The following is a 56,880-nucleotide window of genomic DNA, read 5'->3' as shown; positions in this document are numbered from 1 at the left end:
CCGGCGGCGTGGATGTCGGGGACGGCCAGGTCCAGATGGAGCCTGTTCTTGACCCGCTTGGTCTCGGGGACGAGCTGGAAGCTGAGCAGCGGGCCGTCCGCGCCGAGCCGTTCCATGTCGACCCAGGTGTCGTCCCGGCTGGTCACCTTCATCCCCAGCAGGGCGCCCCAGAACCCGATCATCTCGTCCAGGTCGGTGCAGTCGATCGCGACGCACCACGCCTTCACGCGCATCCCTCGTCCTCCTTCGTCCTGATCCGCCGGGTGTGCGACACCGGTGAACACCGTACGCCGGTGTTGTCGGCCTCCGCAACCATCGACCGGCCGACACCGGTGTCGCCCCTGGTACAGTGCGTGCCACACCTGGGAGCAACGGAAAAATGGACGGCGATCGGCACACGGGCCACGGCATCGAGTCCCCAGCCGCGCGGCTGCTGCGCGACTTCGTCAACACCCGTGACGTGGGCACCGGGGCCGACGCGCTCGACACGCCGGACCACCTGGTGACCTGGCTGGCCGAGCACGCCCTCGTCCACGGTCGCGTCCCGGAGGCGGACGCGGGCGACCTCGCCGACGCGCACGCCCTTCGTGAGGCCCTTCGCGCGGCGATGCTCGCCCACCACCGGTCGTCCACCGCCCCCGTACTGCCGGACGGGCTGGAACCGGCGCTCGCCCGCCTGCCACTGAGACTTTCGCTCTCTGGCGGTCGTCCTGCGCTCGTCCCCTTGGAGGGCGGCGCCGCGGCCGAGGGCCTGGGGCGCCTGGCCGTGGCCGTCATGGAGTCGGTGGCCGACGGGAGCTGGACGCGGCTCAAGGTGTGCCAGGAGCAGTCCTGCCTGTGGGCCTTCATCGACACGTCCAAGAACCGCAGCCGTTCCTGGTGCTCGATGCGGGTATGCGGTAACCGCACCAAGACCCGCACCTACCGCGCCCGCCGCCGGGCGTCCGCAGGCCGCACCGAGGCAACGGAGGCGCAGCCCGGCCTCTAGTCTGGCCGCACGATCTGGTTTGGCCCGGAAACCGAGGAGAGGACGGGGCACATGGCCGATGTGGGCGTACGGCCCGCCCGCCGCGCGGACGCGGCCGCCGTCGCCGACATCCAGGTGCGCGCCTGGCGCCACGCCTACCGCGACCTGCTGCCCGCCGGCGTTCTGGACGAGGTGACCGCGCCCGCCGCGCGTGAGGTGTGGCGCGAGCGCTGGACGGACGCGGTGACGTCCCCGCCGGGACCCCGGCACCGGCTGCTGGCCGCCGTGTCGTCCGACCTGGTCGTCGGGTTCGCCGCGCACGGCCCGGCCGAGGACGACCCCGACCGGGACCCGGCCGTCACCGCCGAGCTGCTGACCCTCCTGGTCGACCCGGCGCATGTGGGCGCCGGGCATGGCAGCCGCCTGCTGGCCGCCACGGTCGACCTGCTCCGCGAGGACGGCTTCACCACGGTGATCACCTGGGTGTTCGAGCGGGACGAGGTCCTCCGCGCCTTCCTGGGCTCGGCCGGGTGGGCTCCGGACGGCACGGCCCGCGATCTGGACATGGGCCAGCCCGTCCGCCAGATCCGCCTGCACACCGACATCAGCCCGCCGGATCGACCCGCCTTCCTAGGTCAGCCATAGGGCGGCCTTAGGGGAGTCGTAACGCCCGCGAAGGACGGGGCGGGTCCGCAAGTATGGGGTCGGTGAGGGGACTCCGGAGGGCGGGCTTAGGTTGGAAGCCGTGCCCGTGACCACCTACGCGACGCCGTCCGCAGGCTGGACGGCCGCCCAGGACCCCGGCCGCCGGCGTTGGCTCGGCATGCTCGTGATCAGCCTGGGCGTCTCCCTGATCGTCGTGGACGCCACCATCATGGGCGTCCTGCTGCCCCGGATCGTCACCGAGCTCGGCCTGACCACCACCGACGCCGAATGGGCGAGCTCGGTGTACGCGCTGGTGTTCGCGGCGCTGCTGATCCCGCTCGGGCGGGCCGGCGACCTGTTCGGGCGGCGCCGGGCGTTCCTGCTCGGCGTCACGATCTTCGCGCTGGCCGGGGCCGGCGTCGCGGCCGCGGGGGACGGCTCGGCGCTCATCGCCGCGCGCGCCCTCCAGGGCGTGGGCGCCGCGATGGTGCTGCCCGCCACCCTCGCCACGGTGAACGCGATGTTCACCGGCCGGCAACGGGCCGTCGCGTTCGGGATCTGGGGCTCGATGATCGCCGGGATGGCCGCGCTGGGCCCGCTGCTCGGCGGCGCCGTGGCGTCCTCCGCGGGCTGGCGCTGGGCGTTCGGGATCAACGTGCCGCTCGGCGCCGCGCTGATCGCCGGCGCGCTCGCGCTCGTCCCGGAGACGCGGGACACGGCCGCGCGGCGGACACGGCGTGCCGGTGCGCTCGGGGCGCTGCGCGAGATCGACTGGCCGGGCGGCGCGCTGACCGTCCTCGGGCTCGGCGCGCTGGTGTGCGGGCTCATCGAGGGCCAGACGTACGGGTGGTGGACGGCGATCCGCCCGTACTCCACGGGGCCGCTGGACTGGCCGGTGGGCGGACTCTCACCGGTCCCCGTCGTGCTCGGCGCCGGCACGGTGCTGCTGGCCGCGCTGGTCGCCGTGGAACGGGCACGCGCCGCCTCGGGACGTTCCGTGATGCTCGACCCGTCCCTGTTCTCGATCGCCAATTTCCGGCACGGCGTCCTCGCCTCCGCCCTGATCAACGTGGGCGAGCTGGGGCTGGTGTTCGTCGTCCCGCTGTTCCTGCTGGGCGTGCACGGCGCCGCGCCGTTGCAGATCAGCGTGGCGATCCTGCCGCTCGCGGCCGGCGCGATCCTGTCCGGCGGGTACGCGGGCAGGCTCGCGAACCGGCGCGGCGCGCACCGGGTCGTCCGGATCGGCATGGCGATGGAGGTCGCCGCCGTCCTCGCCCTCGCGCTCACGCTGACCGCGTCCACCACCGGGTTCGGGCTGGCGCCCTGGATGCTGCTGTACGGGATCGGGCTGGGGCTGACCTCCGCGCAGCTCACCAACGTCTCGCTCGCCGACGTGCCGCCGGAGAGCGCCGGGCAGGCGTCCGGCACCCAGTCGACGGCCAGGCAGGTCGGGGCGGCGCTCGGCATCGCCCTCATCGGGACGGTGTTCGCCACCGGCCTCGGCGCGTCCATGGCCGACCGCCTGCGCGGCTCCGAGCTGCCGCCCGCGCAGCAGGCCGCCATCGCGCGCGAGCTGCGGCAGAGCGCCGGAACGTACGCGCGTGAGCTGCACGACGACGCCGACCGTGCCGCCCTGGCGTCCGCGGCGGACGAGAGCCTGGCCGACGCGACCCGCGACGCCATGCTCGTCACCGCCGCGATCCTCGCCCTGGGCCTCGCCGTGTCGGCGCGCCTGCGTCCCTCTGGCGCGGCGCAGCGGACGTTTGCGGCGGGGGCGCCGGAGCTGGTGCCGGGCGGCGTGGCGGGGCGTCCGAGCACTGAGCGGGATCCGGGACAATCGGAAGGTCCGACGCTCTCCGCCTAGTCTCCGCTCTATCCCCGACCCCGGTTCAGCACCGAAGAGGACCAACGGTAACCAGTGGCCACGCTCTCCCAATGGGTCGCCGGATCGCGGCCCCGCACGCTTCCCGCCTCCCTCGTCCCCGTCGTCGTCGGCACGGGCGTCGCCCTGGGCGAAGGCCAGGCCGTATGGTGGCGCGCCCTCCTGGCCGCCTTCGTCGCCCTGGCACTGCAGATCGGCGTCAACTACTCCAACGACTACAGCGACGGCGTGAGAGGGACGGACGAGGGGCGCGTGGGCCCGCTGCGGCTCGTCGGCTCCAAAGCCGCCCCGCCCGGACAGGTGCTAGGGGCCGCGCTCGGCTGTTTCCTCGCCGCCGCCGTGGCGGGACTGGTGCTGGCCGCCGTCACCAGCTGGTGGCTGCTCGCCGTGGGAGCGCTGGCCATCCTGGCCGCCTGGTTCTACACCGGGGGCAAGAACCCCTACGGATATCGCGCGCTCGGCGAAGTCTCGGTGTTCGTCTTCTTCGGGCTGGTGGCCGTTGTCGGGACGGTGTACGTCCAGGTCGAGGGGATCCCGTGGGAGGCGTGGGCGGCGGCGGTGCCGATCGGGCTGCTGGCCTGCGCTCTGCTGGTGGCCAACAACCTGCGCGACATCCCTACCGACGAGGCGTCCGGCAAGCGCACCCTGGCCGTGGTGCTGGGCGACCGCCGTACCCGGCTGCTGTACGCGGCGTGCACCGCCCTGCCGTACACCATCGTGCTGGCCGTGGCGGCGCCGCACCCGTGGGCCCTGCTCGCCCTGCTGTCGGCGCCGCTCTCGCTGCCTCCCACCCAGACCGTGCTGAAAGGCGCGACCGGCCCCGGCCTCATTCCCGTTCTGGGCGGCACGGGACGCCTCCAGCTCGCCTACGGGGGCCTGCTGGCCCTCGGCCTAGCCCTCTGACAGGGCGGCGGGGCCGGGGACGGCCCAGTCGATCTCAGGCTGCCCCACGTCGGTCAGCGCCTTGTTGACCGTGCTGAACGGGCGGCTGCCGAAGAACTTCTTGGCGCTCAGCGGGCTCGGGTGCGCCGACTCGTGCACGACGTGGTGCTCACCCGTGACCAGCTTCGCCTTCTTGCGGGCGTAGGCGCCCCACAGGACGAACACGACCCGCTCCTCCTTCTCGTTGAGCGCGCGGATCGCCGCGTCGGTGAACTCCTCCCAGCCCCGGTTGGCGTGGGAGCCCGCCTCGGACGCCCGTACGGTCAGCACCGCGTTGAGCAACAGCACCCCTTGGTCGGCCCAGGGGGTGAGGTCACCGGTCTTGGCGACGGGCACGCCCAGGTCCGCTTCCAGCTCCTTGTAGATGTTGCGGAGCGAGGGCGGCAGTTTCACACCGTCCCGGACGCTGAAGCTCAGGCCGTGCGCCTGCCCCGGGCCGTGATAGGGGTCCTGGCCGAGGATCAGCACGCGGGCCTTGTCGAACGAGCAGTGACGGAACGCGTTGAACAGGTCCTCCCGGGGCGGGTACACCGTCTGCTCCTCGTACTCCTTGGCGACGAACGCGCCCAGCGCGGCGAGGCCGAGCGGGTCGACGAGCGGGTCGAGCCGCTCGCGCCAATCGCCGGGCAGCAGTTCGAGAAGGTCGAGAACCATGGGGGGCCTCCGGGGAAGATGTCGATCGGCTACGGGAACCCTAGCGGGGGGCACCGACACTCCAGAGCCGAATACGCCCGGACCTCCAACGCCCCCGCGTGACCATTTCATCCCGGACGGTGGCGCGTGTCAGGCCGTCCCCTGGGATCGCCTGACCCTAGGATCTCGGGCTATGCCCGACTCCCCCCGGTGGCGGCGAATCGTCGCCTGCGTCGTGCTGTCCTCGGTGAGCGTGGGCGGGTGTGGCGGCTCGTCCAAGACCACGACGCTCACCGTCCTGGCGGCCTCGTCCACCCAGGAGGTCCTGCAAGAGCTGAGCCTGGCGTACCAGCACGAGCGCCGCGGCACGCGGGTGCGGCCCTTCTTCGGAGGGTCGCAGGAGATGGCCGGGCGCCTGTCGGAGCGCGAGCCCGCCGACGTCCTCGTCACGGCGGACGAGACCAGCATGAACGCGGCCGACGAGTTCCTCACCGGGCGCCGCCGGATCGTCGCGCACAACGCGATGACCATCGCCGTCGGCCCAGGCAACCCGCGCCGCATCCGAGGGTTGCAGGACCTTGCCAAGCCGCGGCTGAGGGTCGCGGTCGGCGCGGCCACCGTCCCTGCGGGGGCGTACGCGAGGCGGGTCTTCAAGGACGCGGGCGTGACCGTGCGGTGGACGTCCGAGGAGATCAGCGCACGCGCCGTCCTGGACCGGGTCCGCACGGGTGAGGCGGACGCCGGCCTGGTCTACATCACCGACCTGCGCTCCGCGGGCGCCGCCGTCAGCAGCGTCCCGATCCCCGCGAGCGACAACGTCACCGCGACCTATGTCGCGGCGGCCGTGAAGGAGAGCGACCACGAGAAGGAGGCGGCCTCCTTTGTGGCGTGGCTGACCTCCCCCACGGCCCGCTCGCTCTTCAACAAGTACGGCTTCGTCACGCCGCTCACGTGAACGGCAGGCGTGCGGGGGGCTAGGCGGGCTTGGGGACGCTGACGATGGTGAAGGGGATCTCGCCGGAGTCGAGCACCGCCCGGGCCACCGGTTGCAGCAGCGTGACCAGTTCCTCTGGGTCGTCCAGCACCTGGTAGGGCGGGGCGGCGAGCCGGTTGGTGCGCTCCTCGATCTCCTGGCGGAAGACCCGGCCCTTCTCGGTGATGGAGCCGTCCCCGTGCACGAGTCCCCGTGCGGCGAGGTTGTCGACGGCGGTTTGCAGTTCCTCGGGCGTCCAGGCGCGTGTCTGGGTGATAATGTCGAACGGCGTATCGGCCACCGCGGCGGCCAGCACGAGGGACTCGGCGCCGCCGATGCCCACCGAGACGAGGATGGCGATATGGCCGTCGCCCCTGTGCTCACGCAAGGTGGCGCACGCCTGCCACAGCGCCTCCACCGGGTCCTCTGGCGTGGGCACGTCGCGGTTCGCGCTGAACAGCGTGAACCCCGGGCTGTTCGCGGCCTCGATCACCTTGGACAGGAGCGGGTTCGCCTTGACGGCGACCTCGTCCACCGAGGGGGCGAGGCGGCGAAGCACCTTCGCGGCCGCCTCCTGCCGTGTCCGCAGGATCGTTTCGGGCGAGGCGAACGACCATGCGTCCGGTATGGCCCGGCGCACCAGCCTCGGGTGGAACCCGTAGAACGTCGCCTCCACGACGCCGGGTGCCACAGGCCCCAGAGGGGCGGCACGGCCACCGAAGTAGCCCATCCAGTAACCCTTCAGGCCCACGTCCTTACTGGCCTGTATGGACTCGGGGCAGAAGTAGGTGACGATGTGGATGGGTTCGATGGCGGTCCACAGGACGCGCGCGTAGGAGTCCTCCATGAACGGCATTCTGCCGCGCCCGACGCCACAGAACCAGATTCGGTTTCAAAGTTCGGCGGACGGCAGCGCACCCGTCTCGCACATCCGCACGCAATCGTCGTGCGCCTTCAGGACGTCCAGTACGGCCGGATGCGGGGCCGCGTAGACCGTGGGATAGTCCTTCTCCCCCAGCTCAGGGTCGGGCGTGTAGGCCAGCCGGTCCTCGTCCGCTGAGAACTCCACCTGGATGCCCGGCTTGTTGCCACGCGGGTCGAGACGCACCCAACGGTCGTCTATCAGCGCGGCCGCGAACCCGTGCAGGAAGAACGGATCGCTCGGGTCCTCACCCACGCGCAGGCGCTGATAGCAGAACCCGGCCTGGATGCCACCCGCCCTCAGCAACGCCACGAACGCGTGCGCCTTCGCGTAGCACAACCCCGTGCCCTCGCTCAGGACATCGGACGCGCGCCAGGTGACACGGTGGTCACCGGCGTCCATCGAATGGCTGATCCGGTCACGGACCAGCCCGAACGCGGCCTTGGCGTACGCGACGTCGTCCCCGACGCGCAGCTCCGAGGCCGTGGACTGCACCACATCGTGTTCCAGATCCACGGCCTCGTCCGCGCCGAGGTAATCCCACGGCTCGCCGTCGAAGACCAGGGCGCTCACAGTCCGAGCAACGATTCGATGCCCACGGTGAGCCGCTCGGGAAGGTCCGCCACCTTGCGCACGCCCAGAAGCACCCCCGGCATGAACGACTCGCGGTTCATCGAGTCATGCCGGACGGTGAGGACCTCCCCGTGCCCTCCCAGAAGCACCTCCTGGTGGGCGATGAGGCCGGAGAGCCGCACGGCGTGCACCCGTACCCCGCCGACATCGGTGCCCCGCGCACCGTCCAGCTCGGACGTGGTCGCGTCCGGGGACGCGGGCACCCCCGCCTTGGCACGCGCCTCCGCCACCACTTCGGCGGTGCGGTACGCGGTGCCGCTGGGCGCGTCCACCTTCTTCGGATGGTGCAGCTCCACGATCTCGACCGACTCGAAGAACGGCGCCGCCTTCTCCGCGAAATGCATCATCAGCACGGCGCCGATGCCGAAGTTCGGGGCGATGAGCACGTTGCCGGAGACGTCCGCGTACTCGGCCTGCCAGGCGCGCACCGCGTCCAGCCGGGAGGCGTCGAACCCGCTCGTCCCCACCACGGCGTGCAGGCCGTGCTGGACGCACCAGCGCAGGTTGTCCATGACCACGCCGGGATGGGTGAAGTCGACCACGACCTCCGCGCCGGTGAGCGGCTCCCGGTCATCGCCCTCGTCGACCGCGGCGACCAGCTCCATGTCGTCGGCGCCCTCCACGGCGCGGCACACCTCGCTCCCCATGCGGCCCCGCGCGCCCAGCACCCCAACCTTGATCACAAGCTCCTCCTGACGTGACACCGGCCGAGCCTATCGCGGCGCCCGGCACGGCCGGCGGCCCTGTCAGTGGGTAGCGATACGGTGACCATCAGTAATGGTCGGGAGGTGAAGGATGGCGAGGGGGCGCTCTCCGGCGCTGCCGATCCTGATCGGCGCGGCGGCCACCATGGTGACGCTGGCCGGGCTGCGGGCCGCCTCGTCCGTCGTCGGCCCGATCTTCCTCGCGCTGGTGCTCGTCATCGCGGTCAACCCGCTGCGCGCCTGGCTCGACCGGCACGGCGCCCCGTTCTGGGTCTGCGTCGCGGTACCGCTCACCACCGTGATCCTGCTCCTGCTCGCGCTGGGCGCCGCGCTGGCCGTCTCCCTCGCCGAGCTCGCCAACCTGCTGCCCGGCTACTCCGGCCAGTTCAACCGCCTGGTCGACGGCGCGTCCCGCGCCCTGGCCGAGCACGGCGTCGACGCGCGCAGGCTCCGCGAGTCCGCGGCCCGCCTCGACCCGGACCGGCTGTTCGGGTTCATCCAGGGCCTGCTGAACGGGCTGCTCAACGCCTCCTCCGCGATCCTGCTGATCGTGCTGATGCTGGTAGGCATGTGCATCGACGCGACCGGCACGATCCGCCAGCTGGAGAAGCTGTCGGACACCCGCCCCGAACTGGTCACCGCGCTCCGCGGCTTCGCCCGCGACACCGCGCGCTACCTGGTCGTCAGCACCGTCTTCGGCGCGATCGTCGCCGCCCTCGACACCGTCGTCCTGTACGGCTTCGGCGTGCCGCTCCCCATCCTCTGGGGCCTGCTGGCGTTCCTCACCAACTACATCCCCAACGTGGGCTTCGTGATCGGCCTGGCCCCACCCGCGGCACTGGCCCTTCTGGACAGTGGGGTGGCCACGATGCTGTGGGTCATCCTGGCCTACTGCGTCATCAACTTCGTCCTGCAGTCCCTGATCCAGCCCAAGTTCCTGGGTGACGCGGTGGGCCTGTCGTTCACCCTGGTCTCCATCTCCCTGATCCTCTGGTCCTGGGTCCTGGGCCCCCTGGGCGCCATCCTCGCCGTCCCCCTCAGCACCCTGGCCCGCGCCCTCCTGGTCGACCTCGACCCCTCGAAACGATGGCTCTACGGCCTCCTGAGCCCCGGAGCCGAACGCCGCCACCTGGACCACCTGGAAGCCCTGTCCAACAAGCCCACCCAACGCCCCGAGCGAGGCCCACCCCCGGAGTGACCAGCCGCCATGCGAAGCCGAACCGCCGGCACCCGACATCACGAAGAAGGGAGAAGCGGAGAAGGCGGGCGACCCGCCTACAAGCTGAAGTCGCGGTCGCCGAACGGCCCGATCACGGTAAGGGCCTGGGGCGCGGTGAGAACGGCCTGGGCGACAGCGCGGATGTCGTCGGGGGTGACGGCGTCGACCCTGGCGAGGACCTCGTCCACCGGTAGGAGCGACTCGTACACCAGCTCGCTCTTGCCGATGCGGCTCATCCTGGACCCACTGTCCTCCAGGCCCAGCACCATCGCGCCGCGCATCTGGCCCTTGCCGCGTTCGAGCTCCTCGCCCTCGATGCCGCGGTCGGCGATGCGGGCGATCTCGTCCCGGCAGATCGACAGCACCTCGTCGACCTTGCCGTGCCGGCAGCCCGCGTACACCCCGAAGATCCCCGTGTCGGCGTAGTGGGAGGTGTAGCTGTAGACCGAGTACGCCAGTCCACGCCGCTCGCGGACCTCCTGGAACAGCCGGGACGACATCCCGCCGCCCAAGGCCGCGTTCAGCACGCCCAGGGCGAACCGCCGGTCGTCGGTCCGGGCGACGCCGACGCCGCCGAGGATCACGTGGGCCTGCTCGGTGTCCTTGTCGACGACCCGCACCGCGGGCGACGCGGGCACCGGCTCACCGCCGATCCGCGGCTCGAAGGGCCGCGCGTCACCGGTCAGATGCTCCTCGAACGCCCGGGCGACCAGCCGGACCACCTGTTCGTGCTGGACGTTGCCGGCGACGGCGACCACCAGGTTCGGGGGGACGTAGTGCCGGCGGTAGTAGTCGTGGATCCGGTCCCGCGTCAGCGCGTTGATCGAGTCGACCGTCCCGAGGATGGGACGGCCCAGCGGCACGTCCCCGTACAGGGCCATGGAGAACTCGTCATGGATCAGGTCCCCGGGGTCGTCGTCGCGCATGTGGATCTCTTCGAGGATCACCCCGCGCTCGGCCTCCACGTCCTCGGGCCGGTTCAGCGAGGAGGCCACCATGTCGGAGACCACGTCCACGGCCAGCGGCAGGTCGGCGTCCAGCACCCGCGCGTAGTAGCACGTGTACTCCTTGGCGGTGAACGCGTTGAGGTCCCCGCCGACCGCGTCGATCGCCGCGGAGATCTCCAGCGCGGACCGCCGCCGCGTCCCCTTGAACAGCACGTGCTCCAGGTAGTGGCTGGCGCCGGCGTCCTCCACGGACTCGTCCCTGGACCCGACCCCCGCCCAGACCCCGAACGCGGCCGACCGGACGGTCGGCATCGTCTCGGTGATCACCCGCAGCCCGCCGGGCAGCACGGTCCGGCGCACCACGCCGGCACCGCCCTCGCCGGGGTGGATCGTCTCGGTGGTGCCGGGTTCCTGCACCATGGCCGACTGCATCACAGGTGGCTCTCCATCATCGATCGACAAACGCTACCGAACTACCGCCGAACCCCAGCCCGGCCAGCACGAACAGCCCACCCGACCACAGGCCGCAGCACCCCAACCATGGTGCCACCACCAGCCACCCCAAAATCCCACCCACAAAACCCCGTCCACACCACAGCCCGGCGCCAAACCCCCACCCAACCAACGCCACCAGCCCGTACCCCCACCCAAAGCAACCTCCACAAACGCGGCTCATCCTCCTCCCACACAGACACCCACCCCGGGCCCGCAGAAGCCACAAACCCGTCGGCGAACCCGGTCAGGCCCCTCCCCCACCGCCCGAGTAAGGCTCGACCCCCATAGTCCGCACCACCACCGATCACCGCCCCAGCGGCGAACGCTCCCTCCCCGCCCACGCCACCGCCCGGTCCGGAACGGGTGACACCTTCGCCGACGCATTGGGCGAAAGGCGGACGACGTCGCCCATGACCCCAGCGCCGCGCCCGACAGCCGCCAACGTGGTGCGGACGTGAGCGAAGGATGATCGATCCAGGCGAGACCGGGACCGGTCGCCCTTGGGCCGGCTGGCTCGCGCGGCGTGGCCGGGCGAGAAGGGCCGCCCCTGAGAAGGCGGCCGGCCTGTGCTCCGCGCGAGGGTGGTTATGCGGCTCAGGTGTTGCGCTGAGCCCCATCGATGAAGCCATGGCGCGTACGACGGCGACGCGAACAGTGCTCCCATCGCGGCTGGACAGAGCCGGACCGTTGTGACGCCCCTTCCCCGTGCTCACGCAGCAAGCGGACTGCCTCGCTCCCGGGCCAACGCCGCGCGGCAGCCGCCAACGTGGTCTGGGAGTGAGCGGAGTTGAGGGAGGTAAAGGGCGATCGAGCCAGGCGAAGCCGGGAGCGGTTGCTGTCGGGGCAGCGGGTCGGCTCGCGCGGCGTGGCCGGGTGGGTAGGGCGACGCCTGAAAAGGCGACCGGCCTGCGCGCAGCGCAGGCCGGTCGGGTGATGGTCATGCGGTTCAGGTGTTGCGCTGGGCCTCGTCGGCGGAGCCGCGGCGCGTACGGCGGCGACGCGGGCGGCGTTCACCGGACTCGCTGTCGCGGGCGGACGGGGCCTCGCCTTCGGCCTCGGAGGAGGGGGCGGGACCGTTCTCCGAGGCGGCGGCGGCCTCGCGTTCCACGACCTCGACCGGGACCAGGGAGAGCTTGCCCCGCTGGTCGATCTCGGTGACCTCCACCTGGATCTTCTCGCCCACCGAGATGACGTCCTCCACGTTCTCGATCCGGGCGCCGCCGTGCAGCTTGCGGATCTGCGAGACGTGCAGGAGGCCGTCCTTGCCCGGGAGGAGGGAGACGAAGGCGCCGAAGGTGGTGGTCTTGACGACCGTGCCCAGGTAGCGCTCGCCGACCTCGGGCATGTGCGGGTTGGCGATCGCGTTGATCGCCTGCCGCGCGGCCTCGGCGGACGGGCCGTCGGTGGCGCCGACGTAGATGGTCCCGTCGTCCTCGATCGTGATGTCCGCGCCGGTGTCGTCCTGGATCGAGTTGATCATCTTGCCCTTGGGGCCGATGACCTCGCCGATCTTGTCGACGGGCACCTTGATGGTGATGATCCGCGGCGCGTACTCGCTCATCTCCGCGGGCCCCGAGATCGCCTCGGCCATCACGTCCAGGATCGCCAGCCGGGCGCCCTTGGCCTGCCGCAGCGCGGCCGCCAGCACGGACGCGGGAATGCCGTCCAGCTTGGTGTCCAGCTGCAGCGCGGTGATCAGGTCACGGGTCCCGGCGACCTTGAAGTCCATGTCGCCGAAGGCGTCCTCGGCGCCGAGGATGTCGGTCAGCGTGACGTACTCGCCGCCCTCGTGGATCAGGCCCATCGCGATGCCCGCCACCATCTGCTTCAGCGGGACGCCCGCGTCCAGCAGGGACATGGTGGACGCGCACACCGAGCCCATCGACGTGGAGCCGTTGGACCCGATCGCCTCCGACACCTGCCGGATCGCGTACGGGAACTCCTCGCGCGACGGCAGCACCGGGATCAGGGCGCGCTCGGCCAGGGCGCCGTGACCGATCTCGCGGCGCTTGGGCGAGCCGACCCGCCCGGTCTCACCGGTGGAGTACGGCGGGAAGTTGTAGTTGTGCATGTAGCGCTTGGTGCGCTCCGGGTTCAGCGTGTCGATCATCTGCTCCATGCGGAGCATGTTCAGCGTGGTGATGCCCATGATCTGGGTCTCGCCCCGCTCGAACAGGGCCGAGCCGTGCACCCGGGGCACCACGTGCGCCTCGGCGGTGAGCTGCCGGATGTCCTTCACGCCACGGCCGTCGATGCGCAGCCCGTCGCGAACGATCCGCTCGCGCACCAGCCTCTTGGTGACCGCGCGGAACGCCGCGGAGATCTCCTTCTCGCGGCCCTCGAAGTCGGCGGCCAGCTTCTCCGCCGCGGACGCCTTGATCTCGTCCAGCCGGGCCTCGCGCTCCTGCTTGCCGGCGATGGTCAGCGCCTCGGCGAGCTCGGCGGAGATCGCCGCGTTGACCGCCTCCAGGACGTCGTCGGTGTAGTCGGGGAACAGCGGGTACTCGGCGGTCGGCTTGGCCGCCACGGCGGCCAGCTCGCTCTGTGCCTTGCACAGGACCTTGATGAACGGCTTGGCCGCCTCCAGGCCCTGCGCCACCACTTCCTCGGTCGGCGCCACGGCGCCCTCGCTCACCAGGCGGAGCGTGTCGCGGGTGGACTCGGCCTCCACCATCATGATCGCGACGTCGCTGTCGGCCAGCACGCGGCCGGCCACGACCATGTCGAACGTCGCGCGCTCCAGCTCGGAATGGGTCGGGAAGCCCACCCACTGGCCGTCGATCAGCGCCACCCGGACGCCGCCGATCGGGCCGGAGAACGGCAGCCCGGCCAGCTGCGTGGACATCGACGCGGCGTTGATCGCGACGACGTCGTACAGGTGGTCGGGGTGCAGCGACAGGATCGTCTCGACGATCTGGATCTCGTTGCGCAGGCCCTTGGTGAAGGACGGGCGCAGCGGCCGGTCGATCAGCCGGCAGGTGAGGATCGCGTCCTCGGAGGGACGGCCCTCGCGGCGGAAGAACGAGCCGGGGATCCGGCCCGCCGCGTACATCCGCTCCTCGACGTCCACGGTCAGCGGGAAGAAGTCCAGGTTCTCCTTGGGCTTCTTGGACGCCGTCGTGGCCGAGAGCACCATCGTCTCGTCGTCGAGGTAGGCGACGGCCGAACCGGCCGCCTGCCGGGCGAGCCGTCCGGTCTCGAACCGTATGGTCCGGGTGCCGAAGGCACCGTTGTCGATCACTGCTTCGGCGCTCTGCGCGCCGTCGATGCGCACGGCATCTGTCACGGGGAAACCTCCTCAGGTTCCGGTCGTTTCCCGCGGTCTTCTGCCGTGGCTTCGCGCAGTGCCGGTCTTCGATCGAAGCGCCCGGATCCGCGGCCACCGCCGGGACGGGGCATGATCCGGAAGCCACTACCGAGGACCGGCCGCACCAGGGCGGGTATCCGCGGTTTCCGTTTGTCCAGTTGTACGGGGTTGAGGTTCAGTTGTACCGGGCCGAGCGTCCGAATGACCGGTCACGGCCCCTCCGGCACCCACGGGTCCCGGGTCTTGCGTACCGGCCCGCCAGCGTCCCTCGCAACCCCACGGGACGCCATAGCGCCGGTTTTGCGGCTTTGGTCTGCCAAAATCCCGCCGACCAAAGCCCACGTTGTCACGGCACCGCCCAACTCCACCCGCCGGCGAACGCGGCCCTCACAAGCCGCGCACCCGGCAGAGACCCGCTGGCCACGAATCTCAGATGCGCACCAGATCCCGACCCGCCCGCGCGCCGCGAAACCGCCGCGAACATCCGTCCACCACAGCCCCACGGCTGCCACGAGCCGCGATCCGCCACGGATCTCGGACCGCCGCGCCGCGATCAACCGCCGACCGCGACCCGCCACAGACCCAGCCTGCACCAGATCCCGACCCGCCACGAACCGCAAGGCCGCTGCGGACCTCCGTCCGCCGCAGCCCCACGACCGCTACGAGCCCTGAGACCCGCCACAAACCCCGGTCCGCTCAGACCCGGGTCCGCCACGAGCCACGACGGAACTCAGTCCGCCGCGGTCCCGGCCTGCGCCGCATCCCGGCCCGCTGCGTACCGCATGACCGCTGCGAACATCCGTCGCTGCAGCCCCACGGCGGCTACGAGCCCTGGGACCGGCCGCAGACCTTGGCCCACAGCGTGGCGCGACCTACCACGAGCCGCCGGCCGCCGCAGATCCGGCCTGCGCCGAACCCTGATCCGCTGCACGCCGCGGAACCGCTGCGAACACCGTCCGCCACAGTCCCACCACGGCCGCCGCGATCCGCTACGGATCTCGGTCCGCTTGGGCCCAGATCTACCGCTGGCATCCGGATCTATGGCGGACCTTCGTCCGCCGCGGGCGCGGTCTGTTGTGGGTCCGGGCCTCCGGCGGTTGTGATCCGCTGAAGAGCGCCGGCGAGTCCGTGTCCGTGTGGACGCGGGCTCTCATGAGTCCTACCCGGAGAGCCGTGGCCCTACAAACACCGCCTTGGCCGAACGCGGCGGTGTTGCGAAGCCGCAACCTGAGCGGTTCATGGGATTCGCCCGAACAGTCACATGCCGCGCGGGTTGGCGGTCGACCGGCCCTTGGCCTGTCCACGGCGTTGCCGCGAATGCCGTAACTCTGTTTTGCGCAATCTTACGCGGCGTGGGGCGTTGTGCGTCACAACCCTGCCGCCGCCCGGCGGCCGGGGACGCCTCTGTGCGGCGTACGGAAAAGGGAGCGGCCCCGGGGTCGCTCCCTTGTTCGCTAGCGGCGCAGGCCCAGGCGTTCGATCAGGCGGCGGTAGCGGTTGATGTCCTTGTTGGCGAGGTACTTCAGGAGACGGCGACGCTGGCCGACCAGCAGCAGGAGGCCGCGGCGGCTGTGGTGGTCGTGCTTGTGCTCCTTGAGGTGCTCGGTGAGATCGTTGATCCGCCGGGTCAGCAGCGCGACCTGGACCTCCGGGGATCCGGTGTCACCCTCACTGGTCGCGTACTCGGCGATGATCTGCTTCTTGGTGGCGGTGTCGAGCGACACGAGGCTCCTTCGATGGGTCGTCAACCCGCAGATCCCGCGCGATGAGGCGCGGCGGTCCGCGTGGTGCGTGGAAGATGGGCGGCCGCATGAGGGTGCAGCACGCCAAAGCCGGGGCCTTCCCCGGCGACTCTTCACCGTACCATGGCGGCGCCGCGGGTCAGGACGAGGTGATCTCGCGGGCCCGGGCGACGTCGCGGTGCATCTCCTCGATCAAAGCGTCGATCGAGTCGAACTTCAGCGTGTCGCGGATCCGCGCCTGGAAGTCGACCGCCATGTGCTCGCCGTACAGGTCCAGGTCGTCACGGTCCAAGGCGTACGCCTCGACGGTGCGTTCGCCGCCCTCGAAGGTCGGGTTGGTGCCGATGGAGATCGCGGCGGGCCAGCTGAAGTCGGGATAGCGGGCGGAGTCGCACACCAGGCGGCCCGCGTAGACCCCGTCGGCGGGGATGGCGGTGTGCGGGTGCGTTTCGAGGTTGGCGGTGGGGAACCCGAGGGCCCGCCCCCTCTGGTGGCCGCGCACCACCACGCCCTCGACCCGGTGGGGACGGCCCAGCGCGTGCGCGGCGTCCTCCACGGCACCGGCGTCGAGCCTGGAGCGGATGTAGGTGGAGGAGATCGTGTCGCCGTTGGCGACCAGCGGCATGCCCACGGCGGTGAAGTCGTACTTCTCGCCGAGCTCGATCAGCAGCGCCACGTCGCCCTTGGCGCGGTGCCCGAAGCGGAAGTCCTCCCCCACGATCACGTGGGCCGCGTGCAGCCGGTCGACCAGGACCGACTGGACGAACTCGTCCGGCGGCACCTTGGACAGCTCCAGCGTGAACGGGACGACGGCCACGGCGTCGGTGCCCAGACCTTCGAGGAGCTCGACGCGGCGGCGGGTGGTGGTCAGCAGCGGCGGGTGGGTGCCGGGGCGCACGACCTCGTCGGGATGCGGGTCAAAGGTGATCACCACCGAGCGCAGCCCGCGCTCGCGGGCCGTCTGGGCGGCGCTGCGGACGATCCGCTGGTGCCCGCGGTGCACACCGTCGAACACTCCGATCGTCACGACCGATCTGCCCCAGTCGGCGGGAACCTCGTCGAGGCCATGCCAGCGCCGCACCATGCTCTCCCTGAGTTCGACCTGCCTGCCGGTCTGTCTCGTCTTCAGACGCCTTAAAGACTGCCATGCGGCTCGGATGCGGGGTGTACGAGGGGCGGGTGTCTTGATTCTACCCGCTGGTAACGGCCCCGACCTCAGGCCGACTGGTAGATGACCAGGGACACGGCGACGTACTGCATGATGTACGCGGCCAGCGTGCAGGCGTGGAAGACCTCATGGAAGCCGAACCACCGCGGGGACGGGTCGGGACGGCGAAGCCCGTAGACCACACCGCCCACGCTGTACGCGACGCCTCCCAGGGCCACCAGGACGCAGGCCGCGACCCCGGCGCCCTCCAGGAACTGGGGCATGAACAGCACCGCGACCCAGCCCAGCGCGATGTAGAGGGTGACGTACAGCCAGCGCGGCGCGGCGACCCAGGTGGTGCGGAAGACGACGCCGGCGATCGCGCCCGTCCAGATGACGGTGAGCACGACGGCGCGGACGGCGCCGTCCAGGGCGACGACGGCGAACGGGGTGTAGGTGCCCGCGATGATCAGGTAGATGTTGGCGTGGTCGAAGCGCCGCAGCACCTCCAGGAGCCGGGTGGACCGTTGCCGGTGGTAGGTGCCGGAGATCCCGAAGAGCAGTCCGGACGTCGCGACGTACACGGCGGAGGCCAGCCGGGCGGACAGCGTGGGCCCGAGCGCGATCAGGACGAGCCCCGCGAGCAGGACGGCGGGGAAGGCGCCCAGGTGGAGCCAGCCGCGCAGGCGGGGCCGGGTCGGCGACGCGGCCTCCGGTTCCGGGCCGGGCATGGCGCGGACGGCGGCGGGGGGTTCGGCCTCTCGCGCGTCCCGGTCGCCGGTCGCGGCCTCGGTCGAAGACGCAGTGAATCGGTGGCTGTGCGGTGTCACTGGCGACCTCCTCACTCAACAACCTACGGTAACGTAGGTTACGCGACCGTAGGTTAGGGGGAAGGGACCGACCGCGTGAGCCCTGCCACGTAACCTGGGGGGAACACGCCGATGACTCGGATCGTGCCATGTGAGCGGCGTCCGAAACCAGTTCCCGGCCGTGTCGGCGCCCTGACGGCTTCCGGGAACGGGGAAGAAGCGTCCCCTACGGGACGAAGACGGCCAGCGGTTTGGCGGCCTTTCCCCGCTCCTCCACCAAGGCCAGCAGGGTGCCGTCGGGGGCGAACACGCCGACCGGGCCCGGTCCCTGTCCGATGGCGGGCAGGCGGCCGCCGTGCATGACCTTGCGGGCGTCCTCCGCGTCCACCTCGCGGCGCGGGAACACCGCCGCCACGGCCTCCCCGATCGGGAGGATGTCCAGCTTCTCTTCGAGCTGCTCGATCGTGCGGGCCATGCTCAGGTCGTACGGGCCCACACGGGTGCGGCGCAGGTAGGTCAGGTGCCCTCCGGTGCCGAGCCGCGCGCCGAGATCGCGGGCCAGCGCCCGGATGTAGGTGCCGGACGAGCAGGCGATGGAGGCGTCCACGTCCAGCAGGTCGCCCTCACGGCGGATGCCGGTGATCGTGAAGGAGTGCACCGTGACCGGGCGCTCCTCCAGGGCGACCCGCTCCCCCTTGCGGGCCATCGTGTACGCCCGCCGCCCGTCCACCTTGATCGCGCTGACCTGCGGCGGGACCTGCCGGATCGCGCCGGTCAGCGCGGCCGCCCCGGCGCGCACCTCGGCCTCGGTGACGGACGCGGCGGACGCGGTGGCGGTGATCTCGCCCTCGGCGTCGTCGGTGTTGGTGGACTGGCCGAGCCGGATGGTGGCGTCGTACCCCTTCTCGGTCAGCGCCAGATGGCCCAGCAGCCGGGTCGCCTTCTCCACCCCGATGACCAGCACCCCGGTCGCCATGGGGTCGAGCGTCCCGGCGTGCCCCACCCGCCGGGTCCCGGCCAGGCGGCGCAGCTTCCCCACCACGTCATGGGACGTCCACTCCGCGGGCTTGTCCACGATGACCAGCCCCGACGGGGGCCCCTTCCGATCGGTCACGGCGTGCCCCGCAGGGCGGCGCGGAACCGGTCGAGGATGTCGGCGGGCTCGCCGGTCGCGGTGAACGCCGCGGCGGTGCGGTGGCCGCCTCCGCCCAAGGCCACGCAGGCGCGTCCCACGTCGACGGTGCCCTTGGAACGGGTGGAGACGTACCAGTCACCCTGGTCGTTCTGCTTGCAGACGACCGCGACCTCGGCCTCGTCGGTGCGGCGGAGCTGGTCGATGACGCCTTCGAGCTGGTCGTAGGGGACGCCTCGGCTGTCGCGCTCGGCGCGTTCGACGGTCGTCCAGACCAGGCCCAGGCCGCCCGCGGCGTCACGTTCCAAACGGGCACGGCCGAGCGCGCCGGCCAGCACCATCAGGTAGCCGAACGGGGCGCGGTCCCACAGCTCGCGGCTGACCGCGTCGGGTCGGACGCCCACGGCCAGGAGCCGTCCCGCCATGTCATGGACCTGCGGCGTGGTGCACGGGTACTTGAACGAGCCGGTGTCGCTGGCCAGCCCCGCGTACAGGCACTGCGCGACGTCGCGGGTGAGCGGCACGCCCAGCCTGCGGATCAGCTCGTCCACCAGCACGGCGGTGGCGGCGGCGGCCGGGTCGACCAGCCGCACCGCGCCGAAGCCGGTGTTGGACGCGTGATGGTCGATGACGACCAGCGATCGGGCCCGTGCGGCGCGGCCGGCCAGCGAGCCGAGCCGATCCGCGCCCGCCGCGTCCAGCGTGATCATCACGTCGGGGGCCGCGGGCATCCGCGCCGGCTCGATCAGCAGTTCCTGTCCGGGCAGGAAGCGCAGGCTGGCCGGGACGGTGAACGGCTCGCCGAACGACGCCACGCAGCGCTTGCCGAGGGAGCGCAGGGCCTGGGCGAGGGCGAGCATGGAGCCGAGCGCGTCGCCGTCCGGGGAGATGTGGCAGGCCAGGCAGATGTCGCCGGCGGCCCGGATGGTCTCCACGGCCCCGTCCCAGTCGAGGTCGGCCCAGTGGGCGCCGCCTCCGCCCCCCGAACGGTCACGCGGGTCGTCCAGGCCGCCCGGCCCGCCGGCCTGGCGCCGGTCGCCGCCGCCCGGCCACGCCTCGGGTGAGCCGGGCGGCACCGGGCCGGGCGAGCCCGGCGAGAAGACGGCGGGCAGCAGGACGCCATGCGGGACGGGGCCTCGCGCCCGTGCCCGCGCGTGGTCGACGGCGGCCCCTCGCGCCGCCGCGGCCCGGACCGGTCCCGTGGCCTCGTGATCGCTGGTCCAGACGGGCCCCGCCGCCCGCGTCCGGCCAGTCACCGGCTCGTTCACGATGACGAGTGTCCCAAGTCGCCATCCTCGTCGTCGCCTGTTTCGCCGACTTCGTCACTCTCCGTAACGTCATCGGCACGGTACGGGTTGGCGTCGCCTGCGTGGGTGGCGTTCTGCGCCGCCCTGGCGACCTCCTCGTCCCTGGCGCGGGCCTTGGCGAGCAGGTCGTCGATGTGGGCGGCGTTCTCCATGAGGGAGTCCTGGACGAAGGTGATGCTCGGGGTGTGCCGGACGCCGGTCTTGCGGCCCACCTCGCTCCGGATGACGCCCTTGGCGCTCTCCAGGGCGGCCGCCGTCTCGGCCCGCTCGCCGTCCGACCCGTACACCGTGTAGTACACGGTGGCGTCGCGCAGGTCGTTGGTGATGCGGGTGTCCGTCACGGTCACGAAGCCGAGCCGCGGATCCTTGATCCGCCGCTCCAGCATCTCCGCCACGATCTGCTGGATGCGGTCGGCGAGCTTCCGCGCGCGCGCTGCGTCCACCATGATCGCACTCCCTTTCCATGGTCCTGGCGAGAAGGTCAGTCCTCGCCGTTGTAGAGCCGCCGCCGTGCCGACAGCAGCTCGATCTCGGGGCGACCGGCCACCAGCCGCTCGCACTGGTCCAGTACCTCGGTGCAGTTGCCCGCGCTGCCCGACACCACGGCCACCCCGATCTCCGCGCGGCGGTACAGGTCGTTGTCGCCGGTCTCGGCGACGGCCACGCCCGGGAACCGCTTGCGGACCTCGGCGATGACGGGACGGACGACCGAGCGCTTCTCCTTGAGCGAGCGGACGTCCCCCAGCAGCAGGTCGAGTGTCAGCGCACCCACGTACACCTGATGGATCACCTCTGATTCAGTTGGGCGCCTCACCGGGAGGCGGCACAGCGGACGAGCGGCCCGGAACGTTCGCGTCCGTCCCGGACGGGGAAGGGGCGCGCCCTGCCTGGCAGGGTATGCCGAACCGGCCTGTCCGGACGAACGGGTTGTTCCCGGCCGCACACGGCCATCCGCGTCCTCTGGACACCGCGATCCCGGCATGCCGTACCGGCACGGGCCACGCCCGATCGGGATCGCCGGGCTCCGCGACGCCGCGGCGGCACGGGCCGGGACCCCGCGCCGAGACCGCCGGAACGGGCACGTCCGCGGCGCGGCGCCCAGGCGTGGATCGGGGATCCCACCTGGCGCCGCGCCGCGGCCCGTTCACGACGCTCCCGGACGGGCCGTCCCGTCCGTCCCGCGGCGGACGAGGGCTCAGTCGCGGGGCTTCTCCCGCATCTCGAAGCACTCGATCACGTCGCCGAGCTTGATGTCGTTGTAGCCGATGCCGATACCGCACTCGAAGCCCTCGCGGACCTCGGTGGCGTCGTCCTTGAACCGGCGCAGGGACGTCACCGTGAGGTTGTCGGCCACCACCGTGCCGTCGCGGACGAGCCGCGCCTTGGCGTTGCGCTGGATGACGCCCGAGGTGACCATCGAGCCGGCCACGTTGCCGATCCGCGGCACCTTGAAGATCTCGCGGATCTCCGCGGTACCGAGCTGGACCTCCTCGAACTCCGGCTTCAGCATGCCCTTGAGGGCCGCCTCGACCTCCTCGATCGCCTGGTAGATGACCGAGTAGAAGCGGATGTCCACGCCCTCGCGGTCGGCCAGCTCCTGCGCGTTGCGCTCGGGCCGCACGTTGAAGCCGATGATCACCGCGCCGTTGGAGGCCAGCGACAGGTTGACGTCGTCCTGCGTGATCGCGCCGACACCGCGGCGGATGACCCGCAGGCTGACGTCCTCGCCGACGTCGATCTTCGACAGCGAGTCCTCCAGGGCCTCCACCGAGCCGGACACGTCGCCCTTGAGGATGAGCAGCAGCTCCTGCCGCTCGCCCCTCTTCATGAAGTCCTCGAGGGTGACGCTCGGGCGGCTGCGGATCAGCTCGGCGTTGCGCTTGCGCGTGCTGCGCCGGTCGGCGATCTGGCGGGCCACCCGGTCGTCCTCGACGACCAGGAAGTTGTCGCCCGCGTCCGGCACCGCGGTCAGGCCGAGCACCTCCACCGGGCGGGACGGCGGCGCCTCGTCGACGTTGTTGCCGTTCTCGTCCAGCATCGCCCGGACGCGGCCGTGCGCCACGCCGCAGACGATCGAGTCGCCGACCCGCAGCGTGCCGCGCTGCACCAGCACGGTCGCCACGGTGCCGCGGCCCCGGTCGAGCCGGCCCTCGATGGCCGAGCCCTGGGCCGGCATGTCCGGGTTGGCCTTGAGGTCCAGCTCGGCGTCGGCGGTCAGGATGATCGCCTCGAGCAGCCCGTCGATGTTGGTGCCCTGGCGGGCGGAGACGTCGACGAACAGGGTCTGGCCGCCGAACTCCTCCGCGACCAGGCCGTACTCGGTGAGCTGGGCCCGGACCCGCTGCGGGTCCGCGCCGGGCACGTCGATCTTGTTGACCGCCACCACGATCGGCACCCCGGCCGCCGTGGCGTGGTCGATCGCCTCGGTGGTCTGCGGCTTGACGCCGTCGTCGGCGGCGACCACCAGCACCACCAGGTCGGTGGTGTCGGCACCGCGGGCACGCATGGCGGTGAACGCCTCGTGACCCGGGGTGTCGATGAAGGTGATCTTGCGCTCCTCGCCGTCGACCTCGGTGTGCACCTGGTAGGCGCCGATGTGCTGGGTGATGCCACCGGCCTCGCCGGCCTGCACGTTGGCGTGCCGGATGGCGTCCAGCAGCTTGGTCTTACCATGGTCGACGTGACCCATGACGGTCACCACGGGCGGGCGCGGACGCAGGTGGCTCTCGTCGCCGTCGTCCTCGCCGTACTCGATGTCGAAGGACTCGAGCAGCTCGCGGTCCTCGTCCTCGGGGCTGACGACCTGGACGTCGAAGTCCAGCTCGAGCCCCAGCGCCTGGAGGTCGTCCTCCTCCACCGACTGGGTGGCGGTCACCATCTTGCCCAGGTGCAGCATGATCTGGACCAGCGAGGCCGGGTTCGCCCCGATCTTCTCGGCGAAGTCGGTGAGCGTGGCGCCCTGCGGCAGCCGGATCACCTTGCCGTTACCGCGCGGTGCCTGGACGCCGCCGATCGCCGGCGCCTGCATCTGGTCGAACTCTTGACGCCGCTGCTTCTTCGACTTGCGCCCGCGTGCGGGACGCCCGCCGGGACGCCCGAAGGCACCCTGCGTGCCGCCACGGCCGCGGCCACCGCCGCCTGGACGGGGACCGCCGAAGCCGCCACCACCACCGGGACGGCCGCCACCGGGACGCGGGCCGCCGAAGCCGCCACCGCCGCCGCCGGGACGCCCGGCACCGGCCGGACGACCGCCGCCGGGACGGCCACCGCCGCCCGGACGAGGGCCGCCGGGGCCGCCGCCACGCCCTGGGGCGGACGGCCGCGAGGACGGCATGTTCATCGGGCTGGGCCGCGGGCCGCCCGCGGGACGCGGCGGCATGTTGCCCGGGTTCGGCCGCGGGCCGCCGGCACCGGGACCGGGACGCGGACCCGCCGGACGCGGACCGCCGGGACGGTCGCCGGAGCGCTCGCCGCCCGGACGCGGGCCGGGACGCGGGCCCTGACCCGGCCTGGGCGCCTGGCCCATGCCGGTGTTGGTCGAGCTGAAGGGGTTGTTGCCCGGACGCGGGCCACCGGGGCCACGGCCGCCGCCACCGGCACCCGGACGAGGCCCGGGACGCGGGCCCGGCTTGGGCGCGCGCGGACCGGGACGCGGGCCGCCGTCGCGGGGACCGCCGTCACGACCGCCCGCAGGGCCGCCACCGGGCGCCTTCGGTACGGGCGGCGCGGGGGAAGCCGAGGCGGCGGGCGTCACAGGCTGGCTGGGCGCGGGCGGGACCGGACCAGGACGCGGCCCGGGACGGGGCGCGGCACCCTGGCCGCCGCCCTGCCCACCAGGACCGGCGGGGCCGGGCCGGGGCGCGGACGGACGCGGGGCCTGCGGCTTGGGCGGTGCCGGACGGGCACCGCGCTGGGCGCCCGGAGACGCCGAACCGGCCGCGCCACCCTGTCCCTGCCGCGGCGCCTGCGGGCGCGGGGCGGGACGCTTGGACGCGACCTTCTTGTCCCCCTGCTTGGCGGGGGCGGATGAAGAATTGGAGAAAGCTTCTGTGAGCCTGCGAACGACCGGCGCCTCGATCGTGGAGGACGCCGACCGCACGAACTCGCCCATTTCGTTGAGCTTGGCCATGACGACCTTGCTCTCTACACCGAACTCCTTGGCGAGCTCGTAAACCCGGACCTTCGCCACTGCACTCCCTACTCGGCCCGGGGGTGCGGCCTCCGGGCCGTCGCTAACTTGCCGTACTCATCGCGGCGTGCTCATCGAGCGCTCATAGCAATCTCGACCTGCTTCCGACTAGACGTCGCTTACCATTCGGCCATCCTGCTGCCGCGGCGCCGGGGCCGCAAGTCTGTCGCGCAGCACACCGGTGTCGAGCGGCCCCGCCAGGCGAAAGGCCCGGGGGAACGCCCGACGTCGCTCGGCGAGCTCGAGACATCCCAGGTCGGGATGCAGATGCGCACCCCTGCCCGGCAGCCGTCCCGCGGGGTCGGGGACGATCACGCCCTCGACCACCACCAGACGCAGCAGGTCGGTCTTGGCCGCGCGAACCCGGCAGCCCACACAGGTGCGCTGGGGGACCGTACGGCCACGTGAGGGAAGTCTACCGCGCCGAGGCGTCGGCGTGACCTGTCGCATGCGCTCCTCATGATCCAATTTCGCCGGATCCGGCCGCTTCATTCCGTTTAGGATCGCCGACGACCGTATAACGCGTCGTGCGGCCCCACTATGCCCGGGGCCCCACTTGGCAGGTCCCATCGCCGCTCAGGCCGGGCCCCGGGCTCCGCCGGCCCGGCGCGGCACGTACTACCAGGCGGCAGGGCCGGGCGGGTACGGCTAGGACTGGGCCTGGGCGGTGCCGTCGCCGGTGGCGGCCTCGGACGGGGACGAGGACGCCTGGGCGGGCCGCTCGATCTGCTCGGTGTCGGACCGGATGTCGATCCGCCAGCCGGTCAGCCGGGCGGCCAGCCGGGCGTTCTGCCCCTCCTTGCCGATCGCCAGCGACAGCTGGTAGTCGGGCACGATCACCCGGGCGACCCGCGCGTCCGGATCGACCACCTCGACCGCGGAGACCCGCGCCGGGGACAGCGCGTTGCCCACGAACTCGGCCGGGTCCTCGGACCAGTCCACGATGTCGATCTTCTCGCCGCGCAGCTCGTGCATCACGTTGCGGACGCGGCTGCCGAGCGGGCCGATGCAGGCGCCCTTGGCGTTCACCCCGGGCTTGCGGGAGCGCACCGCGATCTTGGTGCGGTGTCCCGCCTCGCGGGCGATCGCGGCGATCTCGACGGTGCCGTCGGCGATCTCGGGCACCTCCAGGGCGAACAGCTTGCGGACCAGGTTGGGGTGGGTCCGCGACAACTGCACCGACGGGCCGCGGTGGCCCTTGCGCACCTGCACGACGTAGGCCCTCAGGCGCTCGCCGTGGTCGTAGGACTCACCGGGCACCTGCTCCTGCGGAGGCACCACCGCCTCGATCTTGCCGAGGTCCACCAGCACGTTCCGCGGGTCCTTGCCCTGCTGGATGATGCCGGAGACGATGTCGCCCTCGCGGCCGGCGTACTCGCCGAAGGTGAGCTCGTCCTCGGCGTCCCGCAGCCGCTGCAGGATCACCTGCTTGGCCGTGGTGGCCGCGATCCGGCCGAACCCCGACGGGGTGTCGTCGTATTCCCTGATGGGTTCGCCCGACTCGTCGGTCTCGGTCGCCCACACGGTGACGTGGCCGGTGTCGCGGTCGAGCTCGACCCGCGCCTTCGGGGCCGCGCCCTCGGTGCGGTTGTAGGCGATCAGCAGGGCGTCTTCGATGGCCTTGACGGCCACGTCGAGCGAGATGTCCTTCTCGCTCTCCAGGCTCCGCAAAGCGGTCATGTCGATGTCCACGAGGTTCCCCCCTCTAATCCGGCCTGGCCGGCGAACAGGTATCCGGCTCGGCCGGAGAACGCGGTTCCGCGGCGTCACCGGCGGCCGCGCCGGCGGCGGGGCGGAACTCCACCTGCACCCTGCCGCGGCCCAGCTCACCGAGAGCGAACCGGCGCCTGGTCGTCTTCGGCTGCGGGCCGCCCTTGCCGGGCCCCTTGCCGGGACCCTTGCCAGGTCCCTGAGAGCCCTTCGGCCCGCCCTTGGCGGTCGTGACGACGTCGATCACGACTCCCTCGTCGTCGGCCTCGACCACCCGGCCCTCGATCTGGCCGCCCTCGGCCAGCGGGGCCACCACCAGCCGCCCGGCGGCGCGGCGCCAGTGCCGGGGCTCGGTGAGGGGGCGGTCGACGCCGGGCGAGGTCACCTCGAGCACGTACGGCCCGGCGCCCATGACGTCGGAGGCGTCGAGCAGGCCGGAGGCGGTCTGGCTGAGCAGGGTGATGTCGTCGAGGCTCACGCCGCCGTCGGCGTCCACCACGATCCGCACCAGCCGCCGCCTCCCGGCGGGCCGCACGTCGACCTCCTCCAGGTCGAAGCCCGCCTCGGTGACGGCGGGCGCCAGCAGCCTCCGCAGCGCGGCCACCGTCTCCGCCCGGCCCACGGCGGCGGAGGCGCCGTGGCCGCTCCGGTGGTCGCGGTGGTCGCGGCTCCGGCCGTCGTGGCCCCGGTGAGCGCGTCCACCGCCGGACTCCCCGCCCATGGGACCTCCTCTGAGTTGTGCGGGCATCGCCGCGTATTGCCTGCCCTTCGCGTCGTTCTTCAAGACTATCGACAGCCGGGCACCTCAGCGGTCTTTCGGGCGGGTCACCGGCGCGCCGGATATGGAATGCTTGAGCTGGCCCGATGGGCGCATCGCTCGTCGCGGCCCGGCAGCGCCACAAAGTCGATCAGGAGCCAGGTTGCCAGGGGCGGGACCGCGCGACGGCCCGGCGTCCGCCGCCGTGTCCCGGCGCGCGGTGGTGGGAGGCGGCGCCGCACTGGCCGTGCCCCTGCTCGCCGGTTGCGGGGGCGGCGGCGACCCGGAGGACGGGCACGCCCACGCGCCCGACCCGGCCGTACCGCTTCTCTTAGGGGTCATGGCGGCCGAGCGTGATCTCATCGCTTCGTACGAGGCGGCCCGCCGCGCTCATGCGTCGCTGGCCCGGCACCTCGACCGCCCGCTCGCCCACCACCGGGAGCACCTGGCCGTGCTGCGCCGCCACTACGTCCCCGGGACGGGCGCCCGCGCACACGAGGGCGGCGCGCTCCCGGCGCCGCGCGTCGTCCAGGCACCGGGTAAGGCGTCCGAGGCGTTGAAGGAGTTACGCGAAGCGGAGGCCAGGGCCGCCGCCGCCCGGGTGGCCGAGGTCTCCAGGGCCACGCCGGGCTTGGCCCAGTTGCTGGCGAGCATCGGTGCGTGCGAGGCTGGCCACGCGGCGGTTCTTTCCAGGGTGGAGCCGTGACTTCGGTGGACGCGTTACAGGCCGCTCTGCGCGCCGAACACGCGGCGGTCTACGGGTACGGGGTTGTGGGCGCACGGGTACGGGGCGCGCTCCAGCGCAGGGCCAGGACGCTCTGGAACACCCACCGCGCCCAACGGGACGCCCTGGCCGCCCGCATCACCGCACTGGGCGCCGAGCCGGATGCGGCGGCGGTCGCCTACACGCTGCCGGCGCCGGTCACGTCCACCCGTAGCGCCGCGCGGGTCGCCGCCGTCCTGGAGGACGACCTTGTGACCGCCTACGCGGGCTTGGCGGGCTCGCCCGATGCGGCGCTCCGTACGCTCGCGGCGCGCGCCATGCAGGACGCCATGGCCAGGGCCGTGCGCTGGCGTGCCGATGCGGGACGGCCCACCTCGCCGCCGTCCGCGTTCCCCGGCCTGCCGCCGCACGCCCTGGGCGGCTGAGGTCAGGCGAGGCCGCGGTTCATCGCGATGAGGCGGTCGAGCACCTTCGGGTCGAGGGACAGGCCGTTGTGGGCGTACTCGTTGGTGACCCAGGTGCGCAGGCCCTTGATGGACGCGGCCGTCCGCATCGACTGCTCCCGGTCCACGTACATGTCGTCGTAGTACACCGCGGCCACGACCGGGACGGTGTTGGCGGCCAGTCGCCCCACGTCGTACAGGGCGGGCCAGTCCTCGTACCGGGCCAGGATCTCGGCGCAGTCCCTGAGGGGGCGCAGCGCGGGATCCTCGTCGAAGAACCAGGGGTAGATCATCTCGCCGTAGAGGAGCGACTCGGCCTCGAACTCGGGGAACTCGCCCAGGACACGCTGCGCGGACCAGTTCGAGGCCGTTCCCTGGCAGTAGATCGCCTCGTGGAGCAGCGCGTACAGGGGGTGGTGCGCGTAGGTGACCCATTCGTCCACGGTGCGCAGGAACGTGTCGGACAGCTCCGTCCCGGCGAACGCCTCCTCCAGGAGGTAGTGCAGGCCGTCGAACCGGGCGGACGAGCCGAGGGCGATCCCGACCGTGCGCAGCCTGCGGGGCGTGAGCCGTTCACCGCCGGGGAGCCGCACGTCGTTGCCGTCCAGGTGCTCCAGCACCCGGTCGAGCGCCGCGCGGTCGCCGGGGTAGCGCGCGAAGTACCGCTCGGCGGCGGCCCGGACCCGGGGGTAGGCGGCCCGGTAGACCTCGTCCGGCCCGCCGGTGAGGTTCGGCAGGCCGCCGGTGATGAACGCCTCTTGCATCCCGTCCGGTGCCAGGGACAGGTAGGTGACCGTGCAGAAGCCGCCGTAGCTCTGGCCCAGGACGCTCCACGGGCGGTCGCCGTTCAGGGCGCGGCGCAGCAGTTCGGCGTCCCGGACGATCGAGTCGGCCCGGAAATGCCGGAGGTAGTCGGCCGCCTCGGCCGGGTCGGCGGGCAGGGTCCGCCGGTTGGCCGGGGTGCTGCGCCCGGTGCCGCGCTGGTCGAGGAGGAGCACCCGGTAGTCGCGCAGGGCCCGTTCAAGCCAGGCCCCGCCCTCCCCTGGGCGCGTCGCCTTGTGCCCCGGCCCGCCCTGGAGGAACAGCAGCCAGGGCAGGTCCTCCCCCTCCTTGTCGGGGGCCACGACCTCCCGCGCGTAGACCTCGATCGTCCGTCCCTGGGGGTCGTCGTGGTCGAGGGGGACCTCCAGGACGTGGTCGGTGCACACGAAGCCGGGGCGGCGGAACGTAACAGGCATGCCTCAACTATCACGGCACGCGGGTCGTGCTCAGTCCCTCAGGCCCCTCAGGCGTGTTCAGGCCCCTGACCAGCGGTCGACGTGGTGGAGCAGCTCGTCCAGGCTCTTGATGATCGCGTCGGGGGTGACCTCGTCCCAGGCCGGCACCGTGCTGTTGGGGACGAGCACGCCCCGCAGCCCCGCCGACTTGGCGCCGTGGATGTCGTCGTAGGGGCGGTCCCCCACGTACACGCAGGCGGACGGGTCGTCCACGCCGACGGCGGCCATCGCGGCGCGGAACGCCTCGGCGTGCGGCTTGGTCCACGGGATCTCGCTGGAGTAGACGGCTCCGTCCAGGAGGTCGAGCACCCCGTCCCTGGCGAAGATCCGCTCGTGCCAGTCGCGTGACCACATCGTGTTGGACAGCACCCCGACCTTGATGCCGCGCTCGCGCAGCTCGCGGATGACGCCGGGCGCCGCCGGATCGGTGAACGTGTGCGGGGTCCAGACCTCGAACTGGGTGGCCAGCATGGCCTCGGTGGGTTCCACCCCGGCGAGCGCGAACACCTCGTCCAGGGTCGCGCTGCGATGCTCGTCCCTGCCGCGCCGCCACAGCTCGTCCTCCGCGTCCAGGAGCGCCTTGGCCACCTCCTCGACGCGGTCGGGGTCGAGGTGCGCGGCGCAGATCCGCCGCCACATCTCGCCGAGCTCGATGTCGTGCCAGGGGGTGAGGGTGCCACCCCAGTCGAAGATCACCGCCGATACCGCCATGGCCGGATCGTAACGGGGGTTTCCCCCGATTCCGGACGGGTTTTCGGCGGGGTCGCGGCGCCCCGGAGGCCCCGCGATGACTTGTTGCCGTGGTCGGCTGCTGATAATCTCCCAAGCGAGCGCTTGGTCATATGGTCGCGAATGCATCACCGGAGGCTCGATTGACGTCCCTACGGGTCAGCCTTGGCTACGAACTTGAGGTGCGCGGGCGGTCCCGCGAGATCGAACGGCGGGCGTTCGAGAACGTGATGAACCAGGTGGTGCTGGCCGACCAGCTGGGCTTCGACACCGCCTGGTTCGTCGAGCACCACTTCACCCGCGGGTTCTCCCACTCCTCCGCGCCCGACCTGGTGCTGGCGGGCATCTCGCAGCGGACCGAGCGCATCCGCCTCGGCCTCGGCGTGGTGCTGCTGCCGTTCCAGTCCCCGATCCGCACCGCGGAGCGGGTGGGGACGCTGGACGTGATCAGCGGCGGCCGGGTCGAGTTCGGAACGGGGCGCGGCGCCTCCCCGCTGGAGTACCAGGCGTTCCAGCGTCCGTTCGAGCAGTCCCGGAAGCTGTGGGAGGAGTCGCTGGAGGCCGTCCTGGCGATCTGGAACGCCGACGGGCGGCCGGTCACACGCTCCAGCGAGTACTTCGAGATCCCCGACGTGGGCGTCTACCCGCGTCCCACCCAGGAACCGCACCCCCCGGTGTGGGTCGCCTCCACCTCCCTGGAGGGGTACCTCGCGGCCGCGCAGCAGGGCTACAACCTGCTCGGCATGACCATGCTCAAGGGCTTGGACGACGTCGCGAAGGACATCGCCAAGTACAAGGAGTGCCTGGCCGAGAACGGGTTCGACCCGGCCACCCGCCGGATCGGGCTGATGATCCCCTGGCATGTGGCGCCCACCCAGCAGGAGGCCGTGGACACCGCGGCCGACCCCGTCCTGTGGTACCTGCGGCGCCAGATCAACCTGGTCGCGCCACCCGACTACACCGACGCGCGGCACGCCACGCACCGCGTGCTGGGCCAGCAGGCCGTCGGCATGCCGCCCGAGGAGGCGATGGCCATCCTGCGCGAGGAGACCATGGTCGTCATCGACGACGTGGCGGGGTCGCGCAAGGCCGTCGAGCGGATCGAGGCCGCCGGAGCCACCGACCTCATCCTCCAGGTCCAGGTCGGCGGCCTCGGCCATGAGGACGTCTGCAACTCCATGAAGCTCTTCATGAGCGAGGTCGTCCCCGCGGGCGAGCGCGCGGCCACCGAAGCGCGGGAGGCGAAGTGAGCTGGCCGACCCGTAGCACGTTCCCCGCCGGGCGAACCGCACAGGGCCTCTTGCTGGTGTCCCCGGACGGCGGGCCCGTCGTCCCGCTGGCCGCGTCCGACCGTCAGGCGGCGTTGGAGCTGGCATCGGACACGCTGACCGCCGCCGGTCTCGGCCCAAGCGACCGCGTCGTCGTCGCGCTCAACAACGATGGCGAGCAGAGCGGCCCCTTGTTCGCCGAGGCCGCCGCCGGGGTCGCGCAGGCCGCGGCCAGCGTCGGCCCACGTGGACGCATGCGCCTGCACACCGCGCTGGAAAGCGTGCAAGCCACGACGCTCATCACCACCCCGACCGGGGCCATGGACTTCCTGGCGCGGCTGCACCTGGAGTTCCTGCTCGATCCCCTCGACCTTGAGCTACGCCACATCCTGCTGGTGGGCGAGGTGCCATCGCCCAACAGCTACCGGCAGCTCGCCACGGAATTCGAGGCGTCGATCCGGGAACTGTACGCGGACCCCTTCTTCGGCGTACCGATCGCGCACCGCGCCCCGTCCGAGTCCTCGCTGACCCCCGTACGGGACGGCCTCCTGGCGCTCGCGCCCGTGGACAAGGACGTCACGCTCGACGCCCCCTACGGTGACGGGCTCGCAGAGGTCGTGCTCACACCGTCCTGGCACTCGTCCCTAGGCGAGACGCCGCTTCGCACAGGCCAGGCCGTACGGCTCGAAGGCGGAGAGAAGGGCATCCCGGCACCTGCGCACACCGTGGGCGACCACGTACTGGTACGGGGACGCTGGCTGTCGGTGCCCAAGGTGGGTGCCGCACTCGCCCGCATCGACGGGGTCAGCCAGTGGGACCTGCGCGTCAGCCGCGAAGGCACCCTCGACGCCGCGGCGCTGCACATCACCTTCAACCGCGACACCCTCGTCAAGAACCCCATGTGGAAGTCGCGCATCGCGCAGGCCCTCTACGCACTCACCCCCATCTCGATCGACGTCGTCATCGACGAGCGGGTCTCCGAGGAACGCCGTCCCGGCACGGTCACCGACCTGCGCGGCCACCACCTGGGACAGGACCGCACCGAGCTGTCATAGTCACCGGCGTACGCACTCCAGGAGGCGCGATGGAGGAGAGGGAATTGCGGCCCGTACCCGACTGGCACACGATCCCCCGCATGCTCCGGGACCAGGCCGCGCGGCACGGGGACGTGGAGGTCGTCGTCTCGGACGGCGCCACGCTGACCCTGAGCGAGCTGGCGCGGAAGGCGAGCGAGGTCGCACGCGCGCTGATGGCCCTGGGCGTGACCCCCGGCGATCGCGTGTCGGTGTGGGCGCCCAACACCCCCGACTGGGTGGTGGCCGCGTACGGGATCTGGGACGCGGGCGCCATCATCGCCCCGCTGTCCACCCGCTTCAAAGGCATCGAGGCGGGCGCGATGCTCCAGAGGGTCGGCGCCAAGGTGCTGCTGGTCGCCGAAGGCTTCATGGGCACGTCCTACCTCGACATGCTCGCCGAGGTTCGCGACACCCTCCCCGAACTGGAGCACGTCGTCGTCCTGGGCGACGCGGACCCGGGCACGAGCCGAGCCCTGCGCTGGGACGACTTCGCCGCGGGCGCCTCGTCCATCTCCCCGGAGGCCGCCGAGGAACGCGCCCTGTCGGTCGCCCCGGACGACCTGGCCGAGATCATGGCGACGTCCGGGACCACCGGCACGCCCAAGGGCGTCATGCTGCACCACGAGCAGCTTCTGCGCGGCTACTGGGACTGGTCGGAGATCGTGACGCTGCGCGAGGGCGACCGCTACCCGATCATCGCGCCGTTCTCGCACGGCTTCGGCATCAACGCCGGCCTGCTCGCCTGCGTGCTGCGACAGGCCACGATGATGCCCATCCCGTTGTTCGTCCCCGACAAGCTGATGGACCTGATCGAGGAGCGGCGGATCAGCGTCCTGGCGGGGGCGCCGCCGATGTTCTTCAAGATCCTGGACGAGCTGGACGGCCCCGACCCCAGGGACGTCTCCTCGCTGCGCGTCGCGATCTGCGGGGCCGCCGCCGTCCCGCCCGAGCTCATCCGCCGGCTGCTGGACCGCGCCGGACTCGATCGGATGATCAACGCCTACGGGATGATGGAGGGCACCGTCATCTCGATGACCCGGGCCGGCGACCCGGTCGAGGTGATCGCGTCCTCCACCGGCCGCGCGGTGCCGGGCGTGAGCGTGCGCGTCGTGGACGACGACGGCAAGGACCTGCCACCCGGCGAGCGCGGCGAGATCCTCGTCGGCGGGTACGGCGTGATGCGCGGCTACTGGCGCGACCCGGAGCGGACCGCCGAGGCCGTGGACGAGGACGGCTGGCTGCACACCGGCGACATCGGGGAACTCGACGAGGCGGGCAACCTCTCGATCGTCGACCGTAAGAAGGAGATGTTCATCGTCTCCGGCTTCAACGCGTACCCCGCGGAGATCGAAGGTCTTCTGCTCCAGTGCCCGGGGGTCGCGCAGGTCGCGGTGATCGGCGTCCCGGACGAGCGGCAGGGCGAGGTCGGCCGGGCCTACGTCGTCCCGGCCCCCGGCGGCGACGTGACCCCGGAGGGGATCATCGAGTGGGCGCGCGCCAACATGTCCAACTACAAGGTCCCGCGCCGGGTCGTCCTGGTGGACGCGCTGCCCGTCAACCCCAACGGTAAAATCGACAAACCGGCCCTCCACGCCCGCGCCGCCACGGAGCAGGGCTGAACCCGAAGTTATCCACAGGGCCCGGTTCTCCTGCGCCACCACCCCCACCCGCGAGACGATCGAATCGGGGGGCGCCCCCGCGGGGCCTTTGATCAGATCTCGCAGGGCCTCTGGTCAGCGGCCCCTTGGGGCACAGGGGCGCCTCAGGGGCGCCTCGTGACAGGGGCTTTTGAGTCGGAGGCCCTTGAGTAGGAGGCCCTTGGGTTAGGGGCCCTTGGGGTTAGGGGATTGGGCGCCAGTTGATCAGGGTGGTGTGGTCGTCCACGTCCTCGAAGACGGCCTCCACGCGCAGCTCCGGGCGCAGGACGTCGGGGGACGCTTCGGCCAGGTTGCCGTACATCAGCAGGTCGTCGCCGTCATCCAACCGCACCAGCAGGACGGGGAACGGCACCGCGTCCCGCATGCTCGGCATGAAGACCTGGTGGTTGACGATCCAGCTGTAGACGCGGCCGGTGCCGCGCGCCGGTACCCATTCGGACGCGCGGCTCCGGCAGTGGTTGCACACGGCCCGCGCCGGGAAGCGCAGCGTGCCGCAGCCGCCGCACTTCTGCACCGTCAGCTCGTGCCGGCGCACGGCCTCCCACCATGGCGCCGAGTCCCGATCGGGCTCCGGCCGCACTCCGAGGTTCACCGGTCACTCCTCAGGATCAGGGCGGACGTGCCGGCGAGGACGTAGCCGGGCTGGGACGTCGACAGGCCCACCTCGGCACCGGGCACCTGCCGGTCCCCCGCCCTTCCGCGTAGCTGCGCCACGGCCTCGGCGATGTGGTTGATGCCGTGGACGTAGCCCTCCGACAGAAAGCCGCCGTGCGTGTTCACGGGCAGGTCGCCGTCCAGGGCGAGGGCGCCCGAGGCGGCGAACGGCCCGCCCTCCCCTTTGGCGCAGAACCCGTAGTCCTCAAGCTGGACGAGCACCGAGTAGGTGAAGCAGTCGTAGAGCTCGGCGAAGTCGATGTCGTCCGGTCCCACGCCCGCCATCGCGTACAGGCGCGGCGCGAGCCGGGCCGCCTCGGTCACGGTGAAGTCGGTGCCGGACGGGCCGCTTCCGGCGCCGGAGAAGAAGCTGTCGCCGCCGCCCCACGCGGCGCCGGAGATCAGCACCGGGGGGTGCCGCAGGTCGCGGGCGCGTTCCCGGGAGGTGACGACGACGGCGCACGCGCCGTCGGTCTCCAGGCAGCAGTCCAGCAGCCGGAACGGCTCGGCGATCCAGCGGGACGCGAGGTAGTCGTCGAGGGTGATCGGGTCGCGTTTGAGGGCCCGCGGGTTCTTCACCGCGTTGGCGCGCTGCCCGACCGCGATGTGGCCGAGGTGTTCGCTGGTCGTGCCGTAGGCGTTCATGTGGGCCCGCGCGTACATGGCGAACTGCTGCGGGGGCGCGAAGTATCCGTAGGGCGCCTGGTATTGGACGTCGAAGATCTGGGCGGGGCCGCGTCCGGTGCCGCCCATGCGGAATTCGGAACGGGCGTTGATGGCGCGGTAGCACACGACGGTGCGGGCGGCTCCCGAGGCGACGGCCATCGCGGCCTGCCCGACCACGGAGTGGGAGACGCTGCCTCCGCCGAACTGGTCGAGGTACCAGGTGACCTCGGGGACGCCGAGCGCGGGTGCCACGACCCAGGGCGGGGTGGAGTCGCCTACCCGGTGTGTGGCGAGGGCGTCCACGTCGTCCACGGTCAGTCCGGCGTCGTCGAGCGCGGCGAGGATGGCGTCGACGGCGAGGGTGAGGGTGGAGACCCCCGAGTTCTTGCTGAACGGGGTGTAGCCGACGCCGGCGATCGCGGTGCGGTCGCGGAAGGTTCCCAATCCGTCCTCCGAGTCACCAAGCAAGCGCTTGTCTTCCAAGGTAGGCGCCCGCGGGCGGCCCTGTCAACGCGACCGGCATCACCCGAACGGCGCTCGGAACCGGCTTGACACCCGGAACGGGGCGCGCCTATCGTCCAAGCAAGCGCTTGGCTAAGAGAAGGGAGCCGGGTCCGATGGCCCACGCACCGACCGCCGCCGCGGTCACCGTGGCCGGTCCGGCCGATCGGCACCTCGGCCACGGAACGGAACGCCGCATGCACGGATCCCCGAACGGATCGTCAAGGGCCACGACCGACGCGCAGGTGACCGGCATCGACGGCGCTCGCTTCCGGTCGGTGCTGGGCAGGTTCGCGACCGGGGTGGTGGCCATCACCGCCATCGACCCGGCCACCGGAGGTCCCACCGGCCTGGCCGCCAACTCCTTCACCTCGGTCTCGCTGGAGCCGCCGCTGGTGGCCTTCTGCGTCGCGCACACCAGCACCACCTGGCCGCGGCTGCGCGGCGCCCGGCGGATCTGCATCAACATCCTCAGCGAGCCGCAGCTCCGGATCTGCAAGCAGCTCGCGCTCAAGGGCGGCGACAAGTTCGCCGACATCGGCTGGACCGAGTCCCCCAGCGGCAGCCCCGTCATCGACGGCGCCCTGGCCTGGCTCGAGTGCGAGATAGAGAACACGCACGTCGCCGGCGACCACGTCATCGTCGTGGCCCGCGTCCACCACCTGGACCAGCACCACGACGGCGACCCGCTGCTGTTCTACCGGGGGACCTACGGCCGCTTCTCCGGCTGAGGCCCAGCCTTCTACACGGGCGTGTCCTCGGGCGCCCTGAGCCGCGCCAGCACCTGGACGGGGTCGGCCAGCACCTCGGCGAACGCGAACTCCGCCGCGCCCACCAGCGTCGTGTCGTCCCCCAGGGCCGCCGTGCGGAGCCGGACGTGCTCCCTGGGAGCGGCCAGCGCGCCGGTGGCCACGACGCTGCGCACCTGGGCGGCGGCGCCCAGGTAGATGTCGCGCAGCGTGCCGCCGAAGATGACCAGGCCCGGGTTGAAGATGTTGACGAGGTTGGCCACTCCCCAGCCGAGCCAGGTGCCGACGCGCTGCAGCGCGTCGCGGGCGGCGATGTCGCCACGGTCGGCGGCGTCCACCACGGCGCGGACGGCGTCGCGTCCCACCAGGCCGGGCGACTCCTTCTGGCCTGCGTGGTCGAGCAGCGTCCGCTCCCCCACCTCGGCTTCGAGGCAGCCGCGCGAGCCGCAGCCGCAGAGCCTGCCGCCGGGGTTGACCATCATGTGGCCGATCTCGCCGCCGTAGCCGTCCTGGCCCCCGAGCAGCTGGCCGCCCATGATGATGCCGCCGCCGACGCCCACGTCCCCGTGCAGGTAGATGAGGTTGTCGCAGCCGACGCCCGCGCCGCGTTCGTGCTCGGCGAGCGCGCCCAGGTTCGCGTCGTTGCACACCGAGACGGGGATGCCCAGGCCCAGGCGGCGCGACAGGGCGACGCCGAGCGCGGGGTCGCCGATGTCGAGGTTCGGGCCGAACATGATCTGGTCGTCGGAGCGGCGCACCGTGCCGGGGAAGGCCAGCGCCGCGCCGACGCAGACGGCGTCGCGTCCCGCCTTGCGCATCAGCGAGCGGGCGGCGGCGGCGAGCGCGCCGACGATCTCGCCCGGGTCCGACGGGCCGCGGGTGCGGGACGCCTCGCGGCGTTCCAGGATGGTGCCGCCCAGGCCGACGCGGGCCACGCCGAGGCGGTCGACGCCCACGTCGAACGCCAGCACGTACACCCGGGTGGACTCGGGACGCACGACCAGCGACGGCCGTCCGGCGCGCCGTCCCGGGCTCCGCGGCAGTTCCTCGCGCACCAGCCCGGCCGCGGTCAGGTCGGTGGTCAGCGCCATGATGGTGCTGCGGTTGAGACCCAGCGACTCGGCCAGTGTCGCCCGCGACGCCGGCCCGCGCAGGTGGACGAAGCGCAGCAGCGTCCCCAGGTTGTGGCGGCGGATCTCCTCTTGTGACGGCCCGGCCCTCATCATGAGGGCGGTCCCGCCGCCTGGCCGGGGGCTCCCCAGGCCGAGTGGGAGGTCCGTGGACGGGCCGGCGCCGGCGGGGTGTCGGCGTCCCTCGGCAGCCCGAGGTCGCCGCTGCGGCCGGAGGTGATCAGCTCCACCACCTGGGCGTGCGTCACGTCCGTCGCCGGCACCTGCGCGACCATCCGGCCCAGGTACAGCGCGGCGATCCGGTCGGACACGGCGAACACGTCGTTCATGTTGTGCGAGATCAGCACCACCGCGAGGCCCCGGTCGGCCAGCCGCCTGACCAGTTCCAGCACCTGCTGGGTCTGCGCGACGCCGAGCGCCGCGGCGGGCTCGTCCAGGATGACCAGCCGGCTGTCCCACAGCACGGCGCGGGCGATCGCGACGGTCTGCCGCTGCCCGCCCGACAGCGTCGCCACCGGCCGCCGCACCGATCCGACCGTCCGCACCGACAGGGACGACAGCGTGCTGATCGCCAGCTCCTCCATCGCCGGCTCGTCGAGGACGATGCCGCGGCGGCGTTCCCTGCCGAGGAACATGTTCTGCACGATGTCGAGGTTCTCGCAGAGCGACAGGTCCTGGTGGACGACCTCGATGCCGAGCGCCGACGCGGCGCGCGGGCTGTCGACGCGGACCGGGCGCCCGTCCCACAGGTACCGGCCGGAGTCGATCGGGTGGATGCCGCCGATGCACTTGACGAGGGTGCTCTTGCCCGCGCCGTTGTCGCCGACCAGCGCGGTGACCTCGCCGGGGCGCGCGGTGAAGGACACGTCGTGCAGCACCTTGACCGGACCGAAGCTCTTGTTGATACCGCGCAGGTCCAGAACGGGTGTCGCTGACATTCCGAGGGGCTCCCACCGTGCCGCACCGCGATCGCGCGGAACCAGGCTCTGGCCGGTGAGCGTAGCAGGTGAGAGGCGGTCCGGGAACGCGGCGGCGGGAAGAGCGGCGGCCACGGGGACCGCCGGCTCCTCCGGTACGGGCGTGCCGCGCGTCATCGTCCCGCCGGGCTCCCGCGGCGCCGAGCGGGGACCCGGGCGAAGGCCCGGGCGGTGGCGCCGCGGGAGGGGAACCGCCGGCCGCCCATCATCTGCCCGCCGACACTCTGCGGCGCCGGGCCAGCGCGTCGATGCTCGCCGCCAGCAGCAGGACGCCGCCGGTGACCAGGAAGTTGACGTAGGCCTTGGCGCCGAGCAGGCCGAGCCCGTTCTCGATGGTGGCCACGACGAGGCCGCCCAGGATGGCGTCGCGGGCCTTGCCGCGTCCGCCGAACAGGCTGGTGCCGCCGATGACGGCGGCGCCGACCGCGAACAGCAGCGTGTTGCCCGCGCCCGCGTCGGGGGTGACCGAGTTGAGGCGGGACGCGGCGAAGATGCCCGAGATCGCGGCCGTGCCGGAGCAGATCATGAAGACCGACATCCGCAGCCGGACCACGTTGATCCCGGCGCGGCGGGCGGCCTCGGTGTTGCCGCCGATCGCGTACAGGTGCCGCCCGTAGGCGGTGCGGCCCAGCACGAACGTCGCCACGATCAGCAGCACGCCGATGAGCGGCACGCCCCAGGGGATGCCGGCCAGCGTGACGGCCGGGCTGGGCGCGCGGTCGAGGCTGAGCAGGTAGGTGCCGAACAGCAGCGCCAGCGCCACCACGCCGACCTGGGCGGCCACGAGCTGGACCGGTTTGGTGGCCAGCCCGCGCTTGGACTGCTGCCGCCACCGCCACAGCTGGACGAGGGCGTACGCGACGGCGACCACCACCGCCATCGTCCAGCCGAGCCAGACGGGCATGTTGCGGTTGGCCAGCGCGACGATGACCTCGTCGCGCACGGGGACGGTGCCGCCCTGGCCGATCAGGCGCAGGGTGATGCCCTGGAGGCCGAGGAACAGCGCCAGCGTCACCACGAACGACGGGATCCGGATCACCGACACCAGCCAGCCGATGGCGGTGCCGATGACGATGCCGGTGGCGATGGCCGACAGCACCGCCACGTACCAGGGCTGGCCCGAGTCGACGATGAGCTTGGCCATGACCGCGCCGCACACGCCGCTGGCCACGCCCGCCGACAGGTCGATCTCGCCGAGCAGCAGCACGAACACCAGGCCCATCGCCAGGATCGTCACCGGCATGGCCTGGGTGAACAGGTTGGCGATGTTGCGCTCGGACAGGAAGGTCTCCGGGCGCAGCGCGGTGAACAGCACGACCAGGCCGAGCAGCCCGAGGATCGCGGGCATCGCGCCCAGATCGCCGGCCCGTACCCGGTTCCAGTAGTCGCGCAGCGCCGCGGGGACGTCCTGGACGCGCCGGTCGACGGCGAAGTCCGAGTCCGCCAGCCGCACGGCGGCCCCCTCGCCCACGGATTTGTCGATGGACATCGAAGCTCCCTCAGATGCTCTCGGCGGTCGCCCGCGCGAGCCCGAGATCGCCGGACCGGCCGGCGGTGATCAGCTCCACGACCTGGCCGGTGGTGACGTCCTCGCGGCGCACGTCCGCAGCCACCCTGCCGAGGAAGAGAGCGGTGATGCGGTCGGCCACCTCGAAGACGTCGACCATGTTGTGCGAGATCAGCACGACCGCGTGCCCGGTGTCGGCCAGCCGCCTGACCAGGTCGAGCACCTGGCGGGTCTGCGCGACGCCCAGCGCGGCGGTGGGCTCGTCCAGGATCACGACCTTGGACTCCCACAGCGCGGCCTTGGCGATCGCGACGGTCTGCCGCTGCCCGCCGGACAGGCTCGCGACCTGCTGGCGCACCGACTTGACGGTGCGCACCGACAGCCGCGCCAGCGTCTCCCGGGCGGCCTGCTCCATCGAGTCCTCGTCCAGGACGATGCCGCGGCGACGCTCGCGGCCGAGGAACATGTTCTGGACGATGTCGAGGTTGTCGGCCAGCGCCAGGTCCTGGTACACGACCTCGATGCCGAGCGCGGCGGCGTCCCGCGGGCCGTTGATCTCCACCGGCCGGCCCTCGAACTCGATCGTGCCCGAGTCGATCGGGTGGATCCCCGCGATGCACTTGATGAGCGTGGACTTGCCCGCGCCGTTGTCGCCGACCAGTGCCATGACCTCGCCCGCACGCACGGCGAAGTCCACATCGTGCAGGACGTGGACGGCGCCGAAGCTCTTGTTGAGCCCGGTCAGGCGGAGGACGGGGTCGCCGTTGAGGGGCTCGCCTTTGTCTGCCACGAAATTCCTTCTTCCACGGGGGACACCCGTGGCGGGTCCCAGACGCCCGGATCCCGGGCGCCGCAGCGGCGGGACCCGCCACGGGAGGTCACAGAACCGATGTCATCCGTCCATCGGGGGGCCGGAACCGTCCATCCGGAACCCGTCCGCCCGAGGCCGGATGAGCACGGCTCACTGGATACCGGCCTCGGTGCACTTCGCGGCGTAGGCGCCGGTGCAGAGCTCTTCCTTCTTCACGAAGCCGTCGGTGATGACCTGCTTGATGTTGGACTTGTCCATGCCGATCGGCGTGAGCAGCACCGACGGGACCTGGCGCTTGCCCTGCGGGTCGTCGGTGGTGCCGTTGGTCTGCGCCTTCTCGCCCTTGAGGACGGCGACGGCCGCCTTGGCCACCGCGTCGGCCTCCTGCTTGACCGGCTTGTACACGGTCATGCACTGGGTGCCGTCCAGGATGTTCTGCAGGCCCTGGACGGTGGCGTCCTGTCCGGTCACCGGGACCTTGCCGGCCTGGTTGTTCTTCTTGAGGATCGAGATGACCGAGTTGCCGAGGCCGTCGTTGGCGGCCAGCACCCCGTCGATGTTCCCGTTCTGCTGTGTGTACATCTGCTCGAAGATGGTCGCGGCGCGCTGGTTGTCCCAGTCGGGGACGGCCTGCTCGGCGACCTTCTTGTACTTGGCGACCTTGTCGAGGATGTTGTGGGCGCCCTGTGAGAACAGGGTGGCGTTGTTGTCGGTGGGCGCGCCGTTGAGGTAGGCGATGTTGGCCTCCTTGTCGCCCAGGCACTTCTGCAGGCCCTTGCCGAGCTCTTCGCCGACCTTCACGTTGTCGAAGGAGACGTAGTAGTCGGCCACTCCGCCGAGGGTGAGGCGGTCGTAGTCGATGGTCTTGACGCCCTGCTGCTGCGCCTTGCGCTGCACCGCCGCCGCCGAGTTGGAGTCGAGCCCGGTCAGCACCAGGACCGAGACGCCGCTGGTGAGCATCTGGTCGGCGATGGTCTGGAAGCGCTGGGTGGAGCCTTCGGCGTTCTGGATGTCGTACTGGACGCCCGCCGCCTTGAACGACTGCTCCAGGAACGGACGGTCGAAGCTCTCCCAGCGCACCGAGGACTTGGTGTCGGGCAGGATCACGCCGATCTTGCCCTGGGCGGCGCCCTGGCCGTCGCCGTCGTCGGCGCCTTCGTCTCCGCAGGCCGCGAGGGTGAGCACCGCGGCCGCCGACAGGGCGGTGAGGCTGAGGATCCCCTTGCGCATGGGCCCGGGTCCTTTCTAGGGGGTGGGACCACCGGTGAGCGAGGTCACACCGGGTGAATGTTGTGCCTCGCAACTTATGTCCCGCCCGAGTCGCGCGCCAGAGCCGGAGACCGGATCAGCCGTAACAATCCAGTAACGCGCTGATCAATTAGGCCGTGACCGACATGGGAGGAGACGCCGGGACGCCGGTCGCGGGCCACCCGATATGTTCGGCGCCTCAACATTCGGCCGTCAGCGGCCACCCGTGTCAAGACCGCTCGGCGCGTGCCGGGCGCCGCACGGGGGTGCGGCTCCTCTCCTACCCCGGATGGCCGGAGCCCATCCGAGATATCTTGCGCGTAGCACGCGGCGGGAAGGGGAGCAGGGAGAATGACGGCGCAAGCGGGCTCCGGCCCGGACAGGCACCGGGACCTCACCAGGCCCGATCTGCCGCTCCCCCGGCCCGTTTCCGGCCAGGCGCCCGCGCCGCCCCCGCCGCTGGCGCCGCCCGTCCCGCCCGAGCCCGCCCCGCCGCGGTCCGTCCCGTCACGCGGGCGGAACTGGCACCGCATGCACTACCCGATCGGCGTGTTCCTGGTCGCGTACGGGGTCACCGGTCTCGTCACCGGCCTGATCGGCTGGGACGACCGGCGCGAGGAACTGGCCGGGTACGTCGGCGCCGGGGCGGCCACCGCCGCGCTCGCCGTGGTCAAGGCGATCGAGCTGGCGCTGGTCGCGCTGGCCGTGGCCGGTATCGGACGGCGACGGGACGTGTGGTTCCTGCCCGCCCTGGCCGGATGGCTGGCCGGGTTCGGCGTGTTCGCCCTCCTCGACCTCGTCAAGGGCAACTGGGGCGCGCTGCTGGAGCACGTGGTGTTCCTGGCCGCGTTCGCGCTGCTGCTCTTCCTGTCGTACGGGCTGAGCGTGAAGGCCCGCGTCGGCAGGGCCGCCGCCGCCCGTACGGCGCCGCCGCCGCCGGACGCGCCCGCGCCTTCGCCCGCCGCGCCGAGCGTTCCGGCTCCCGTGCCCGCCCCGTCCGCGAACCTGAGCCGGACGCAGGAGTTCGCGCTGGCCGCGCTCAACCGCTTGCAGCAGCGCGTCACACCGGCCTTCGGAACGCCGCGCCCCCGGCCGCCCGCGCCGCCCTCCCCATCCCCCTCGCCTGCGCCTGCGCCCGACCCCGACCCCGACCCGGCCCCGGATCCCCCGCCGTCCGAGGACGGCTCGCCGCGGACCGTGGTCGACGCCGAGGCTCCGGAGCCGGCCGCGGGGGACGGCGACCGGACCGTCCAGACACCGCTGCCCGAGAACCGGCCCGCGCCACCGGACGCCACCCGGCCGCTCCCCCTTCCCGACCCTTCCGACCAGCAGTAACGGCGGGACCATCAGCCGCGCCTCGCCCGGGCGCCGAACGGGCGGACGCGACCAGGGCGACCGGAGCCCGACCCACCACGGTGATCTTGGCAATTGTTGCCGTTGGTGAACGATTCGGGCGCTGAAAGCTTGGCGCCCATGAGAGCCCGAGAACTCGCATGGTCGGTGGCGCTGGCCACGTCGCTGACGGTCCCGGCGGCGCTCGCGGCACCGGCCGCCGCGCATCCCCCGGCTCCCGGTGCGGCCCCGGGCGCCTGCGACCCCTTCCGGACCACGCCGGTCTACCGCGGCAAGGTCCCCTCCCCCAAGCAGGTGCTGGGCATCGAGCTCGGCGAGCGCGCCGTGACGGCCGCCGAGTCCGACCGGTACCTGGAGACGGTCGCCGCCAAGAGCGAGCGCGTCGTGTCCGGCACCCTGGCCACCAGCGCCCAGGGACGTCCCCTCAAGTACGCCATCATCGGCAAGCCCCGGCTGCTGACCAAGGCGGGACTGGCCAAGGTACGGGCCGAGGCCGCGCTGCTGCGCGACCCCCGCACCCCTGACGGCATCGCCAAGGCGCTCACCCGGACCGGCGTGCCGATCCTGTGGGTGGCGGGCAACATCCACGGCAACGAGCCCAGCGGCACCGACGCCGCGTTGCGGGTGCTGCGCGACCTCGGCGACCGCACCGACTGCGCCGCGTCCAACGTGCTGAACAACGCGCTGGTCGTCCTCCTGCCCACGCAGAACCCGGACGGGCGGGAGGCCGGCATCCGGCAGAACGCCTACGGGTTCGACATGAACCGGGACTGGTTCGCCCGCACCCAGCCCGAGACCGACGGCAAGATCTCGATGCTGAACCAGTACCCGCCGGCGCTGTTCATCGACGCGCACGAGATGGGCGGCGACTCCTACTTCTTCCCGCCGAACGCCGACCCGATCTACCACGAGACGCCCGAAGAGGCCGTCGGCTGGATCAACGACGTCTACTCGCCGTCGGTCGCCGCCGAGTTCGGCCGGCAGGGCGTCGACTTCTTCAACCGCGACGTCTACGACCTCTTCTACCAGGGGTACGGCGACTCGGTCCCGACCACCGGGTTCAACGCCGCCGGGATGACCTACGAGAAGGGCGGCGGCAGCCCGTACCCGGACAAGGTCCGCGAGCAGTACATCGCGCAGTGGGCGTCGCTGTCGGCGGGCGCGGCCAACCGCCACAAGATCCTCACCGAGTGGCGCAAGATGACCGTGGACGCCTACAAGCAGGGCAAGGCGGGGCATCTGGAGCCCAACCAGATCTACAACCCGCCCAACGCGATCGACCGCCCCGTCCCGGACCATAAGGTGCGGCACTACTTCCTGCGCGCAGACGACAAAGCCAAGGCCGACGAGGCGCAAACCATCGTGCGGCGGCTGCAGCGGATGGGCGTCACCGTGCATCGTCTCGTCCGGCCGCTGACGGTGAAGGACTTCAAGCCGTACGGGCGTCCCGTGGCGCGGACGACGCTGCCCAAGGGCACGTACTGGATTCCGATGGCGCAGGGCCAGAAGCACTGGATCCAGGCGATGCTCAACGAGGACTCCTACACGCCGTTCCCGTACTTCTACGACGTGACGGCGTGGAGCCTGCCGCTGCTGGGCAACGTGCCGGGCGGCTCGTCGGGCGCCGACCTGCGTCCCGCCGCCGTTCCCCTGCCGACCCAGCCCGCGGTGCGCGTTCCGCGTCCGGGCAAGAAGCCGAAGATCGGCGTCCTGGCGCTGTCGGCGACGTCGTCGTCGGCCCGGGAGTCGGTGGGCTGGCTGCGGCACCGGCTCGACCGCGAATGGAGGCTGCCGTACACGCTGCTGAACCCGGCCGACGTGGCGGCGGGCAAGCTCGCGGGCGCCGAGGTGCTGCTGGTGCCCAACGGCCCGGCCGGGACGGCCTACGACCAGCTCGGCGACGCCGGCCGCACCGCACTGCGGCAGTGGACGCAGGGCGGCGGGCGGTACATCGGCTGGCAGGGCGGGACCGAGCTCGCCGCGCGGCTCGGCCTGACCACGACCTCGCTGAGCGAACCGACCTCGGACGTCCCCGGCACGCTGTTCCGCGTCACGGTGGACAAGTCCAGCCCGCTGGCGCGCGACGTCGGGCCCGCGGTGTGGCAGTTCTACTCCTACGACCTGATCATGAAGCAGCCGGACCCGGCCAAGGTCGCGGTCGCCTACCCGGCCGTCACCTCGCCCGACTGGTTCGTGTCCGGGTTCGAGCGGGGCGCGGCCGAGCTCGGCGGCACCGCCGCGGTCGTGGACGAGCCGGTCGGCGAGGGCCGCGCCGTGCTGTTCGGCGGCGAGCCCAACTTCCGGGCCTTCACCGACGGCACCGCGGAACTGCTGGTCAACGCGATCCTCGGCCCGGACCCGTCCGCGCGGGTCTCCGGCCTGGCCAAGGCGGCGCCGTCCCAGGAGGCGGCCCGGCGCGCCGCGGCGCTGCCGCGGGCCGAGTCGCCCATCCGCGTCTCGGTCAAGGCCGCCGACGCCGCCCGTACCGAGGCTCTGCTGCGCTCGGTGGGCGCCACGTGGACCGAACGCCGTTCCGGCGACGCGGTGCGCTACGTCATCGACAACCCGCAGGGCCTGCCGGTCGACCACCACCCGTTCGCGGGGCGCCTCGCGTCCCTGATCCGGCGATCCGGCATCACCCCGATAGCGGTGACCCTGCCCTGAACCGCTGAACACCCCGACCGGGGGGCGTCTCGGACACCTGAGGCGCCCCCCGTGCCGTCAGCGGACGATCCAGGCGATGGCGGTCATGGTCCCCGGAGGGACCTCGGTGAAGCCCGCGTCCCTCACCGCGACGGTGGCCTGCCCGACACAGCGCCGCCAGGAGATGTCACGGGAGATGTGAACGCGCAGACCCGCCTCGATCCACGGCATCACGTCCGCCGGGCGCGCCTGGCGCAGGAGCAACTGGGCGGCGTGACCGGATTGGGCCGCCGCCTTGCCGGTGGTCATCGGGACGCGGGGGTTCAGGGCGATCGCCGCGTACGGGGGCTCCGGCGGCGGCTTGGGCTCCTCGTCGGGGAGGTCCAGCCCGGCCACCTGCAACTTGGCCAGGGCGGGCGGGACCTGGTCAACGGGACCGGGGACGAACGCGCGGACCTCGGCGCCGTCCACGTCCACGGTCACGCCCGGCAGCTCCTGCACCTCGGGCCAGCGCACCCCCCGGGCGCGGCGCGTCACCTTACGGATCCGTCCCGACTCCCAGCGGCGGACGTAGGGGTACCACTCGCCCTCCGGGTCGGCGGCGCGCGGGTCGGTGAGCAAACTCACCACCGCCGTCGCCGCCGCCGCGCACACCGCCGAATGCGCCGGTGGGGCGGCCTTCTCGGCCCGTACCACCAGCTGCATCGCCCACGGCGGCTCGTCACGGGGATCATCGGGAACACGCACGGTCAGGAGTATTCCATTCGTGGCCGGTGACTTTCCTGGGGCCGATGTGGGTACGCAACTCCTGACGTTTCCGGATCGTTCAACCGGACGCGAAGGGAGCGATCAAGGGGACGGACACGGCGGGAGAGGTCGGGTCGGAGGTCGCCGGTGACCAGTGGTGCCTGGAGCAACTCCATTCCGGGGATCGGGACGTTCTTCGTGGGGATCGACGTCGCGCCCGGACGTTACCGGTGCGAGGACGGCAAGGGCGGCTGGTGGGTCAGGTTCACCGGTCCGGGCGGGGACGACCCGGTCGGCTCCTGGCCGCTGCCCGCCGGCCCCACCGAGATCGAGATCGCGCCCACGGACTTCGCGTTCGAGACCCATGTGGGCACGTACTGGCGGCGCGTCTCGCCCGCGAAGGGCGAGGACGGCGCGCCGTTCGAGCTGCGCCCGGTCGCCGATCCGACGCTGCGGACCGAGCTGGACACGATCGTGGCGCGGCGCCGCCCGCTGGTCTGGCTGGCCCCGCTGACCGTGCTGGGCATGGGCCTGCTGGGCGCGCCGGTGCTGGGGTCGCTGTGGCTGCTCGGCCTGGCGATGATGGCCGTGCTGGTCGCGCTGGGCTCCCCGTCGGTGTCGCTGGACCTGCAACGCGCCCGCGAGCTGGCCAAGCGCCGCGACCGGTACCTGACGCCCGAGGACTTCGACGACGAGGCCCGCGCCCTGCTGGCCCGCGCGCAGGCGGCCGTGGACACCGTACGGGACTCGCGGGTCAACCAGGAGGGCCTGCTGGACGCGGTCGACAACGCCGTCACCCTGCCACGCCAGGAATGGGAGATCGCCCAGGTCCTGGCGCGCCAGTCGAAGCTGCGGGTCGAGCAGGACGAGGCGGCCTCGCCGTCCCTGCCCGAGGTCGAGGCGGCGCTGCGGCCGTTCAGGGAGAAGCTGGACCTGTCCGTCCAGGCCGTGACCCGGCGGATCGAGGCCCTGGAACGGTACGCCGAACGGGTCAAGGCCGCCGACGAGGCGCTGATCGCGCACCGCCGGGTGGAGGCCCTCGCCGAGCGCGCGCACGAGTACGACGAGCTGCTCGCCGACACCGTCCGGGACGATCTCGCCCTGCCCGCGATCGAGCGCCTCACCGAGCAGAGCGAGGACCTGGTCCGGATGCTGCGCCACCGCCTCGCCGAGGCCGCCGAGGCGGGCGGCCGGGCCGAGGGCGAGCTGCCGCCCTCACCGCCCGGCTGACGGGCCCTCAGGCGGCGACGAGCGCGCGGACCTGGTCGGCGGAGGTGAACACCTCCGCCCGCATCCCCGTCTCGCGGGCGGCGAGCACGTTGCGCTCGGTGTCGTCGAAGAAGATCGCCTCGGACGGGGACACGCCCAGCCGCTCGCAGCAGATCCGGTACGCCCGCGGGTCCGGCTTGGCCACGCCGATGTCGCACGAGTAGGTGAGGGCGTCGAACCGGCCCAGCCAGCCGCCGTGGCGGGCCTCGAAGCGCGGGACCAGGTCGCCGATGATGTTGGAGAGCAGCCCGAGCGTCCTGCCCTGGTCGGCGAGCGCGGTGACCAGGCCGACCATCTCGGGGTCGGCCTCGGACCAGCTGTCCAGGTCGGCCTCGATCAGCGCGGGGACGTCCGGGAACCGCGTCCCCAGCCGGTCGGCGACCGACGCCCAGTACGCGGCGCTGTCCTGGCCCGCGTCGTAGGCGGGACGGCAGGCCCAGTACGCGTCCCAGAACGGCGCCCCGGAGACCCCGGCGAGGTCCTCCAGGCGCCGCCGGGCCGCCTCGGTCTGGGTACGGGCGATGACGCCGAACAGATCGAAGATGATCGCTTGAGCCATGCCGTGAAGGCTACAAGCGGGAAACCGGGCGCCGATCCGCCCGTCAGCGCGCGGCGATCTCCTGCCGCAGGCCGGCGGCGGCCTCGCGGACCGTGGCGGGGTCGGCGCCGCGGAGCAGGACGTCCGCCATCAGCCGCGCGGTCACCTTCAGATCGTCCGGGGTGAAGCCGCGGCGGACGACCTCCTGGGTGCCGAGGCGCAGCCCGCGGTCGGGCTCGCCGGGCGCCTGCCAGGGAAGGCCGATGGCGCTGAGGTAGACGCCCGCCTCGGCGAGCCTGCCCATGGCCGCGCTCCCGCCGCCGAGCGCCGCCGCGTCCACGGCCACGTGGTGGGAGTCGGTGAACCCGCGGTCCGCGCCCGCGACCGTGAATCCCTCGTCCTGGAGCGCGGCGGCGAGGGCGCGGGCGGCGGCGACGCAGGCGTCGGCGTACGCGCCGCCGTCCGCCATGATCTCGGCGGCGGTGACCGCGAGCGGGGCGAGACGGCCGGCGTCGTAGTTCGCGGTGAGGCCGGGGAAGACGGCGGCCGACAGCCGTTCGGCCAGCGCCGGGTCGTCGGTGGCGATCACGCCGCCGGGCGGGCCGCCGAACGACTTGTAGGTCGAGAAGGTGAGCACCTGGGCGCCCTCGGCGAGCGGCCGCTGGAACCTGCCCGCGGCGACCAGGCCCGCCATGTGGGACGCGTCGTACAGCAGCACGGCACCGGCGTCCGCGACGGCCGCCGCGATCTCGGCGACCCTGTGGGGGAACAGCAGCAGGCTGGCGCCGATCACCACCAGGCGGGGACGCTCGGCCGCCAGGAAGCCGGGGAGCGCGTCCAGGTCCACGTCGTAGGCGTCCACGTCGTAGGGGAGGTCCACCACGCGCAGGCCGCGCACGCCGGGCGCTCCGACGGCGTGGTGGCTGGTGTGGCCGCCCGCCCGTTCCGGGAGCACCGCGATCGTGTCACCGGGCGCGGTGAGGGCGGTGTAGACGGCGAGGTTGGCCATGGTGGCGCTGTGGCTGCGCACTTCGGCGAACCGGGCCCCGACCAGCCCGGCGATCAGTTTCGGGGTCAGGACCTCCAGGGTGTCGAGCGCGTCCAGGCCCGACTGGTACTTCTCGCCCGGCCAGCCCATGCTGGGCCGGCTGCTCACCAGCGGCTCGCTCACCGAGCGCGCCGCCGGGCTCATCACGTTGGTGCCCGCGTAGAGGACGATCCCCTCGGCGTCGAAGCGCCGGGCGTGGTCGCGCAGCGCGTCCCGCACGGTCTCGGTCACGCGCTCGGGCGCCAGCCCGTCCAGCGCCGCCGCGACCTCGGCGATCCGCGCCCTGGCCACGGAGGACGCCCAGGGCGCCGGCTCCTCGCTCATCTCGTCCTCCCCCTCGGTTGCGTGGGCTCCGGGCCCGGAATCGGGATCGGTGGCCCGCCCCAGAATGTCATGATCGAAACTAGAGAAGCTCGTGGCATGGGCGCCAGTGGGGTTGCGCATCACGGTTCCGTCCGCCACCATCTGGACCAAGCGCTTGCTACGCCACGTTAACCTGGAGTTGACGGAGTATGTGAACAAGCGGTTGGTCGAGCACGGCATACTTGGGAGGGTGACGACCACGAGCACCAACACCGGACGACCCAGGGCCCGTACCGCTGGCGAGGGCGGCACCCGCCGGCGCCGCAAGGGCACCCCCGCCCTCGCCTCCGAGCGGCGGGAGCACCTGGTCAGGCTCGCGGCCGAACTCTTCGCTGAGAAGGGCTTCCAGGCGACCACCGTCCGAAACATCGCCGACGAGGCCGGGATCCTCTCGGGCAGCCTCTACCACCACTTCGACTCCAAGGAGTCGATCGTCGACGAGATCCTCTCGGGCTTCTTCGACGAGATCATGACCGCGTACCAGCGGGCCATCGACGAGGGCGAGAACCCGCGCGAGACCATCGCCAAGCTCGTCCGTATCGCGTTCGGCACCCTGGAGCCGCACCGCGCGGCCATCACGGTGATGCAGAACGACTGGAACTACCTCAAGGGGATGGAGCGGTTCGCCTACCTCACCAAGTCCGAGGACGAGGTGGAGAAGATGTGGGTGGGCACCATCAAGGCCGGCCAGGAGCAGGGCCTGTTCCGCCCCGACATCGACCCCAAGCTCACCTACCGGATGATCCGCGACACCGTCTGGGTCGCGGTGCGCTGGTTCAAGCCGGGCGGCCGGCTCGACTCCAGCGAACTCGCCGAGCACTACCTCAAGGTCATGTTCGACGGGATCAACGTCCACTGAGCGCCGCGCCCGGCCCGCGCCGGGCGCCGCTCGCGGCCACTCGCCCCGCCGCTCTCGCTTCCTCCCCGTCTCGGGCTGGGCATGGCGTCCACGTCTCCCCAGGAAGCCCGGCGTGCCTTTCATCACTTTTTGACGAACCGGGCGATGTTCCGGGCGGGATGGACGCTGTTACCGGTGAGATGGAGGGGGAGGCGACGATGACGGGGCAACGGGGCGCCGCCGGGCACGAGGAACCGACACCGGCGGAAGCGAGGGCGGCCACCGTCCGCAGCCTCCAGGGTCAGTTCCCCGGAGTGCGCGTCTGGTACGGCGAGGCGACCGGATCGTGGTGGGCGATGGTCCCGCTGCGGAGCGGGCCGAGGCTGGTCGAGGCACCGACACCGCAGGAGATCCGCGACATCATCCTGCAACTGCGCAACATGCTCTGAGCGGGGGCCGTGAGCGGCCCTACAAGGGGCTTCGAGGGGCTACGAGGGCTTGGTGAGGAGAGCCGCGCTCCCGTAGCTGCCCCCGAAACCCGTGCACAAGGCGACGGACGCCCCCGCCACCTGGCCGGCGCCCCGCCCGTCGGTGCCGGTGCCGCGTAGCTGGCGTACGGCCTCGGCCACGTTGTTGAGGCCGTGCACGTAGCCCTCCGACAGCAGCCCCCCATGGGGGTTGACGGGAACGTCCCCGTCCCAGGCGATCCCCCTGGCGCGGAGCACGGCGCCCAAGTCCTCGCGCGGCACAAGCCCGAAGTCCTCCAACTGGCGTGGGACGAGCCAGCTATAGGCGTCGTAGAGCAGTGCCACGTCGACATGGTCCGGCTTCATGCCCGCCGCCGCGTACAGGGACGGGGCGAGGTAGGAGGAGAACAGCCTGGTGACGTCCTCCGCCTTGTCCATGGTGGACGCGCCCGGCCCTCCCCCGCGGACGACCGCGTGGATGCGCGGGGACGCGGGAGCGCGGTCGGCTCCGGTGATGACGAGCGCGCACGCGCCGTCCGTCTCCTGGCAGCAGTCCAGGCGGCGCAACGGTGAGGCCACCATGGGGTCGTTCAGGTACGCCTGGAGGTCCAGCGGCTCGCGCCGCAACGCGCGGGGGTTCGCGGCGGCATGCGCCCTGGACTGGGACACGACGGCGAAGGTGTGCTCCTCGCCGAGCCCGGTGTCGTACAGGTAGCGCTGCCCGGCCAGCGCGAACTGGTGGACGGGACCGGCCATGCCGTAGGGATGGGTGAACTGCTCCTCCGTCCCCTCCCCCAGTTTCAGCCCCAGCGCGTTCATGCGCTTGCCGGAACGGCCGTTGAGCGCCCGGTAGATCAGGACGGTCCCGGCCAGTCCCGCGTCGATCAGCATCGCGGCGTCGGCGAGGATGGACGCGCTCTGCGTCCCGCCGCCGTAGATCTCGTTGTGCCAGCCCGGCTCCCGGAGGCCGAGCTCCCGCGCCACGTACAGGACGGGGGCCGAGTCGCCGAGGTGGTAGCTGAGGATCGCGTCGGGGCGCACGTCCTCGCCCAGCTCGCGCGCGGCGTCGGCGAGCGCGGCCCTGGACGCCTCGGCCGCGAGGTCCAGTTCGGTACGGCCGGAGGCGCGCGAGAGAGCGGTCATCCCGATGCCCGCGATCGCCGCCCTGCCGGAGAAGCCCTGCCTGCCGGTCACGCGTGCGCCCGTCCCCTCTTCGCAGGTCCCTGCCCCAAGCCGCTCGCCGGGAACGGGGCGCGATCCGTTCCCGGCGAGAGGCGCCGGCGGCGCCGCCGGACGGGGAGACGGGAGGAGCACCCCGTCCGGTGCGGCACCTTCAGGTGAACCTAACGCGCCCGGTGCGTTATAGACAAGCGCTTGCTCGGCAGGCGGGCGGCGCGGCCCCTGACGGGACGCGCCGGCCGGACATGGCCGCCGCGGGCCTCACATCTCGTACTGGATGGCGGCCCGGCGGGCCAGGATCGGCTTGATGTAGCCGTCCACGACGGCGCGATGGGCGGGGTGGTCGCGGTAGGCGATGTAGTCGTCCTTGCTGGCGAAGTCCCCGACGACCACGAAGTCGTAGTTGCCCGGATTGACGCGCGCGTCGGTGCCCAGGCTGAGCGCGCCGACCTCCGGGATCACCGCGGGCAGCTCCGAGAGCTTGGCCGCGACCTCCTCCTGCTGGCCGGTCGTCGTCCCCTCGGCCCACGCGAACATCACGACATGCCGGAAACCGCTCATGGGATCACCGTAGCGGCACCGCGCCCGAACGGCCGGGCGACGTGACACGGGCGATCTCACCCGAACTCACACCGTGCCGAGTTCGGCGGCCACGGTGGCGCCGAGCTCCCAGCACTCCTCCAGCGCCTCCCTGCCCGGCTCGCCGGTGACCACCACGGGCGGGCGGACGGCGCGCCACTTCAGCCCCGTCGTGATCGACTCCAGCGCGCGCAGGGCGCCGGTGGCGTCGTTGTTGCCGTGCAGGTAGGCGCCGAACGGGCGGCGCACGGTCTCTTCGAGGCACGGGTAATAGACCTGGTCGAAGAAATGCTTGAGGGCGCCGGACAGGTAGCCGAGGTTCACCGGCGTGCCCAGCAGGTACCCGTCCGCCTCCAGCACGTCCACGGCCGTCGCCGTCAGCGCGGGACGGACCGCCACCTCGACGCCCTCGATCTCGTCGGTGGCGGCGCCCGCGCGCACCGCCTCGTACATCGCCTGCAACGCCGGCGACGGGGTGTGGTGGACGATCAGCAGCCTCTTCATCGCCCCCGAGCCTAGCCACGGGCCGGGACGGAACGCGGAGGCGGCGAGCTGTTAGGCTTCCCAAGCGAGCGCTTGTTACGCAATGATGGTATCGGGCGGGACCGCCGGGGCCGGTCCCGCCAGGACCGGTGAAGAAGGAGCCGTACACGTGGCCGACCGCCCGATGAAGTTCTCGACCTTCCACCTCTTCCACCAGTTCGCGGGACAGACCGCGAAGGAGGTGTACGACTACCAGATCGAGATCGTCGAACTGCTGGAGGAGCTCGGCTTCGACGGGGTGTGGGTCGCCGAGCACCACTTCCGCGACTACGGCGTGGTACCGAACATCTTCACCCTGCTGTCCAACCTCGCCGCCCGTACCGAACGGCTGCGCCTGGGCACCGGCATCGTCGTGCTGCCCCTGCACAACCCGATCCACGTGGCCGAGGAGGCCGCGATGGTCGACCTGCTGTCGGGCGGCCGGCTGGAGCTGGGCATCGGCCGCGGCTACCAGAGCATCGAGTTCGAGAACTTCGGGCTCGACCTCGCCGAGGCCCGCGACCGGTTCAACGAGTCGCTGGAGATGATTCTCGGCCTGTGGACCCAGGACGACTTCGAGTTCAAGGGCCGCTTCCACGAGACCCGCCACCCGCTGACGCTGATGCCCAAGCCGGTGCAGCGCCCGTACCCGCCGCTGCACGTGGCCGCGGTCAGCCCGGAGACCGTGGAGATCTACGCGGCGCGCGGGCTGCCCATCCTCGCCGACCCGGCCGCGCCGTTCAGCAAGATCGCCAAGGCGGCGCGGACCTGGCACGAGAAGGCGGCGGCCGCGGGCGTCGACACCACCGGCGTCGAGCTGGTCGCCAGCCGTTCGGTGTACGTGGCGCCGACGCTGGAGCAGGCCCGCGAGGACCAGGCCAGGTTCGAGGCGAACTTCGACCGGTCGCGGATCTTCAACGTGCGCAGCGCGCCCATCGACTCCGCCACGGGCCAGACCGCCAAGGGCTTCGAGTTCTACCAGGACCGCTACCTCAAGGGCGGGACGGTCGACAACGAGTTCCGCTGGAACCAGCTCGAGATCATCGGCGATCCCGAGCGGGTGATCGGCCAGATCCAGATGGTGCGCGACATGGGCTTCGGCAACCTGATGTGCGACTTCGGCAGCACCCGCCCGCTGCCCATCGAGGAGATGCGCAAGGTCCTGCGCTTCTTCGCCAAGGAGGTCATGCCGGCCTTCCGCTGACACCGGCTCCCCCGTTCAGGACGCTAGGAACCCCCCTAGGAGGCGCGATGTCCGTACACCGGCTCACACTCGGCGACGTACTCGGCGAGCACCGGCGCGGCCGGCCGCACGGTACCGCCGTCGTCGACGGCGACGTACGGCTCACCTATCCCGAGCTCGACGACCGCGTGGACAGGCTGGCGGGGGCGCTCGCCGCGGACGGCGTCACGTCCGGCGGGCGCGTGCTGTGGCTCGGCCAGAACTCCTTCCGCGTGCTGGAGCTGCTGCTGGCCTGCGGGCGGCTCGGCGCGATCTTCTGCCCGGCCAACTGGCGGCAGACCGCCGACGAGCTGGCCCACGTCCTGGACGACCTCACCCCCACGGTCGTCGTGTGGGAGGAGTCCGAGGCGGTCGAGAAGGCGCGCGGGCAGGTCTCCTTGGACGCGCGCTGGGTGCGCTCGGGCGAGGAGTACGAGTCGTACGTCGCGGCGGCCGTCCCGGTGCCCGAGGCCGAGGTCGCGGCGGACGCGCCCGTTCTCGCGCTCTACACGGCCGCGTTCGACGGGCGTCCCAACGCGGCGCTGCTGAGCCACTCCGCGCTGATCGCCCACAGCATGTCGCTGCTGCACGTCCGGCAGATGGAGGACGGCTTCACCTTCCTGGCCTGCGGGCCGCTGTTCCATGTGGGCACGATGATGTTCACGCTGGCGACGTTCCAGATCGGCGGGAAGCTGGTCTTCACGCCCGCGTTCGAGCCCGCCGAGGTCTGCCGGCTGATCGACGCCGAGAAGTGCACGCAGGCGTTCCTGTTCGGCCCCATGATCGACGGTCTGGTGGAGGCCAACAAGGACCGGACCTACGACCTGTCGTCCCTGCGCTTCGTCTCGCACTCCCCCGAGTGGGACGAGATGATCACCGTGGACGACAGCCCGTGGTGCGCGTCCAAGATGGGCGGGTACGGGCAGACCGAGGTCGGCGGCATGCTCACCTTCCTCGGCCTGGGCATGGGCGGCAAGGGCGTCGCCGGCCGGAGCTCGCCCCTGGTCCACGTCCGGATCCTGGACGCCTCGGGCGAGGAGGTCGCGCCGGGCGAGGTCGGCGAGATCTGCGCGCGCGGGCAGAGCCTGTTCTCCGGCTACTGGAACCGTCCCGAGCTGAACGAGGCGAAGACCGCCTGCGGCTGGCACCACACCGGCGACCTGGGCCGCCGCGAGGAGGACGGCACGATCACCTTCATCGGCCCGAAACTGCGGATGATCAAGTCGGCCAACGAGAACATCTACCCGGCCGAGGTCGAGCGCGCCCTCAAGTCCCACCCGTCCGTGGCGGACGCCGCCGTGATCGGCGTCCCGGACGACCGCTTCGGCCAGTCCCCGAAGGCCATCGTGGTGCTCGCGGAGGGCGCGAAGGCCACGGCCGAGGAGATCGTCGAGCATGTGCGCGGCCAGATCGCCTCGTACAAGAAGCCGAGGGACGTGGAGTTCGCCGATTCCATCCCGAAGAAAGGCTTCACCCCTGACTACGACGCCCTGGACGCCCAATACGGCGGCGGCGCCTACCCAGGCACCTGACCCGACCCCGAGGCGGCCCAACCCACCCACCTCAGCCCCAACCAGCCCCGAACGGCGCCCAAGCGCCGCGATCGCGACCGAAGGCAGGTCCGAGCTTGCG

At 72.0% G+C, this 56,880-nt stretch carries 52 protein-coding genes (1 of these 52 only partly in view); 19 read left to right on the top strand and 33 right to left on the bottom strand.

Annotation, left to right across the window (positions count from 1 at the left end):
* Nucleotides 1-233 carry the 5' portion of a VOC family protein gene (locus tag ACGWYJ_RS24915; RefSeq protein WP_395108737.1) on the bottom strand. It extends 124 nt beyond the left edge of the window, so the window shows 233 of its 357 coding nt (coding positions 1-233); the start codon lies at nt 231-233; its stop codon lies off the left edge, out of view.
* A gap of 146 nt (nt 234-379) precedes the next feature.
* Here ACGWYJ_RS24915 and ACGWYJ_RS24910 point away from each other — a divergent pair, with 146 nt between their 5' ends.
* From ACGWYJ_RS24910 to ACGWYJ_RS24895, 4 genes are all read left to right on the top strand, one after another.
* The gene (locus ACGWYJ_RS24910; RefSeq protein ID WP_395108736.1) at nt 380-988 is read left to right on the top strand and encodes a CGNR zinc finger domain-containing protein; all 609 of its coding nucleotides are present in this window, start codon (nt 380-382) and stop codon (nt 986-988) included.
* A 51-nt stretch (nt 989-1,039) separates the two neighbouring features.
* Nucleotides 1,040-1,612, top strand: a complete 573-nt coding sequence (locus ACGWYJ_RS24905) for a GNAT family N-acetyltransferase (protein ID WP_395108735.1) — start codon at nt 1,040-1,042, stop codon at nt 1,610-1,612.
* A gap of 100 nt (nt 1,613-1,712) precedes the next feature.
* Entirely contained in the window at nt 1,713-3,476 is a 1,764-nt protein-coding gene (locus ACGWYJ_RS24900) for an MFS transporter (RefSeq protein WP_395108734.1), read from the top strand.
* Between the two features lie 54 nt (nt 3,477-3,530).
* Nucleotides 3,531-4,397, top strand: coding sequence for a 1,4-dihydroxy-2-naphthoate polyprenyltransferase (locus tag ACGWYJ_RS24895; RefSeq protein ID WP_395108733.1), 867 nt, complete (start codon nt 3,531-3,533; stop codon nt 4,395-4,397).
* Here the strand turns inward: ACGWYJ_RS24895 and ACGWYJ_RS24890 are convergent.
* The gene (locus ACGWYJ_RS24890) at nt 4,386-5,090 is read right to left on the bottom strand and encodes a uracil-DNA glycosylase (protein WP_395108732.1); all 705 of its coding nucleotides are present in this window, start codon (nt 5,088-5,090) and stop codon (nt 4,386-4,388) included. The two genes, ACGWYJ_RS24895 and ACGWYJ_RS24890, sit on opposite strands and share 12 nt — an antisense overlap.
* A gap of 172 nt (nt 5,091-5,262) precedes the next feature.
* On the opposite strand from ACGWYJ_RS24890, the gene modA reads away from it, so the two are divergent.
* Nucleotides 5,263-6,024 carry a molybdate ABC transporter substrate-binding protein gene (gene modA / locus ACGWYJ_RS24885; protein ID WP_395108731.1) on the top strand — a complete coding sequence of 254 codons (762 nt, stop codon included), beginning with the start codon at nt 5,263-5,265 and terminating at the stop codon, nt 6,022-6,024.
* A 19-nt stretch (nt 6,025-6,043) separates the two neighbouring features.
* Here the strand turns inward: modA and ACGWYJ_RS24880 are convergent, their stop codons facing one another.
* The 3 genes from ACGWYJ_RS24880 to dapB are packed head-to-tail and all read right to left on the bottom strand — an operon-like array spanning nt 6,044 to nt 8,280.
* On the bottom strand, nt 6,044-6,889 hold the full coding sequence (locus ACGWYJ_RS24880; RefSeq protein ID WP_395108730.1) for a hypothetical protein: 846 nt from the start codon (nt 6,887-6,889) through the stop codon (nt 6,044-6,046).
* 45 nt (nt 6,890-6,934) lie between these two features.
* Entirely contained in the window at nt 6,935-7,537 is a 603-nt protein-coding gene (locus ACGWYJ_RS24875; RefSeq protein WP_395108729.1) for a transglutaminase family protein, read from the bottom strand.
* A complete protein-coding gene (gene dapB / locus ACGWYJ_RS24870) occupies nt 7,534-8,280 on the bottom strand; it encodes a 4-hydroxy-tetrahydrodipicolinate reductase (protein ID WP_395108754.1) in 747 nt (248 codons plus the stop codon). The genes ACGWYJ_RS24875 and dapB overlap by 4 nt, the downstream gene beginning before the upstream one ends.
* 112 nt (nt 8,281-8,392) lie before the next feature.
* Here dapB and ACGWYJ_RS24865 point away from each other — a divergent pair, with 112 nt between their 5' ends.
* Nucleotides 8,393-9,499: an AI-2E family transporter gene (locus ACGWYJ_RS24865; RefSeq protein WP_395108728.1), complete on the top strand. Its 1,107-nt coding sequence runs from the start codon at nt 8,393-8,395 to the stop codon at nt 9,497-9,499.
* A gap of 77 nt (nt 9,500-9,576) precedes the next feature.
* On the opposite strand, the gene ACGWYJ_RS24860 is transcribed toward ACGWYJ_RS24865, so the two are convergent.
* From ACGWYJ_RS24860 to rimP, 13 genes are all read right to left on the bottom strand, one after another.
* A complete protein-coding gene (locus ACGWYJ_RS24860; protein WP_395108727.1) occupies nt 9,577-10,899 on the bottom strand; it encodes a M16 family metallopeptidase in 1,323 nt (440 codons plus the stop codon).
* Between the two features lie 1,009 nt (nt 10,900-11,908).
* The gene (locus ACGWYJ_RS24855; RefSeq protein ID WP_395108753.1) at nt 11,909-14,230 is read right to left on the bottom strand and encodes a polyribonucleotide nucleotidyltransferase; all 2,322 of its coding nucleotides are present in this window, start codon (nt 14,228-14,230) and stop codon (nt 11,909-11,911) included.
* 1,493 nt (nt 14,231-15,723) lie between these two features.
* Nucleotides 15,724-15,993, bottom strand: coding sequence for a 30S ribosomal protein S15 (gene rpsO, locus ACGWYJ_RS24850; protein WP_285694999.1), 270 nt, complete (start codon nt 15,991-15,993; stop codon nt 15,724-15,726).
* Nucleotides 15,994-16,150: 157 nt separating this feature from the next.
* On the bottom strand, nt 16,151-17,092 hold the full coding sequence (locus tag ACGWYJ_RS24845; RefSeq protein WP_395108752.1) for a bifunctional riboflavin kinase/FAD synthetase: 942 nt from the start codon (nt 17,090-17,092) through the stop codon (nt 16,151-16,153).
* A gap of 134 nt (nt 17,093-17,226) precedes the next feature.
* Complete coding sequence (locus ACGWYJ_RS24840) at nt 17,227-17,889, bottom strand: hemolysin III family protein (RefSeq protein ID WP_395108751.1); 663 nt, start codon at nt 17,887-17,889, stop codon at nt 17,227-17,229.
* 304 nt (nt 17,890-18,193) lie between these two features.
* Complete coding sequence (truB, locus tag ACGWYJ_RS24835; protein ID WP_395108726.1) at nt 18,194-19,081, bottom strand: tRNA pseudouridine(55) synthase TruB; 888 nt, start codon at nt 19,079-19,081, stop codon at nt 18,194-18,196.
* Nucleotides 19,078-20,367, bottom strand: a complete 1,290-nt coding sequence (locus ACGWYJ_RS24830) for a bifunctional oligoribonuclease/PAP phosphatase NrnA (RefSeq protein WP_395108725.1) — start codon at nt 20,365-20,367, stop codon at nt 19,078-19,080. Before ACGWYJ_RS24830 ends, truB begins: the two co-directional genes overlap by 4 nt.
* Nucleotides 20,364-20,852, bottom strand: a complete 489-nt coding sequence (gene rbfA, locus ACGWYJ_RS24825; protein WP_395108724.1) for a 30S ribosome-binding factor RbfA — start codon at nt 20,850-20,852, stop codon at nt 20,364-20,366. Before rbfA ends, ACGWYJ_RS24830 begins: the two co-directional genes overlap by 4 nt.
* Nucleotides 20,853-20,887: 35 nt before the next feature.
* The gene (locus ACGWYJ_RS24820; RefSeq protein ID WP_285695100.1) at nt 20,888-21,184 is read right to left on the bottom strand and encodes a DUF503 domain-containing protein; all 297 of its coding nucleotides are present in this window, start codon (nt 21,182-21,184) and stop codon (nt 20,888-20,890) included.
* 417 nt (nt 21,185-21,601) lie between these two features.
* Nucleotides 21,602-24,595, bottom strand: a complete 2,994-nt coding sequence (gene infB, locus ACGWYJ_RS24815) for a translation initiation factor IF-2 (RefSeq protein ID WP_395108723.1) — start codon at nt 24,593-24,595, stop codon at nt 21,602-21,604.
* Nucleotides 24,596-24,703: 108 nt separating this feature from the next.
* Nucleotides 24,704-25,045, bottom strand: a complete 342-nt coding sequence (locus ACGWYJ_RS24810) for a YlxR family protein (protein ID WP_395108750.1) — start codon at nt 25,043-25,045, stop codon at nt 24,704-24,706.
* Nucleotides 25,046-25,243: 198 nt separating this feature from the next.
* On the bottom strand, nt 25,244-26,275 hold the full coding sequence (gene nusA / locus ACGWYJ_RS24805; protein ID WP_395108722.1) for a transcription termination factor NusA: 1,032 nt from the start codon (nt 26,273-26,275) through the stop codon (nt 25,244-25,246).
* Between the two features lie 25 nt (nt 26,276-26,300).
* The gene (gene rimP, locus ACGWYJ_RS24800) at nt 26,301-26,927 is read right to left on the bottom strand and encodes a ribosome maturation factor RimP (protein WP_395108749.1); all 627 of its coding nucleotides are present in this window, start codon (nt 26,925-26,927) and stop codon (nt 26,301-26,303) included.
* 298 nt (nt 26,928-27,225) lie between these two features.
* Between rimP and ACGWYJ_RS24795 the strand changes: the two genes are divergently transcribed.
* Nucleotides 27,226-27,768, top strand: coding sequence for a hypothetical protein (locus ACGWYJ_RS24795; protein ID WP_395108721.1), 543 nt, complete (start codon nt 27,226-27,228; stop codon nt 27,766-27,768).
* Nucleotides 27,765-28,211, top strand: a complete 447-nt coding sequence (locus tag ACGWYJ_RS24790; protein WP_395108720.1) for a ferritin-like domain-containing protein — start codon at nt 27,765-27,767, stop codon at nt 28,209-28,211. Before ACGWYJ_RS24795 ends, ACGWYJ_RS24790 begins: the two co-directional genes overlap by 4 nt.
* A gap of 2 nt (nt 28,212-28,213) precedes the next feature.
* Here the strand turns inward: ACGWYJ_RS24790 and ACGWYJ_RS24785 are convergent, their stop codons facing one another.
* Together ACGWYJ_RS24785 and ACGWYJ_RS24780 are read right to left on the bottom strand one after the other, a co-directional pair.
* Nucleotides 28,214-29,467, bottom strand: coding sequence for an alpha/beta fold hydrolase (locus ACGWYJ_RS24785; RefSeq protein WP_395108719.1), 1,254 nt, complete (start codon nt 29,465-29,467; stop codon nt 28,214-28,216).
* Between the two features lie 57 nt (nt 29,468-29,524).
* Nucleotides 29,525-30,217 (bottom strand): HAD family hydrolase, encoded by a 693-nt coding sequence (locus ACGWYJ_RS24780; protein WP_395108718.1) that lies wholly within the window; start codon nt 30,215-30,217, stop codon nt 29,525-29,527.
* 161 nt (nt 30,218-30,378) lie between these two features.
* Here ACGWYJ_RS24780 and ACGWYJ_RS24775 point away from each other — a divergent pair, with 161 nt between their 5' ends.
* Genes ACGWYJ_RS24775 through ACGWYJ_RS24765 form a run of 3 tightly spaced genes read left to right on the top strand, consistent with a single transcriptional unit; the run spans nt 30,379 to nt 34,198 of the window.
* Nucleotides 30,379-31,485, top strand: coding sequence for an LLM class flavin-dependent oxidoreductase (locus tag ACGWYJ_RS24775; RefSeq protein ID WP_395108717.1), 1,107 nt, complete (start codon nt 30,379-30,381; stop codon nt 31,483-31,485).
* A complete protein-coding gene (locus tag ACGWYJ_RS24770; RefSeq protein ID WP_395108716.1) occupies nt 31,482-32,558 on the top strand; it encodes a hypothetical protein in 1,077 nt (358 codons plus the stop codon). The genes ACGWYJ_RS24775 and ACGWYJ_RS24770 overlap by 4 nt, the downstream gene beginning before the upstream one ends.
* A gap of 29 nt (nt 32,559-32,587) precedes the next feature.
* Entirely contained in the window at nt 32,588-34,198 is a 1,611-nt protein-coding gene (locus ACGWYJ_RS24765) for an AMP-binding protein (protein WP_395108715.1), read from the top strand.
* 220 nt (nt 34,199-34,418) lie between these two features.
* On the opposite strand, the gene ACGWYJ_RS24760 is transcribed toward ACGWYJ_RS24765, so the two are convergent.
* Together ACGWYJ_RS24760 and ACGWYJ_RS24755 are read right to left on the bottom strand one after the other, a co-directional pair.
* Nucleotides 34,419-34,829 carry a Zn-ribbon domain-containing OB-fold protein gene (locus tag ACGWYJ_RS24760; RefSeq protein WP_395108714.1) on the bottom strand — a complete coding sequence of 137 codons (411 nt, stop codon included), beginning with the start codon at nt 34,827-34,829 and terminating at the stop codon, nt 34,419-34,421.
* Nucleotides 34,826-36,001 (bottom strand): thiolase C-terminal domain-containing protein, encoded by a 1,176-nt coding sequence (locus tag ACGWYJ_RS24755; RefSeq protein ID WP_395108713.1) that lies wholly within the window; start codon nt 35,999-36,001, stop codon nt 34,826-34,828. Before ACGWYJ_RS24755 ends, ACGWYJ_RS24760 begins: the two co-directional genes overlap by 4 nt.
* A 254-nt stretch (nt 36,002-36,255) precedes the next feature.
* Between ACGWYJ_RS24755 and ACGWYJ_RS24750 the strand changes: the two genes are divergently transcribed.
* Nucleotides 36,256-36,789, top strand: coding sequence for a flavin reductase family protein (locus ACGWYJ_RS24750; RefSeq protein WP_395108748.1), 534 nt, complete (start codon nt 36,256-36,258; stop codon nt 36,787-36,789).
* Nucleotides 36,790-36,800: 11 nt separating this feature from the next.
* Here the strand turns inward: ACGWYJ_RS24750 and ACGWYJ_RS24745 are convergent, their stop codons facing one another.
* The 5 genes from ACGWYJ_RS24745 to ACGWYJ_RS24725 form a co-directional block, all read right to left on the bottom strand.
* Nucleotides 36,801-38,030 (bottom strand): ROK family protein, encoded by a 1,230-nt coding sequence (locus tag ACGWYJ_RS24745; RefSeq protein WP_395108747.1) that lies wholly within the window; start codon nt 38,028-38,030, stop codon nt 36,801-36,803.
* The gene (locus ACGWYJ_RS24740; protein WP_395108712.1) at nt 38,030-38,875 is read right to left on the bottom strand and encodes an ATP-binding cassette domain-containing protein; all 846 of its coding nucleotides are present in this window, start codon (nt 38,873-38,875) and stop codon (nt 38,030-38,032) included. The genes ACGWYJ_RS24745 and ACGWYJ_RS24740 overlap by 1 nt, the downstream gene beginning before the upstream one ends.
* A gap of 244 nt (nt 38,876-39,119) precedes the next feature.
* Nucleotides 39,120-40,403 (bottom strand): sugar ABC transporter permease, encoded by a 1,284-nt coding sequence (locus ACGWYJ_RS24735; RefSeq protein WP_395108711.1) that lies wholly within the window; start codon nt 40,401-40,403, stop codon nt 39,120-39,122.
* 10 nt (nt 40,404-40,413) lie between these two features.
* Nucleotides 40,414-41,211, bottom strand: coding sequence for an ATP-binding cassette domain-containing protein (locus ACGWYJ_RS24730; protein WP_395108710.1), 798 nt, complete (start codon nt 41,209-41,211; stop codon nt 40,414-40,416).
* Between the two features lie 171 nt (nt 41,212-41,382).
* A complete protein-coding gene (locus tag ACGWYJ_RS24725; RefSeq protein ID WP_395108709.1) occupies nt 41,383-42,462 on the bottom strand; it encodes a sugar ABC transporter substrate-binding protein in 1,080 nt (359 codons plus the stop codon).
* 369 nt (nt 42,463-42,831) lie between these two features.
* On the opposite strand from ACGWYJ_RS24725, the gene ACGWYJ_RS24720 reads away from it, so the two are divergent.
* Both ACGWYJ_RS24720 and ACGWYJ_RS24715 read left to right on the top strand, forming a co-directional pair.
* On the top strand, nt 42,832-43,815 hold the full coding sequence (locus ACGWYJ_RS24720; protein WP_395108708.1) for a hypothetical protein: 984 nt from the start codon (nt 42,832-42,834) through the stop codon (nt 43,813-43,815).
* A gap of 138 nt (nt 43,816-43,953) precedes the next feature.
* Nucleotides 43,954-46,497, top strand: a complete 2,544-nt coding sequence (locus tag ACGWYJ_RS24715; RefSeq protein WP_395108707.1) for a M14 family zinc carboxypeptidase — start codon at nt 43,954-43,956, stop codon at nt 46,495-46,497.
* 57 nt (nt 46,498-46,554) lie between these two features.
* On the opposite strand, the gene ACGWYJ_RS24710 is transcribed toward ACGWYJ_RS24715, so the two are convergent.
* A complete protein-coding gene (locus ACGWYJ_RS24710) occupies nt 46,555-47,223 on the bottom strand; it encodes a hypothetical protein (protein WP_395108706.1) in 669 nt (222 codons plus the stop codon).
* Nucleotides 47,224-47,370: 147 nt separating this feature from the next.
* On the opposite strand from ACGWYJ_RS24710, the gene ACGWYJ_RS24705 reads away from it, so the two are divergent.
* Nucleotides 47,371-48,453 (top strand): hypothetical protein, encoded by a 1,083-nt coding sequence (locus ACGWYJ_RS24705; RefSeq protein WP_395108705.1) that lies wholly within the window; start codon nt 47,371-47,373, stop codon nt 48,451-48,453.
* Nucleotides 48,454-48,460: 7 nt separating this feature from the next.
* On the opposite strand, the gene ACGWYJ_RS24700 is transcribed toward ACGWYJ_RS24705, so the two are convergent.
* Together ACGWYJ_RS24700 and ACGWYJ_RS24695 are read right to left on the bottom strand one after the other, a co-directional pair.
* On the bottom strand, nt 48,461-49,051 hold the full coding sequence (locus tag ACGWYJ_RS24700; RefSeq protein ID WP_395108704.1) for an HAD family hydrolase: 591 nt from the start codon (nt 49,049-49,051) through the stop codon (nt 48,461-48,463).
* A 43-nt stretch (nt 49,052-49,094) separates the two neighbouring features.
* Nucleotides 49,095-50,402, bottom strand: a complete 1,308-nt coding sequence (locus ACGWYJ_RS24695) for a glycine hydroxymethyltransferase (RefSeq protein WP_395108703.1) — start codon at nt 50,400-50,402, stop codon at nt 49,095-49,097.
* A 229-nt stretch (nt 50,403-50,631) separates the two neighbouring features.
* On the opposite strand from ACGWYJ_RS24695, the gene ACGWYJ_RS24690 reads away from it, so the two are divergent.
* A complete protein-coding gene (locus ACGWYJ_RS24690) occupies nt 50,632-51,300 on the top strand; it encodes a TetR/AcrR family transcriptional regulator (RefSeq protein ID WP_395108702.1) in 669 nt (222 codons plus the stop codon).
* Between the two features lie 197 nt (nt 51,301-51,497).
* Nucleotides 51,498-51,728, top strand: a complete 231-nt coding sequence (locus ACGWYJ_RS24685; protein ID WP_395108701.1) for a hypothetical protein — start codon at nt 51,498-51,500, stop codon at nt 51,726-51,728.
* Nucleotides 51,729-51,767: 39 nt separating this feature from the next.
* On the opposite strand, the gene ACGWYJ_RS24680 is transcribed toward ACGWYJ_RS24685, so the two are convergent.
* From ACGWYJ_RS24680 to ACGWYJ_RS24670, 3 genes are all read right to left on the bottom strand, one after another.
* Nucleotides 51,768-52,940: a thiolase C-terminal domain-containing protein gene (locus tag ACGWYJ_RS24680; protein ID WP_395108700.1), complete on the bottom strand. Its 1,173-nt coding sequence runs from the start codon at nt 52,938-52,940 to the stop codon at nt 51,768-51,770.
* A 246-nt stretch (nt 52,941-53,186) separates the two neighbouring features.
* Complete coding sequence (locus ACGWYJ_RS24675) at nt 53,187-53,486, bottom strand: Dabb family protein (protein ID WP_395108699.1); 300 nt, start codon at nt 53,484-53,486, stop codon at nt 53,187-53,189.
* Nucleotides 53,487-53,552: 66 nt separating this feature from the next.
* Nucleotides 53,553-54,008, bottom strand: coding sequence for a flavodoxin family protein (locus ACGWYJ_RS24670; RefSeq protein ID WP_395108698.1), 456 nt, complete (start codon nt 54,006-54,008; stop codon nt 53,553-53,555).
* Nucleotides 54,009-54,171: 163 nt separating this feature from the next.
* On the opposite strand from ACGWYJ_RS24670, the gene ACGWYJ_RS24665 reads away from it, so the two are divergent.
* Nucleotides 54,172-55,230, top strand: a complete 1,059-nt coding sequence (locus ACGWYJ_RS24665; protein ID WP_395108746.1) for an LLM class flavin-dependent oxidoreductase — start codon at nt 54,172-54,174, stop codon at nt 55,228-55,230.
* A 47-nt stretch (nt 55,231-55,277) separates the two neighbouring features.
* Entirely contained in the window at nt 55,278-56,780 is a 1,503-nt protein-coding gene (locus tag ACGWYJ_RS24660) for an AMP-binding protein (RefSeq protein WP_395108697.1), read from the top strand.
* Nucleotides 56,781-56,880 lie beyond the last annotated feature (100 nt).

Source organism: Actinomadura sp. SCN-SB (genome assembly GCF_043906805.1).
Taxonomy (GTDB): domain Bacteria; phylum Actinomycetota; class Actinomycetes; order Streptosporangiales; family Streptosporangiaceae; genus Spirillospora.
Note: the sequence above shows the minus strand (reverse complement) of the source record. Positions and strands in the feature narration are given on the sequence as shown.

Coding starts and splice junctions, on each gene's coding strand:
- ACGWYJ_RS24910 (WP_395108736.1), top strand. CDS start 380: ATGGACGGCGATCGGCACACGGGCCACGGCATCGAGTCCCCAGCCGCG.
- ACGWYJ_RS24905 (WP_395108735.1), top strand. CDS start 1,040: ATGGCCGATGTGGGCGTACGGCCCGCCCGCCGCGCGGACGCGGCCGCC.
- ACGWYJ_RS24890 (WP_395108732.1), bottom strand. CDS start 5,090: ATGGTTCTCGACCTTCTCGAACTGCTGCCCGGCGATTGGCGCGAGCGG.
- modA (WP_395108731.1), top strand. CDS start 5,263: ATGCCCGACTCCCCCCGGTGGCGGCGAATCGTCGCCTGCGTCGTGCTG.
- ACGWYJ_RS24880 (WP_395108730.1), bottom strand. CDS start 6,889: ATGGAGGACTCCTACGCGCGCGTCCTGTGGACCGCCATCGAACCCATC.
- ACGWYJ_RS24865 (WP_395108728.1), top strand. CDS start 8,393: ATGGCGAGGGGGCGCTCTCCGGCGCTGCCGATCCTGATCGGCGCGGCG.
- ACGWYJ_RS24860 (WP_395108727.1), bottom strand. CDS start 10,899: ATGCAGTCGGCCATGGTGCAGGAACCCGGCACCACCGAGACGATCCAC.
- ACGWYJ_RS24840 (WP_395108751.1), bottom strand. CDS start 17,889: ATGCCCGGCCCGGAACCGGAGGCCGCGTCGCCGACCCGGCCCCGCCTG.
- rbfA (WP_395108724.1), bottom strand. CDS start 20,852: ATGGTGGACGCAGCGCGCGCGCGGAAGCTCGCCGACCGCATCCAGCAG.
- ACGWYJ_RS24810 (WP_395108750.1), bottom strand. CDS start 25,045: ATGCGACAGGTCACGCCGACGCCTCGGCGCGGTAGACTTCCCTCACGT.
- nusA (WP_395108722.1), bottom strand. CDS start 26,275: ATGACCGCTTTGCGGAGCCTGGAGAGCGAGAAGGACATCTCGCTCGAC.
- ACGWYJ_RS24785 (WP_395108719.1), bottom strand. CDS start 29,467: ATGCCTGTTACGTTCCGCCGCCCCGGCTTCGTGTGCACCGACCACGTC.
- ACGWYJ_RS24780 (WP_395108718.1), bottom strand. CDS start 30,217: ATGGCGGTATCGGCGGTGATCTTCGACTGGGGTGGCACCCTCACCCCC.
- ACGWYJ_RS24765 (WP_395108715.1), top strand. CDS start 32,588: ATGGAGGAGAGGGAATTGCGGCCCGTACCCGACTGGCACACGATCCCC.
- ACGWYJ_RS24750 (WP_395108748.1), top strand. CDS start 36,256: ATGCACGGATCCCCGAACGGATCGTCAAGGGCCACGACCGACGCGCAG.
- ACGWYJ_RS24745 (WP_395108747.1), bottom strand. CDS start 38,030: ATGAGGGCCGGGCCGTCACAAGAGGAGATCCGCCGCCACAACCTGGGG.
- ACGWYJ_RS24740 (WP_395108712.1), bottom strand. CDS start 38,875: ATGTCAGCGACACCCGTTCTGGACCTGCGCGGTATCAACAAGAGCTTC.
- ACGWYJ_RS24735 (WP_395108711.1), bottom strand. CDS start 40,403: ATGTCCATCGACAAATCCGTGGGCGAGGGGGCCGCCGTGCGGCTGGCG.
- ACGWYJ_RS24725 (WP_395108709.1), bottom strand. CDS start 42,462: ATGCGCAAGGGGATCCTCAGCCTCACCGCCCTGTCGGCGGCCGCGGTG.
- ACGWYJ_RS24720 (WP_395108708.1), top strand. CDS start 42,832: ATGACGGCGCAAGCGGGCTCCGGCCCGGACAGGCACCGGGACCTCACC.
- ACGWYJ_RS24715 (WP_395108707.1), top strand. CDS start 43,954: ATGAGAGCCCGAGAACTCGCATGGTCGGTGGCGCTGGCCACGTCGCTG.
- ACGWYJ_RS24700 (WP_395108704.1), bottom strand. CDS start 49,051: ATGGCTCAAGCGATCATCTTCGATCTGTTCGGCGTCATCGCCCGTACC.
- ACGWYJ_RS24695 (WP_395108703.1), bottom strand. CDS start 50,402: ATGAGCGAGGAGCCGGCGCCCTGGGCGTCCTCCGTGGCCAGGGCGCGG.
- ACGWYJ_RS24685 (WP_395108701.1), top strand. CDS start 51,498: ATGACGGGGCAACGGGGCGCCGCCGGGCACGAGGAACCGACACCGGCG.
- ACGWYJ_RS24675 (WP_395108699.1), bottom strand. CDS start 53,486: ATGAGCGGTTTCCGGCATGTCGTGATGTTCGCGTGGGCCGAGGGGACG.
- ACGWYJ_RS24670 (WP_395108698.1), bottom strand. CDS start 54,008: ATGAAGAGGCTGCTGATCGTCCACCACACCCCGTCGCCGGCGTTGCAG.
- ACGWYJ_RS24665 (WP_395108746.1), top strand. CDS start 54,172: ATGAAGTTCTCGACCTTCCACCTCTTCCACCAGTTCGCGGGACAGACC.
- ACGWYJ_RS24660 (WP_395108697.1), top strand. CDS start 55,278: ATGTCCGTACACCGGCTCACACTCGGCGACGTACTCGGCGAGCACCGG.